Here is a 55770-nt window from a genome sequence, read left to right on the forward strand (position 1 = left end):
CCATCGAGGACGGTGTCAGCGGCCTGCGCATCGCCTTCAGCGCCGACCTGGGCTACGCCGCCCATGTCGACCCGCAGATCGCCACGGCCTGCCTGAGCGCCGCCCAGCTGCTGCAACAGGCCGGCGCGACCCTGGTCCTGGCCTCGCCGGACATCGGCAACCCGGCGCCGAACTACCTGCGGGCCTGGCCGGTGGAAGTGGCCTGCGCGGTGACCCAGGAAATACCCGGTGAAAACCGCCACCTGGTCGGCGACTTTCTGCAGCAGGCTCAGGTCCGGGCACGCCAGCTCAACGCCCTGGACTACGCCTGCGCGGTGCAGGAACGGCATCAGGTGGCCCAGCGACTGCACGGGTTTCTCGGTGAATACGACCTGCTGCTAACCCCCACCGCGGTGGTCGAGCCGTTCGCCGCGGAACGCCAGATGCCGCCGGACTGGCCGGAACACGTCAGCGCCATGTGGCAGCCGACCACCTTTCCCTTCAATTTCAGCCGCCAGCCGGCGCTGAGCATGCCCTGCGGCCTGAGCGCCGCCGGCCTGCCCATAGGCCTGCAGATCGTCGCCCGCTTCGGCCGCGACGCTCTGGTCCTGCGGGCCGCCCGGGCCCTGGAAAAACTGCTGCCTGCGGGAGTGTTCAGCCACCCCGCCGGGCTGCTCGACGCCCCCGGGCGCGAATTGCACTGAACAACCCGCTGACGCAGCAACAGCGCGTCGCTTTACGGACAAGGAGGTGGACCATGGACTCTTCAAGCAGTTGGTATCAAGACACCCAATTCGACCATGACATTTACGTGATGATCATCCGCGAGCCCAGCTCACCGAGCCTGTATGCCCACCAGTCCGGCCCCAGCTTCAGCTACGTGGGACGCCTCACCGGCCATGGCCAGCACCCGTGCTTTTCCGTGCACTTTGCCTGCCCGCCCTACGGCAACGACTACACCAGCACCGAAGCCGCGCTGCAGGCCGGCCTGGCCCATGGCCGCGCGCTGATCGAACACTGGCGCACCCGGGGCAGCAAACCGCCGGCGCGCAACGCCGAAGTGGCCCTCTCCAGCTACAACAGTTGAATGCCTTGCAGGCCCCCGGCTGAGGGGCCGGGCCTGTCAGTCCGCCGCCAGTGAGTTCAGGTAGTGCATGGCCTGGCGGTACTTTTCCAGGCGCCGGAGGTCTTCGGCGCCCGGTTCGGGAATTCGCGACAGGTCGCTGTTATCCGCCAGGTCCGCAAGCTTGACCCGGCGAGCCAGGGGATTGGCCGCCGCGCGCCGGATGAAGGCCGGGTAATCCTCCCCCTCGACCTTGGTCAAGGCCGACAGCGCCGCCAGCACCGCCGCGGAAAAACCTTCGCCGCGCAGTTGCTCCAGGGTCACCGCGCTGTCCTCCAGCACATCGTGCAGCACCGCGACAATGCGCTCCTCGGGCCGCTGCAGACCCAGCATGACCCGCAGCGGATGCAGGATGTAGGGCGCACCGCCCTTGTCGACCTGCCCGGCATGGGCCTGGGCGGCGATGGCGATCGCCCGCTCCAGGCTGCTCATGAGCCGGTACCGCGGCAGGGAGAACGCACAAAGACCTGGGGCATGGCGGACCTCGAACGAAAAAATCGACCGCGCCATGATACCCCCCGGGCCGCGTACCAGGGCGAGCCCGCTCGGGTATCCGCGCAACCGGCCATTGATGCCGGGCCATGACCGATGATCGCCGGCCACCGCGCGACTGCAGCAGACATTGATGTCGATCAAGCGCCCGGATCGGCGCCGGGTTAAAGCTTGGGGCAATTGCTTGTCCTTTGCCTTTCCGGAGACTTGATCATGTCCAGCACTGCTCTCGATATCCTCGCCCAACCGCCCTTTCCGGCCCAGCAAGGCCAATACTGGATCGACGCCCTGAGTGACGGCAGCCATGTGCTGATCCGCCCGCTGCGCCGCCAGGACCGGGATCGGGAAAAGGCCTTTATCGAAAACCTCTCTCCCGTCACCCGGCACCAGCGCTTTCTCGGTGAGGTCAAGGAAGTCGGCGATCAGTTGCTGGATCAGCTGATGGACGTCGGCACCCCGCAACGGGTGGCCTACGTGGCCCTGGTCCACGACAACGGCGAACTGCGGGAAATCGGCATCAGTCGCTATGCCCAGGTCGACGACCAGCCCTGGCGCTGCGAGTTCGCCGTGACCATTGCCGACCAATGGCAAGGCAAGGGCCTCGGCGCGCTGCTGATGCAGCACCTGATCGACGAAGCCCGCGCCAATGGCTTCCAGCAACTGTATTCGGTGGACAGCGCCGCCAACTACAGCATGCGCCGCCTGGCCAAACAGCTGGGCATGCGCAGCAGCATCGACCCTGACGATGCGACCCAGGTGATCCACAGCCTGGCCCTGTAACCGCCCACGCACCGCACCGCGCCGCGCCTCGGCTTGAGGCGCGGTTGCAGCGGCCAACGCCCCAAGATGCCATGACTCGCGCGTACCGCGCTCAGCCCATACGGAACTCGTTCCCCTCGCGGTATCAGACCCGATGTTCAATACAGGCTCAGGTTACGCAACAGGCCAGTATCGACATCAACGTGAGCCAGCCTGCCGCGCCGATCGAACAGCAACCAGTCGCCCCCCAGGCAACGCACACCGACTGCACAGGACTCAGGCCAGATCAGGCTCGCCGCCAACTGTGCCCGAGGACGGTGAATGAAGTGCCACATCTGCTCACCCGATGCAGTGAAGTAGCCGGCAACCAGCCATTGTTCACTGAGCTGTGCTCGCGGTGACTGGTAGAGATCGTCCCCCAGGCCAGGCACGCGCCAGCCCTGTCGATTGTTTGCCAACTCCAGTATCAGCACCGGTTCGGCCGCTTCGGAGGCCTTTACCCAGACACTGAATACGGCACCGTCTTGGCTCAAGCGACGCTGGGGCAACGGACCATCAACGTCCTTTGCAACCGCCTGCAAGCGGTCGCGGGCACACAGGCGTCGTTCCGGCAGCCGGTAGTGCCAGCATTCACTCTCACCTGACTCGCTACCGATCCACCACCATTCATTCTGCGCATCAGCCTGCAGTTGCAAGACCTGGCCCGGCAAATCGCCGACGTGCCACAGGGTCCTGAAACCATGGTCCACATCCACCACCCGTACCTCCTGTTCCAGGCCAATGGTCCAGGCCACACCATCGAACTCACGGGCAAACTGCTGCAGCATCAGCGTTCCCAGGTCCCTAGCCTGACGCTGCACCAGATCCAGCTTGCTGACACGCCAGACCTTGTCACGCCGGGCCAGCACCAGCGCTACCTGCCGCCCATGTGCCAGGACAATCTGCCAGGCTGGCAGCGCAAAATTGAACAGCACCCGCCCTTGCGCGTCGACCACCGCCGCACCGGCCTCCCCGAGCGCCAGCAGATAACGCCCGTCGTCCAGGGGCACGGCATCGAGGATCGGACGAGCGCCGGCATCGCCCGCACGCCACTCAAGCGGCTCATTGCGCTCGGCCAGGGCCACAGGCCGGTGGCGCGGCAACAGCCTGGCGGGCAGGTCCTGCTGCAACAGCTTGTTCTGACTCAGTTTGACCAGCGACAGCAACTGGGCCGTCTGCATCTGCCCCACGCCTTGAGCGGCGTCGGCCAGCAGCGCGTGCACCAGGGCGTTTGCCAGCCAGGCCAGCGGCTTGCTCTGCGACTTGTGCTGCAACAACGCCTCGGCCAGCGCCGCACGTTCGGTGCTGCGCTGCGGCTCGTCACGCAGTTGCATCAGATAGTCGGCATAGGCATCCAGGGTGTCCGGCAGCAGGATGGCACGCTTGACCAGGGCTGCCGCCGCCAGTCGTCCTCCAGCGGCCTCGGCGGCGAGCAGCCATTGAGCCGCCCGCTCACGCTCGGCTGGCAGGCTCCAGATCATATCCACCGCCTGCAGCCACAAACCTTGACGCGTCAGGTGATATGCCCATTCCAGGCGCAACTGCTCGGCCTGCTCTGGCCAGCGCTCTTGCAGCAGCACCACCGCATCGGCGAACGCGTCGTCACGCCGCGCGACATGCAGGGCTTGCTGCCAATCCCCGGCCAGGCACAGCAAGCGGACAATCACCGACGCCGGAGAGTCCCAGGCCAGGGCCAGGCCGGCCGCCTGTTCGAAGCGCCCATGACGCTCCAGGTAGTCCAGGGCTTCCTGATGGGCGTTGAGCAGCTCGGCGAGGACAAACACGGCCTCCTCGATACGCCCCTCACGGTCCAGCCGGTTGAAGCTCTGCCGATAGACCTGGCGCAGGTGCTCGCGAATCTCATCGTTGAGCATCAGGTTGCGCGATACCGATTCCCCGCGGTTCAGGTCAAGGTCCTTGCGTGGTTGCGGGGTAGCAAAAGAAGGATCGCTCGGCATGCCGTCCTTCATCAGCGGAATCGCGTGGCGCAGGGCCTCGTCTAACTGGCCACGCTCGAACATGTCGAGCATGCGCTGCAGATAGGCCGCCTGGCGCCGACCATACAGGTCTTGCCAGACCACTCCCTGAACCAGACGCTGCAGCCAGTTGCGCCAGACTGACGGCTTGAAGCGCCGTGCCTGGGCCCGGGGCTTGATCGCTGGCGCCTGCTGACAGGCCGACTCCGCCGCCCAGGCCCCGCCCTCGGCACTATTACCCGGCGTCCCCCCCTGGTCCTGGACAAGGCCTTGAGCAGCACGCTTGGTCGCCGAGTGCTGGGAGCCCTTGCCGCTCACGCCGGGCTGAACCCGCAACTGGCGGCCCAGCCATGCCAGAAACAGAGTAAACAGCACGGCACTGAGCAGTATCGATGCAATCCACAGCAGCAGATCCTCGGGCCCGGCTTGCGCGTCGATCTGCCGGGGCTTGAGCAGGCTGTGGCCCAGGTTGAAGAACAGCATCAGGCCCAACAACGCCAGGCCGCCATGCAGCAGCCAGCGCTGCTTGCCAGGCGCCGACATGGCTTGGACTGCCTGCCCCATGGAGAACTTGCGCGCCTTGCCGGTCGTCGATTGACGCGACTGCCGCTCGGCCAAAGCCCGCATGACCACCTCACGCTCCGGGTCCGGCGCGGCCACACAGTGACCCAGGATCTGACGGATGTCGCTCTGTAGCGGCTCTGGCTCAGGGAGCTGGGACGGTAGGCTCATCTGGCAGTCGAAGGTATCGAATAACGGGTAGTCGCCGAGCTCTAGCCAGCTTCCAGGCGCCAGCAAACGGGAAGATGCCAATTGCAGGGCCTGTACCTGACCACCACGGACCAACCAGAGATCGGCCTGTGGCAAGGCCTGACGCTCTTGCGGGTCCAGCGCTGCCGAGCACAAGACCGGCCCGAGACGTATCAACGGCCACCCCTCAAGCTGCTCACACACCCGCCACTGAGGCTGGGCGAACGACAATAGGTCACCGTCGGCAAAACGCCGGGCGCTGGCGCCGGGTTGCCATTGCTCAAGGATCATTCGCTGGCGCTGCGCTTCACTGAAGCGCTCATGGGCAAACCACAGAGCCGCCACCGGCTGCCTGCCCTGCAACAACGGACGACGGATCACCCAGGCGGTCGACTCAGGCATGGGATAGCTCCTCGCTGGGTTTCAGGTTGCAGTGGATCTGCAGGCGCATCCGCTCCTGCGCCAGGGAATAGACCAGCAGCTCGCGCGTTCCGGTGAGCACTGCAATCAATCCGCTGATGGAGCAGAAGCTGCTCTTGACGACTTCATCGCTGCAACTGAACAAGACCCGCTGCTCGCCCGAGTGATAAAGCGCAACGGTGCGTCTATCGGGTCCCAGTAAAACCAGTGAGTTGCCCTCGCGCACGGGGTCATGCCACAGGCCGAAGCCACGCCACCTCGGTGCCAGGCGCAGTTCCTGACTGCCGCTGCGCGTCAGCAGTTGCCAGCGCTCGCCCGCGGCGCCTGGTGTCAGCAAAGCGCAGGCACCGAAGTCCTTTTGCCAATGCCCTCCGGCCGCCACCAGTATCTGTGTAACCCCGGCGGCGGCCCCTAAACGGTAGGTCTGGCGAATTTCGCCTCCTGCACAAGCGGTGCGTGCCAGTAATTGCCCGGCCTCTTCACGCACATACACCAAGGTCTGGGAATCGACCTTGGACAGGCCCAGAACATGGTCTGCCAGCAGCAGACAAGTGCCGGGGGGCTCATCGGGGGAGGCATGACGCAGCACTGACCATCTGGCCAGCCGCCCCTCACTGTCGAGAACAAAATAGCGCCCATGATTCTCATCGTGCAGCCAGGCGCAGGCCAGCAGCGTCGCGGTGCCCGACGGCAGCTTGAGCACATCTGGACTGGGACGCAAGACATCTGGCAGGCCGCCTACGTTCCAGAACGACAGGCGATCGTCATAGCTGAGCAACGCCCCCGGCTTGCGCCTCACGAAGCTCATGGCCAAGGGCCGGCAGCTGGATTTCCAGAGCTGCTGGTGAATCGTCGCAGGCCTCTTGTGCGCCGCACTCGGCAACCTGAGGATCAGGCATCCGGGCTGGTCCAGCAGCACCATGGCAATGTGGGTTCCGGCATCGGAGATGACCGGCGCCAGCGTCAGCAGCACCCGTGGAGCAGCAATCGCAGAGCGCCCTTCTACAGCCGCAGGCGTCTGGAACTCGCCCTTGAGCAAGCGCAGGCCGGCATTGACCGGGGGAATTGGCAAGCACGTCCTGGCCCGCCTGGCGCCGCTGATCTCGACCTCCAGGGAGCCACCGTCGAGGCTTTGCTGCACCTGCACCTGATAGCGACCGGCCAGGCCCATGTCGTCGATCGGCAGCCGCTGCCCGATCACCCAGCATTCAGCCCAAGGTTCGGACTGCGCGCTCAGCCATTCACTCCAGCGCTGCCCATGCTCCGGCTCCACGCACTGGAAGGTCCGTTGCCCCAGCAGGTGCCGTAACTGCACCGCCGTCTCCAGTTTGTGCAGCTGGTTGTCGGCATCCTGCAGGACGCCCCAGCGAAACTCCGCGCCTGCCGCACGCGCACGCTGCGCCAGGATGATCATCAGCGCCAGGTGAACCAGCCTTGGCGCGCCCAGCTGCAAGGGCCCGGCATCAAACAGCGCAATCAGCGTGCCGCTGGCCTGGTGGGTCCGGTATTGAGGCGCAACGAACAGATGCTCCGCGCTAACAGCACGCCGCAGAAATTCCTCCGGCAGCTCCTCGGCCAGCAGCCATTCGCTGGCAAGCAAACGCTCATAGGAGCCTCGTTGGTGCAGATCGCCCAGGCCATCGGGCTCCGGATCACCGCCCTGCAGTCGCCCGCTGAGCGGCCCCAGCAGCGGATGCAGGCGCCGCAGACAATCGCCCAGCACGGTTTGCAACTCGAGATCGAGCCAATGCAGCCAATCGCTCCAGGGTTGAAGGCTTTGCGGTAACTGCATATCAGCTCTGCGCCCAGTAGTCGGCAATACGTGCCAAATGCTCCTCGGTGACCGGCAATTGCCGATCCAGAGGAATCACTGCGGCGGGCTCTGGCCACAACAACAAGAGGGAACGCGCCTCTTTGTCGAGCAGTGCCTGCGCCAACAGGTCGATGGCGACCTCAGGTTCGTAACGGGTCGGCAGCCATAACGCGGGAGCCTGTTCATGACTGGCGGCATACTGGACGCCTTCGACCCAGGGCAAGTCGGATTCAGCTCCCAGCACCACCAGCACCCGAGCATTGGCGGTGGCCTGCAAACGCTCGGCCTGCGTGGCAGGCAACTGCTGCAAGCGCTGATGCAAACGCCGGGCAACCGCATCCCAGGCGACCGCCGCCCGCGGCGGCTGCGCCACCGCTCGTTCACGCCAGGCCCAAGTCAACGCCGGTACGCCACTCATGGCAGCACAGCCAGCAGGCCCACCAGTTGTGCCCGCACGATTTGCAGCGGCTCCGGGAGGTTCTGCGCGTCGAAGTTGGCGTCGATCTCGCGCAGCATGCTCTCTACGGAGGTGCCATCGAGCTCCGTTCGCTGCAACAGTTCCCGAGCGCTTTCCAGCAAGCGGTGGAGCCGGGACAGCGGTTGCAGGGTGGCCTCCTCGACCGCGCCGAACAGATGGCTGTTGCCTGACTTCGCCAGCAGCTCTCGCAACACCTCACGCCCCCGCTGTTGGCTGTCCTGGGTGGGCAGTGCATAAATCAGTGGCCAGAGATCCGCCTCCGTGGCCTGCACCCTGCCGCACAACAAGGTGGCCGCAGCGATCAGCCGCTGGGACTTGACGATGCGTCGATCGGATAGGCTGATTCCCGCCTCGCGCAAGCACCTGATCGCATGGGCCAACACTGGCCGCACGCCCTCCAGATCGACATCCTTCAAAGCGCGATTGAGACCCTCGAGCTGACTCAAGTCGAGCATCTGCGCCACGGCCTGGCGCTCCACCTGCCAGCCACCGCTGAGCAGGGCTTCGAGTTGATTGTCCGGCACCGCATCGACAAACAGGTGCAGCAGGAATCGATCCCCGAATGCAGCCAGGGCCGGGTCTTCAGGCAAGGCGTTGGCGGCGCCGACACACACCCGCAAAGGGCATTGGATCTGAGTGTGGCCACGTCTGAAGCGACGCTCGTTGAGCACCCCGAGCAAGGTATTGAGGATGGCCGTGGAGCCTAGAAAGACCTCATCGAGAAAGACGATATCGGCTTCTGGAAGCATGCCGCTGACATCGGTTTCCACCGTTCCTTCGCGCAACTTCTTCAGATCGACCGTACCAAACAGCTCCGAAGGCTCGGTAAAACGCCCTAGCAGGTATTCGAAGTAGCGCCCGCCCATGGACTGGGCCACGCGACGCACCACCGCACTTTTTGCTGTGCCCGGTGGCCCGATCACCAGCAAGTGTTCTTGAGCCACAGCCGCCAGGACAATCAGTTCAGCCAATTGCTCGCGACCGACCAGCCCCTGGGTAGCGACGCGAACCACACTACGAATCTGTGCAGCAGCACTTTGCAATGAGGTGGTCATCTTCGTCATCCCTGAATAAAAGCCGTGGATTCTGCCTGAGTCCCTGACTCGAGCAAAGACTCGCCTCGGCAGCCTGGCACTTAACACTCTTTGACAGTTTCCCGACAAAGCTGCCAAAGACTCCGCAAACGCCCTTCCCTAGCATCCGCCCATCGAATTTCCGGTCGGTTGCGGTATGTCTCCCAAACTTCTTCACCTGCCATTGCTGGGCGTGCTCCTGGGCAGCCTGGGCTGCAATGGCCAACCCCCTGCGCCGCCGACCATCGGCCGCGGCGACTACGCCAGCATCATCGGTTACCTGAAGCAGTACATCCCCCGGGAAATGGCCGAGCATCGGGTGCCGGGGCTGTCCATCGCCCTGGTGGACGGTCAGGAGCTGATCTGGGCGCGGGGTTTCGGTTTTGCCGACCAGGCCCGCGGCCTGCAAGTGACGGAAAACACCGCGTTTCGGGCCGGGGCCCTGTCGCAGTTGCTGACCGCCACCGCCGTCATGCAACTGGTGGAACAGGGCCGCCTGCAACTGGACGCGCCCCTGCAGGACAGCCTGCGGGAATTCTACGTCCGCTCGCGCTTTCACCAGGACCAGAACGTCGCCGACCAGGCCGTGACCCTGCGCCGTCTGCTCAGCCACCAGTCCGGCCTGCCCACCGAATACCTGCGCGACCGTTACACCACCCAGCCCCTGGGCGAGCTGCCGGGCAAGGTCAGCGGCGTCTGGCTGACCCATTGCCCCGGCACCCAGACCGCCTACTCCAACCTGGGCTACGCCCTGTTGGGTGCGGCGATCGAGCGCAGCAGCGGTCTGGACTTCGAGCGCCAGTTGCAGAAAAGCCTGCTGCGCCCGCTGGGCATGAGCCAGTCGAGCTTCCTCGGCACCAGCCAGGCCCAGCCCTACCGCGCCCGGGGCTATGTCGACGGGGTCGGCAGCGCCGACGAACCGCTGCGCGACCTGTCCGCCACAGGCCTGTGGAGTAGCCCGCGGGACCTGAGCCGCTTTGTGCGGATGCTGTTTGCCCAGGGCCACTACAAGGACCGCCAGGTGCTGTCCCCGGCCTCGATCAGGGAAATGGGGCGGACGCAGAACAACGGCAACCCGCTGGATTTCGATTGCCAGGTGGGCCTGGGCTGGTACCTCTCGCCCTGTGGCGAGGAGTGGGTCCGCCCGGGGATCCGCACCTGGCAGCACAGCGCGGTGGGCAGCGACTTCCAGGCCCGGGTCAGTGTGCTGCCGGAGCAGCAGCTGGCAGTGATCGTGATGAGCAATTCCGGCTCCGGTGAGGCCGTGGCCAAGCCGCTGGTGCCCAAGGTGCTGCGCATGCTGCTGCAGGCCCACGGTGCCCCCGCGGGCCAGAAGCGCGGCGGCGCCCAGCCCCAGGAGCGGGTCACCGCGCGGCGCCGGGTTCCGGAAGCCGCCGACCGCCAGCACCTGGCGGGTTTCTATGCCACCGCCTGGGGCGTATTGCGCATTCGTGATCAGGACCAGCGGCTGTTCGGCGAACTGGCCGGCAAGCGCTTCGAACTGCTGCGCGACGAACAAGGCTGGCTGCGGGCCCAGAAAAAATTCCTCGGCGTATGGCTGCAGGACCTGGGTGACCTCGGCCGGGTGCAGCTGGACCTGGTGAACGTCCAGGGGCGCCGGGTGTTCACCGCCCGGCGTCACGGCCAGCTGCTGGCCATGGGCGAACGCGTCGATCCGGTTCCCCTGCCCGACAACTGGCTGGCCACGGTGGGCACCTACCAGGCCCTCAACGAGGACTCGGCCGCCCCCATCAGCGACATCAGCATCGCCGTGGAAGACGGCTTCCTGATGATCCGCAGCCTGCAACAGGGCCGCGTGCTCACCGATTACATCCTGGCCCCGCTGGACAACGCCCACGCCGTCATCGCCGGCCAGGGCCCGGGCCTGGGCGATACGGTGCGCCGCCAGATCAATGGAATCAGCGTCCTGGGCTACTCATTCAAGCGTTCCTACACCCACCACTACCTGAGGTTCTAAAGCCGTATGAAAACCCTGAAACGCACCAGCTCCGTCACCCTCCTGGCCGGCACCCTGGGTTTGATCGGGGCGTCCCCCGCCTTGCACGCCGAGGACTGGAAGTTCAGCGTGCGCGGTGGTGCGGCCAGCGTGCCGCGCTACAGCGGCAGTGACGAACGCAGCATCGCGCCGATTCTCGGCGGCGAGATCGTCAGCCCCTACGGCTTCTTCCTGAGTACCGAAACGGGCCTGGGCTGGGGCAACGAATGGGGCGGCCTGTCCTTCAGCACCTGGGTCGGCGCCAGTGACGAGCGACGCGACAAGAACCACATGGGCCAGGGCTCCAAGCGCCTCAAGGGCATGGGCGAAATCAAGTCCCGGGCCCAGTTCGGCGCTCACCTGGGCTACGACCTGGGGCCGTTCGAGCTGGGGGCCACCGTGACTCACGCGCAGAAGAAAAATGACGATCGCGACACCGGCTCGGCCTACAGCCTGCTGCAACTGAGCATCGCCAGCACCCTGTACGAGGGCAGCCTGGGCAGCCTCGACGCCAGCCTCAGCAGCCTGTACGGCAACGCCGACTACATGCAGACCTGGTATGGCGTGAGCAGCACCCAGGCGGCCAACAGCCGCTTCAGCACCTACCGCGCCAAGGGCGGCCTGGTGAGCAGCGGCGGCGACCTGACCTGGAGCCTGCCGCTCAATGAGCAGACCAAGCTCTCGACCCAGCTGTCGATGCAGTACCTGAGCAAGGAAGCCGGCAACAGCCCGATCGTCGACCGACGCCTGCAGACGGTGCTGGGCACCCAGATCGAATACAGCTTTTGAGCTTCAAGCGGCAAGCTGCAAGCTGCAAGCGGTGGCGTTTGGCTTGCCGCTTGTAGCTTGCCGCTTGCAGCTGCCTTCAATCCACATGCGCCCAGGTCATGCGGAACGAAGCCCCGCCCCATTCCGAATCCAGCACCTCGACCTTGCCGCCATGCCACTGACAGACCCGGCGCACCAGCGCCAGGCCCAGGCCGAAACCGCCGGTGCGCCGGTCACGACTGGCATCGAGGCGGGAAAACGGTTCGAAGATCTTTTCCCGCCCGTCCACCGGCACTCCGGGACCGTCATCGTTGACCCGCACTTCGTAGCCCTGCTCCAGGCGCACCAGGGACACCTCCACTCGCCGGTCGGCGTAGCGGATGGCATTGCGCAGCAGGTTGATCACCGCCCGGGCCATGAAGCGCGGCTCGATGCGCACGTAGTCCACCTGGCAGCAGCGGATCAGCAGCTGCACCCCGGCGGCCTCGGCCTCCAGGGCCACGCTGCCGACCACGCTGTCGAGCCAGTTCTGGGCCTGGATGTCTTCGCGACTGATGGAGGCCGCGCCGTGTTCCAGGCTGGCATAGGACAGCAGCTCGGAGACCATTTCCTCCAGTTCGCCAAGGTCGGCGTACATGTCGGCGATCAGTTCGCGGTTCTCATCCGGATCGGGCTGCTGCTGCAACTGGTCCAGCTCGAAGGACAACCGGGCAATGGGCGTGCGCAACTCGTGGGACACCGCATTGGTCAACTCGCGCTGATTGGCGATCAGGCCCTCGATGCGCGCCGCCATGCGGTTGAAGTGCTGGGCCAGGTCGCGGATGTTCGAGCGCCGTGACAGGTGCAGACGGGTGCTCAGGTCATTGCCGCCAAAGCGCTCGGCGGCCAGGCGCAAGCGTTCCAGGTCGCGCCAGTGCGGACGAACCCAGAAGTACAGGACGATGGCCAGCAAGGTACCGAGCAAGGCATAGGCAGCGATGTTGTAGAGCAGGGTCAGCGGCGGGTCTTCCGGCAGCTTGATGCTCAGCAGCTGGGAGCCGCCGTCGATGCTGGAGATGAACTGGTTGAAATCATCCCGGACCACCAGCTGGTTGGAGCTCAGCAGCGCCCGCTCGCGCTCGTTGAGGTCCAGCTCGCCGGCCTGCACCAGCTTGAGCGCCAGTCCGTAATGGGGCTTGAGCAACTCCAACTGGTGCTTGCGTCCGGCCTCGTCGAAGGGCCGCAGTTGCTCACTGAGGCTGTAGGCCGGCCCGCGCACCGCGTCGCGGTTGTAGGCCTCGATCAGGTCGACCGCCAGGTAATTGAGGAAGATGTGTTGCACCGCGGTCATGGCCCCGGCAAAGCCAAGGGCCAGAAACAGGTAAAGCCCCAGAAACAGCCGCAGCATTCAAGCCTCCCAGGCGAATGGATTGAACAGGTAGCCCTTGCCCCACACCGTCTTGATGCACACCGGCTCGCGCGGATTGTCCTTGAGCTTGCCGCGCAACTTGCTGATGTAGACGTCGACGCTGCGGTTCAGGCCGTCGAACTCGATGCCGCGCATGCGATTGAGAATGTCATCCCGGGACAGGGTCTTGCCCGCCGCGCTGGCCAGCAGCCACAGCAGCTCGAACTCCATGGTGGTCAGTTCGATCGGATCGCCGGACAGGCGCACCTCGCGACTGCTGCGGTCGATGCTCAGCACGCCGAACTCCAGGGCGCCGCGCGAGGCGCTCGACTCCGGCACCTGGCGCCGTTGCAGGGCTCGCAGGCGCGCCAGCAGCACCGCCGGCTTGATGGGTTTGATCACGTAATCGTCGGCGCCGGATTCCAGGCCGAGGATGTGGTCCAGATCGTCTTCCTTGGCGGTGAGGATGACGATCGGGGTATCGGCCATGGCGCGGATTTCCCGGCACACGTGCAGGCCGCTCTGACCCGGCAACATCAGGTCGAGCACCACCAGTTTCGGTTTGAATTCGAGATACGCCGCCAGGGCCACATCGCCCCGGTGCACCGTCAACACTTCAAAGCCATGCTGGGACAGGAAATTGGCAATCAGCCCGGCGAGCTTCTCGTCATCTTCCACCAGCAGGACCTTGCCAAGCCCCAGGTTATCCATACCTACCCGTTCGCGAACGCAGAGTTTTGAGTGCGCGCATTATAGAGGGGCCAAGGTTAAAAAAAGGCTAAGGCCGCAGCAAAACCGGGGGCTTATCGCGGTTTTGCGCAAAGTTTCATTCTTTTAAGAGTTTTTAACAATTTGCCCCTGCTTTTACACAAGGGCAGTGCCTTACCAGGCCGGCACGCCACTGTGGAAGCGGAACTCCGGGTCCGGGGACTCGATCAGTTCCTGCTCGGCGGCCCGCACCTTGTCGATCACCTGGGCGATATCCTTGGCGTCGCCGTACTGATAGGCCAGCTTCAGGTAGCCCTGGTAGTGCCGGGCCTCGCTTTTGAGCAGGCCGAAGTAGAACTTGCCCAGTTCTTCGTCCAGGTGCGGCACCAGGGCTTCGAAGCGCTCACAACTGCGGGCTTCGATGAAGGCGCCGACCACCAGGGTGTCCACCAGCTTCACCGGCTCGTGGCTGCGCACCACCTTGCGCAGGCCGGAGGCATAGCGCCCGGCGTGCAACTGACGCAGTTCGACCTTGCGTCTCTTCATCAGGCGCATGACCTGCTCGTGGTGCACCAGCTCTTCCCGGGCCAGGCGCGACATCATGTTGATCAGGTCGACATGGGAGTGGTACTTGGCGATCAGGCTCAGGGCGGTGCTGGCGGCCTTGAACTCGCAGTTCTTGTGGTCGATCAGCAGGGTTTCCTGATCGGCCAGGGCCGCCTGGACCCAGGCGTCGGGGGTCCGACAGCCGAGGAAGTCATGAATTTCCGGGAGGTTCATCGGCGCATTTCCGAACAATCCGCCAGCGCAAGGCGAGCAATGGCGGCACTATCAGTGATCGATAACATGAGGCTCACGAGACAAATAAGGCTTCACAGCGAAAGGCTGGCGATTATACCGGCCACGCCGCAGACCACCAGCGGCCGCGCTTGATATGCATCAACATGCAGCGCGGGCCCCAGCATCTATAGTTGTGCACGCCAGGGTCTGTTCCCGCTTGGTGACGAGCCGCGTTGCCGGGCCAAACGGGAACAGACCCTAGCCGTTCATCCCTCTCCTGGAGACCCGATCATGCAAAGTATCCGCAGCATCCTGGTGGTCATCGATCCCACGCCTGGCGAAAGTCTCGCCCTCAAGCGCGCCAAGCTGATTGCCGGGGTCACCCAGGCCCATCTGCACCTGCTGGTCTGCGACAGGAAGCACGAGCATTCGGCGCTGCTCAGCGTGCTCAAGAGCAGCCTGATCAGCGAAGGCTACAGCGTCACCACCGAACAAGCGTGGAACGAGAGCCTGCATGAAACCATCATCGACGTGCAGCAAGCCGAAGGCTGCGGCCTGGTGATCAAGCAGCACGTTCATGAAAACCCGCTGAAGAAGGTCCTGCTGACCCCGGCGGACTGGAAGCTGCTGCGCTACTGCCCGACCCCGGTGCTGCTGGTCAAGACCACCACCCCCTGGGCCGGCGGCGTGGTCATGGCGGCCATCGACGTTGGCAACATGGACGGCGAGCACCGCACGCTGCATGCCAGCATCGTCGACCATGGCTTCGACATCGCCAGCCTGGCCAAGGCCCATCTGCACGTGATCAGCGCCCACCCGTCACCGATGCTCTCGGCCGCCGATCCGGTGTTCCAGCTCAAGGAAACCATCGAGAAGCGCTATCGCGAAGCGTGCAAGGCGTTCCAGGCCGAGTTCGAGATCGACGACGCCCACCTGCACATCGAGGAAGGTCCGGCGGATGTGTTGATTCCCCATATGGCCCACAAGCTGGGGGCCGTGCTGACCATCATCGGCACCGTGGCCCGCACCGGGCTGTCGGGGGCCTTGATCGGCAACACCGCCGAGGTGGTGCTCGACTCCCTGGACAGCGACGTGCTGGTGCTCAAGCCGGCGGACATCATGGATCACCTGGAAGAAATGGCGGCCAAGGCCTGAGCCCTCCTCCCACCTGCAGCAGCCCGCTTGCTGGCGAACAGGCCCACGGCCTTCGCTGGCAAGCCAACCCCTACAGAACCATTGGCGAGTGACTCAGCCCAGTGCGTCCTTGAGAAAACCGGGGGCGATGTAGCGCTGGTAATGGGCTTCTGACAGGAGGAAGAATTCCCGATCGATGGCGTCGCGCAACTCCGGCAGGCCCCAGTCGCGGAACTCCGGCAACAGCACCATGCCGTAGGCGTCGAGCTGGTTGATCACCCGCGCGCCCCGGGCAATCAGCTGATAGGCCCAGCAGTATTCGGACTGGTGCGGCACGAAACGGATCTTGCGCTGTTCCAGTTGCCCGCGCAGGCGCGCCGGGTCGAAGACTTCCAGCTTGGCCGCCATCACCTGCACCAGCAGTTGCTCAAGACGCAGCCAGACCGCGCGTTTTTCCTCTTCGTTGTAACCATTCCAGTTGATCACTTCGTGGTGGAAACGCTTGCAGCCACGGCACACCAGATCGCCGTAGACAGTGGAGCAGAGGCCGACGCAGGGGGTCTTGATGGTCTGATTGGGCATAGATAGACAGCACGCGCAAAAGCAAAACAGGCCGGCATGTTAGCCCTTTGTCTAAGATTGATCACCCCTCAAACTTTAATACGCCAACTTACGTTGAGACTTTTTTTGCCGTAGAATCAGCCAGCCTTTTTAGGCGCCAATGTCCGTTTGAAGCTGTTTTCAAAGCGTCACGAGCACAGTCGTTCCTTCAGAGCGGTGTTGGCGAGGGGTTTTTCCAGCGGGGAAAAATCCAGCGCCAACCCTCATCAGCTCCCCGTTCTGCAGGCGTAAAACTTTGAAAGCAGCTTCTGTAAGGAATTGTCGGTAATTCTGGCTAAGTGGCCCACAACGCCACGCAGCGCATGAGTACGGCAATTTCGGGATGAGCGTCCCGGACACCCATTTGGGACCACTGATGAGGGTAATAACTGTGCTTGAAGCCTACCGCAAACATATCGAAGAGCGCGCAGCACTGGGTATCGTTCCCCAGCCGCTTAACGCCGAACAAACTGCAGGCCTGGTCGAGCTGCTGAAGAATCCCCCGGCTGGCGAAGAAGCTTTCCTCGTTGACCTGATCACCAATCGCGTTCCACCAGGAGTCGACGAAGCCGCCTACGTCAAGGCCGGTTTCCTCTCCGCTCTGGCCAAAGGTGAAGCCACCTCTCCCCTGATCGACAAGAAGCGCGCCGTTGAACTGCTGGGCACCATGCAGGGCGGCTACAACATCGTGACCCTAGTGGACCTGCTGGACAACGCCGAGCTGGCGCCAGTGGCTGCCGCTCAACTCAAGCACACCCTGTTGATGTTCGACGCTTTCCACGATGTCGCGGAAAAAGCCAAGAACGGCAACGTTCACGCCCAGGCCGTGCTGCAATCCTGGGCCGACGGCGAGTGGTTCAAGAACCGCCCGGTACTGGCCGACAAGATCAGCCTGCGGGTGTTCAAGGTCACCGGCGAAACCAACACCGACGACCTCTCCCCTGCACCTGACGCCTGGTCCCGCCCGGACATCCCGCTGCACGCCCTGGCCATGCTGAAAATGGCCCGTGACGGCATCGTGCCGGACGTGCAAGGCTCCATCGGCCCGATGAAACAGATCGAGCAGATGCGCAACGACGGCTTCCCGATCGCCTACGTCGGCGACGTGGTCGGCACCGGTTCGTCGCGTAAATCGGCCACCAACTCGGTTCTGTGGTTCTTCGGCGACGACGTTCCTTACGTGCCGAACAAGCGTGCCGGCGGCTTCTGCTTCGGCAGCAAGATCGCTCCAATCTTCTACAACACCATGGAAGACGCCGGCGCCCTGCCGATCGAATTCGACGTGTCGAAGATGAACATGGGCGACGTGATCGACCTGTACCCGCACGCTGGCAAAGTCACCAAGCACAACAGCGACGAAGTCCTGGCCACCTTCGAAATGAAGACCCCAGTGCTGCTGGACGAAGTTCGTGCCGGCGGCCGTATCCCGCTGATCATCGGCCGTGGCCTGACCGAGAAGGCCCGCGCCGAGCTGGGTCTGCCACCGTCCGACCTGTTCAAGAAGCCTGAAGCCCCCGCTGAAAGCACCAAGGGTTTCACCCTGGCGCAGAAAATGGTCGGCAAGGCTTGCGGCGTGACTGGCGTGCGTCCAGGCACCTACTGCGAACCGAAGATGACCACCGTCGGCTCCCAGGACACCACCGGTCCAATGACCCGTGACGAACTGAAGGACCTGGCTTGCCTGGGCTTCTCCACCGACCTGGTGATGCAGTCGTTCTGCCACACCGCGGCCTATCCGAAGCCGATCGACGTCACCACTCACCACACCCTGCCCGACTTCATCATGACCCGTGGCGGCGTGTCCCTGCGTCCGGGCGACGGCATCATCCACAGCTGGCTGAACCGCATGCTGCTGCCGGACACCGTCGGCACCGGTGGTGACTCCCACACCCGCTTCCCGATCGGCATCTCGTTCCCGGCCGGTTCCGGCCTGGTGGCCTTCGCCGCCGCCACTGGCGTCATGCCACTGGACATGCCGGAATCGATCCTGGTTCGCTTCAAGGGCAAGCTGCAGCCTGGCGTCACCCTGCGTGACCTGGTCCACGCCATCCCTTACTACGCGATCCAGAAAGGCCTGCTGACCGTCGAGAAGAAAGGCAAGAAGAACGCCTTCTCCGGCCGCATCCTGGAGATCGAAGGTCTGGAAACCCTGACCGTCGAGCAAGCCTTCGAACTGTCCGACGCCTCGGCCGAACGTTCGGCTGCCGGTTGCACCATCAAGCTGTCCAAAGAGTCGATCGCCGAGTACCTGAAGTCCAACATCACCCTGCTGCGCTGGATGATCGGCGAAGGCTACGGCGATGCCCGTACCCTGGAGCGTCGCGCTCAAGCGATGGAAGCCTGGCTGGCCAACCCAGAACTGCTGGAAGCCGACAAGGACGCCGAGTACGCCGAAGTCATCGAGATCGACCTGGCCGACGTCAAGGAGCCTGTGCTCTGCGCGCCGAACGACCCGGACGACGCTCGCCTGCTGTCCAGCGTCGCTGGCCAGAAGATCGACGAAGTGTTCATCGGTTCCTGCATGACCAACATCGGTCACTTCCGCGCGGCCGGTAAGCTGCTGGATCAGGTCAAGGGCCAGCTGCCAACCCGTCTGTGGCTGTCGCCGCCGACCAAGATGGACGCTCACCAACTGACCGAAGAAGGCTACTACGGCATCTACGGCAAGGCCGGCGCGCGCATGGAAATGCCGGGCTGCTCGCTGTGCATGGGTAACCAGGCACGTGTAGAGCCGAACTCGACCGTGGTGTCGACTTCGACCCGTAACTTCCCGAACCGTCTGGGCGATGGCGCCAACGTCTACCTGGCTTCGGCCGAGCTGGCGTCGGTGGCTTCGATCCTGGGTCGCCTGCCGACCGTCGAGGAGTACATGGAATACGCCGGCAAGATCGACAGCATGGCAGCGGACGTGTACCGCTACCTGAGCTTCGACCAGATCGCCGAGTTCCGTGAAGCGGCCGCCAACGCCAAGATCCCGGTGGTGCAAGCCTAAGGCTGTAGCGTTGTAAAAAAGAACGCCGCGTATTCCACGATACGCGGCGTTTTTTTATGCCCCTGGCCGGTGCTGACGCCCCTGCCGGCTATTGCGCCCTGCGCTCCGGCGCCACAGGCCGGACACGATACGCGAAAGCGCCAAGACTCAATGCCAGAGTCCCGCCTGGGCCTGACCGCTCCAGCCCTGCAGGCTTTCCTGCAGGGTGTCGTCGACACTGGTGCCACTGAGCAACACCTGATACCCGACACTCGATGGCAAGGCCGCCAGGGCATCCTTGGCCCTGTGCTTGAGCCGGGCCAGGGCCAGATGCTTGTGCTCCAGGCTGACCTGGCGGAAGAACGCGTCCAGGGCTTCGATGCTGGTCCCGTCCAGGTCCGGCGACTCTTCCAGGCTGAGGATGACGGTGTGAATCGGCGCCTGCACCTGGCGGATCAGGCGCAAGGCACCGCCCAGGATGCGCTCGGCGTTGGCGAAGAACAGCGCCTCCCCCGGTCGCAGGATCAGCACGCCCGGCACTTGCCGCGCCTGGGGATGGCGGTTCAGGTCGACAAAGTCATGACCGCTGCCCAGTTGGCCGAGGATCTGGATATCCGCCGCCGACAGCTGGCGCAGCATCAGCAGAATGCTCACCCCCACCGACAGCAACAGACCGTCCAGCACCCCCAGCACCAGCACCGCGGCGACCGCGCAGATCACCAGGAAGCGATCCCGGCGCCAGATGAAGTAGCGCCCCAGAGGCTGCAGGCTCAGGCCATGGCCCAGGGCATACATGACGATCGCCGCCAGCACCGGCTCCGGAGTCAGCGCGATGTAGGGCAATACCGTCAGCACGATCAGCAGCATCACCGCCGCCGCGGTCAGCCCCGCCAACCGCGAGCGCGCCCCGGCCGCCTCGTTGGCGGAAGTCGCCGAGTAGCCGGCACCGGCCGGCATGCCGTGAAACAGCCCCGACACCAGGTTGGCGGCGCCCAGGGCCAGCAGGTCACGGTTGGACGACACCCGGTCGCCATGCTTGAGGGCCAGGGCACTGATGGAGCCGTAGGATTCGGCGTAGAGGATCATCACCAGGGCAAAGGCCAGCTCCCCCAGGCGCAGCCAGTCGGCAAAGGGCAGGTCCGGCAGGCTCGGCACCTCCAGCTTGAGCTCGATGACACCGATCAGCGCCACCCCGTGGGACGGCAGGTCGAGCCATTGTCCGGCGCCAATGCCAATCACCACCGCCACCAGCCCGCCGGGCACGTAGGGAATCCGCGAACAGATCGCCAGCACCAGCAAGGCCAGGGCCGCCACCGCCACGCCCGCCCAGTTCCACTGCGGCCATTGCTCGAGCAACTGCGGCAGGAAGCGCACCAGGTTGCCGGTGCTCAAGTGCACCCCGACCACGGTGGCGAACTGCTTGAGGATGATGGTCACCGCCAGGCCGAAGGCAAAACCGCGCAACACCGGCTTGGCAATGAACGCGGTGACGCCGCCCAGGCGAAACAGCCCCGCCAGGATAAAGAACGCCCCGGTGAGCAGCACCAGGGCGAACCCCAGGCTCAGGCGCAGTTGCGCATCGCCGTCGGACAGCGACAGGGTCGCCGCTGCCAGCACCGCCGCCGACGACGAGGTGGCCGATACGATGGCAAAGCGGCTGGTGCCGAACAGGCCGTAGCACAACAACCCGGCGAACAGGGCAATGACCCCGGCCTGGGGCGGCAAGGCGGCGATGCTGGAATAGGCCACCGCTTCGGGCAGCAACAGGCCGGCGATGGACAAGCCGGCCAGCAGGTCGCGGCTGCGCCGCGGTGCGAGAGTGGCAGCGAGCTGCCCTGGATCAGTCGACAATCTGGCCCACCCATCCTGGCAAGTAACGTGCGTCCTGGCTGCGCGCCAGTTTCAGGGCCCGGGCCTGAACCTTGGCCCCCAGCTTGCCCAGCGCCTCGCGGTCGAGGCGCCGGCGAAAAAAGTCCGCCCAGAGAAATTCGCTGAACGGCGTGGTGTCCTTGGCAAAACCGCCGGCGCGCCGCAACAGGCCGGCCAGGCTGCGATAGGGATCATCCTGCAGGTCGAGGAGGCGCGCGGGAATCTGCTCGAAAGCACGCCGCACGCCCTGGGCATCATAAGGATGAGCCCATTGGTTGAACGCCATCACCTCCCAGAAACTGCCCGCGTCGACAAAGGACAGGTCCTTGAGCACCAGCAACGGCACCTCCTTTACCTGTTCCTGCAGCAGGGCCATGCCGAAGTGATGATGGTCGACGATGTAATAGCGCTGCCGAGGGCCCAGCACGCAGGGGAACCAGTGATCCTCCAGGGCTGCCGCCCGCGCCTTGCGCTTGAGCTGCTGCCACATCCGGCGCTTGGCCTCGACTTCGGCCAGGCCCACCGTGAGTTGGGTCGGGTGCAGCGTATCCAGGCGGGCGCGAATCAACTGCGGGTGAGCACGGGCCATGCAATGACTCCAGACAGGCACAAAATCGTCAGCTTAGACCTTTATTCAAGGCCGCAGACGATCACGATCAATGCCTTGAACGACAACGCCGCCGATGCTGTGAAGCACCGGCGGCGTTGTCTGTCGAAGCGGGCTTGAGCCCTCCCTTTCGCCGGCACGCCGGCTCCTATTGGGAGGGCGCCGCGGCACTCAGGAGAGCAGCGAGTACACCAGGGCGGTAATCGCCACCAGGCCCACCAGGGTCACGAACACGTTGGACGCCTGGCCGCGATAGCGGGCCATGGCCGGCACCTTGCGGATGGCGTACATCGGCATCAGGAACAGGATCGCCGCGATGACCGGGCCGCCGAGGGTTTCGATCATCCCCAGGATGCTCGGGTTGAGGGTCGCCACCGCCCAGCAGATCACCAGCATGAACGCCGCGGTCACGCGGTCCAGGGCCTTGGCCCCGGGACGCCGGCCGCTCTTGACGATCAGCCCCTTGAGGCCTTCGCTGGCACCGATGTAGTGCCCCAGGAACGACTTGGCAATGGCCACGAAGGCAATCAGCGGCGCGGCGAAGGCGATGGTCGGGTTGCTGAAGTGGTTGGCCAGGTAGGACAGGATCGACAGGTTCTGCGCCTTGGCTTCCGCCAGTTGCGCCGGCGACAGGGTCAGCACGCAGCTGAAGACGAAGAACAGCACCATGGCCACCATCAGCAGGTGGGCGCGGGACAGGATCTGCGAACTGCGCTCTTCGGCGTGCAGGCCGTAGCGACGCTTCTGGTCCACGGCAAAGGCCGAGATGATCGGCGAATGGTTGAACGAGAACACCATGACCGGGATCGCCAGCCACAGGGTGTGCAGGAAGGCCGAAGGTGCCGGCACGTCACTGGCGGTGGCGAGGATGCCGCCGTTCCAGTGGGGAATCAGGAACACCGCGAGGAACCCCAGGGCGACGATGAACGGGTAGACCATCAGGCTCATGGCCTTGACGATCACCTGCTCGCCGCAGCGCACCACGGCCAACAGGCCGAGGATCAGCACCAGGGACAGGATCGCCCGCGGCGGCGGCGCGATGTGCAGCTGGTGCTCCATGAAGCTGCCGACGGTATTGGTCAGGGCCACGCTGTAGATCAGCAGGATGGGGAAGATGGCAAAGAAGTACAGCAAGGTGATCAGGGCACCGGCCTTGATCCCGAAATGCTCCTCCACCACCTCGGTGATGTCCGCGCCATCGCGACCGGACAGCACGAAGCGGGTCAGGCCGCGGTGTGCAAAGAAGGTCATGGGGAACGCCAGCAGCGCCAGGATCAGCAGCGGCCAGAAGCCGCCGAGGCCGGCATTGATGGGCAGAAACAGGGTACCGGCACCGATGGCGGTACCAAACAGGCCCAGCATCCAGGTGGTGTCTTGGCGGTTCCAGCTGCTCAGGGTCGCTGGGGCCGCCGTTTCAAAGCGTTGATCAACGCTGTTGGCCTGATCATTCATCCGGTGGGATCTCCACATTCCGGTCATTTGCCATTCGGTCAGGGCGCGTCGGAGTACCCGACAGACAGAACCCCGACCGAAACAGAGGGGGCGCGATTGTCCGGGATTCCGCAGGCGCTGCATAGACTCAGCTGAGGAACGGTTTGTGCGCTGCAGATATTTTTTTACTGGATGGCGAAGCGTCTGGCCCGGCCCTCTCGCGCCCCCACCCGGGTCCCGAAAGAGCGCTTTTGCCAGCGCCGGGGTCCGCCGGGGCGATGCAGGTCCGATGAATCCGCTCGCCGACGAGGCGGCCCCCGCGGGGTTGCGTTGACAGGGCTCACGGACAGACGGCATGATCGGACCCCATGAATATCTACGCGCTCAACCCTACCGCTACCACCACGACTGCTTCCGGCGGGTCGTGTGGTGGCTGTGCAGGGTAAGGCAAGCACAGTAAAACCAAGGCCCCGCCAGCAATGGACGGGGCCTTTTGTTTCTCCGTCCAACTGGCACTACAAGGAGAGACAAGATGCCTTTATCCAACGCCAAGCGTGCCCTGCTGGTCATCGACATGCAGGTCGGCCTGTTCAACGGACCGGACAAGCCCTACAAGCGCGAACAGACCCTGGAAAACATCAATCAGCTGATCCGCCGCGCCCGCCAGGCCGGGGCGCCGATCTTCGCCGTGCGCCATACCGGCCCCGCCGACTCGCCGATCGCCGCCGGCAGCCCGTTCTGGCAACTGCTGCCGACCCTGGAAGTGGATGAAGAGCTGGACTGCGTGCTGGACAAGACCCGCCCCAGCTGCTTTGTCGGCACCGGGCTGGCCGAGCGCCTGCAGGAGGCCCAGGTCCAGGAGCTGGTGATCGTCGGCATGAAGACCCAGTACTGCGTCGACGCCACTTGCCGCGCCGCCGGCGACCTGGGGTTTGCCGCGCTGCTGGTGGAAGACGCCCACACCTGCATGGACACCCCCGTGCTGGGGGCGAAAAAAATCATCGCCCACCACAACGCCACCCTGAATGGCCCCTTCGTGCGCCTGATCAAGACCCCTGACGTGAGCTTCTGATTCAAAGCGCTTCCGCCACTGCCCCGGGGACGCCGATGTGCGCGTTCGGCCCCGGGAACAGTGCCGGCCGATTGCCAAAATCCCCTGCAACCCCCACCCTTGAGCCCTCGCCCCTGCCCGTATGAAACCCTCCATGAGCGCCACGACGATCGCCAGCTGCCTGCTCTACAGCCTTGATCCACCTGCCCTCGCCCGCTTCTATGCCGAACTGCTGAGCTGGCCCATCACCGAACAGCAAACCGATGACCAGCAACTGGCCCACCAGGGCTTTGAGCTGACCCTGGTCCAGGTGCCGCCAGCGATTGCTGCGCGCATCGTCCTCCAGGAACCACCGCTGCCCCGCAGCGATTGCGCCTGCAAGCCGCTGTTCCAGGTGGACGACCTGGCCCGGGCCCGGCAACGCGCAGCCAAGGCCGGTGGTTGGGTGTACGAGGCCGAGCGCGAATGGCAATTCAAGGACGCCCGGGCCTGCGACGGCATCGACCCGGAAGGCAACCTCTTTCAATTGCGCCAACCCCTGCCCCACTAACCCACGAGGAGTACGCCATGCGCGCCACCGTCCTGGTCCTGGTTGAAAACGTCAACGCCTACCTGCCGCACCTCGAAGACCTGGGTTTCAAGCTGATCCTGGCGCCCACTGCGCAAGCCCGGGCCCAGGCGATCCGGGACCACGCCGGGCAGATCGACGCCGTGCTGACCCGCGGCCCCCTGGGCCTGACCGGGGCGGAGATCGCCGCCCTGCCCCGGTTGCAGATCATCTGCGTGATCGGCGCCGGCTATGAACAGGTCGACCTGCAAGCGGCGAGCAACCGCGGGATCGCCGTGACCAATGGCGCCGGGGTCAACGCGCCCTCGGTGGCCGATCATGCCCTGGCCCTGCTGCTGGCCCTGGTGCGCGGCATTCCCCAGGCCGATGCCGCGGTGCGCCAGGGCCAGTGGCCAAAAGTCATGCGCCCGTCCCTGGCCGGCATGCGCCTGGGTATCCTCGGCCTGGGGGCCGTGGGTCAGGCCATTGCCCGGCGCTGCGCCCTGGGGTTCGACATGCCGGTGAGTTATCACAGCCGCCAGCCCCGCGCGGACCAGCCTTATCGCTTCTGCCCGACCCTGGTGGAACTGGCCCGCGACGTGGATGTGCTGGTGATCGCCACCCCCGGCGGCGCCGAGACCCGGCACCTGGTGGACCATCAGGTGCTGGAGGCACTGGGCCCCGAGGGCTTTGTGGTGAACATCGCCCGGGCCAGCGTGGTGGATACCCACGCCTTGCTCCAGGCCCTGCAGCAGCGGCGGATTGCCGGGGCCGCCTTGGATGTGTTCGACGACGAGCCCCAGGTCCCGGACGCCTTCAAGGTTCTCGACAACGTCGTCCTCACGCCCCACGTCGCCGGCCTGTCGCCCCAGGCCAGCCGCGACACCGTGGAGAGGGTCGGCCACAACCTGCAGGCCCACTTCGCAGGCCGGCCGCTGCTGACCCCACTGGTCCTGCCGCCCGCGAACTGACACCGCCCCGAGCAGCGCCTATGCTCCCCCGCTGGCGGGTGTGGGAGCTGGACGCGATCTACCCGCCCGCCTCGACCGCCCTTGCTCCTGCGGGATTGGCGGCCGGGCGAGGCAAATTCAAACGCTTGTATCAAAAGCAATGATTGTCCGGCAACACGCGCACCTATAAAGGCCCGCGGCGATTGTGAGCGGCCGGTAGGCGCATTAGATTAGCCAATAATCTCTGGCCTCCAGAATAAGCAGAAGGGATAAGCATGGCGCTTACAGACCAGTCCACCCGTACTCGCTCCGGCGAGGAACTTGACGCCAACCTGATCGATCCGTACCTCAAGGCCCACATCCCCGGCCTCAGCGGCACGCCGCGGATCAGCCAGTTCCCGGGCGGGGCTTCGAACCTCACTTACCTGCTGGAATACCCTGACCAGGAGTTCGTCCTGCGGCGCCCGCCGTTCGGCCACAAGGCCAAGTCGGCCCACGACATGGGCCGCGAGTTCCGCATTCTCAACCAGCTCAGGGACGGCTTCCCCTACTGCCCCAAGGCGTACGTGCATTGCACCGACGAGTCGCTGATCGGCGCCGAGTTCTATGTCATGGAACGGGTCAAGGGCATCATCCTGCGCTCCGACCTGCCGGCGGAGCTGGGCCTGGACGCCGGCCAGACCGAGGCCCTGTGCAAGAGCTTCATCGACCGCTTCGTCGAACTGCACCGGGTCGACTACAACGCCTGCGGCCTCGGCGACCTGGGCCGCCCCGAAGGCTATGTGCAGCGCCAGATCAAGGGCTGGAGCGAGCGCTACGAGAAGGCCCTGACCCCGGATGCGCCGCACTGGGACACCGTCAAGGCCTGGCTCAACGAGAAGATGCCCGCCGACCACCCGACCTCGAGCATCGTCCATAACGACTACCGCTTCGACAACGTGATCCTCGACCCCAACAACCCGATGCAGATCATCGGCGTGCTGGACTGGGAGCTGACCACCCTGGGCGATCCGCTGATGGACCTGGGCAACAGCCTGGCCTACTGGATCGAAGCCGCCGACCCGGCGCCGGTGCAACTGATGCGGCGCCAGCCGAGCAACGCCCCGGGCATGCTCACCCGCCGGCAATTCGTCGACTACTACGCCGAGCGCTCGGGCATCGAGATCGGCAATTTCGACTTCTACTACACCTACGGCCTGTTCCGCCTGGCCGGCATCGTGCAGCAGATCTACTACCGCTTCTACCACGGCCAGACCCAGGACAAACGCTTCGCGCAGTTCATTCACATGAACAAGCTGCTGGAGCAGATGAGCCTGCAGGTCATCGACAAATCCAGCCTCTGACCGCGCCCCGGCGCTCGACAACCCAACCAGGGAAAAACCATGTCCAAGACTCAGTTGTTCGACCTCGACGGCAAGATCGCTTTCGTTTCCGGCGCCAGCCGCGGCATCGGTGAGGCCATTGCCAAGTTGCTGGCCCAGCAAGGGGCCCATGTGATCGTGTCGAGCCGCAAGCTCGACGGTTGCCAACACGTCGCCGACGCGATCATCGCCGCCGGCGGCAAGGCCACCGCGATCGCCTGCCACATCGGTGAAATGGAGCAGATCAGCCAGGTCTTCGCCGGCATCCGCGAACAGTTCGGGCGCCTGGACATCCTGGTCAACAACGCCGCCACCAACCCGCAGTTCTGCAACGTCCTGGACACGGACCTCGGGGCTTTCCAGAAGACCGTCGACGTCAACATCCGCGGCTACTTCTTCATGTCGGTGGAAGCCGGCAAGCTGATGCGCGAGAACGGCGGCGGCAGCATCATCAACGTGGCCTCGATCAACGGCATCTCGCCGGGGATCTTCCAGGGCATCTACTCGGTGACCAAGGCCGCGGTGATCAACATGACCAAGGTCTTCGCCAAGGAATGCGCGCCGTTCGGCATCCGCTGCAACGCCCTGCTGCCGGGCCTGACCGACACCAAGTTCGCCTCGGCGCTGGTGAAGAACGACGCCATCCTCAAGACCGCCCTGGCGCAGATCCCCCTCAAGCGCGTGGCCGACCCCAGCGAAATGGCCGGCGCGGTGCTGTACCTGGCCAGCGACGCCTCCAGCTACACCACCGGTGTTGCGCTGAACGTGGACGGCGGCTTCCTCTCCTGAGGCCTGCTTGCACCTCCAGACAGGCAGCCCCCGGGCTGCCTTTTTCTTGTCCTGCGGGCGCTGACTGGCCAGCGAACAGCCGCTTGAACCCGGCGCTCGCCTCACGACGCCTTTTGCCGGCCAGCCGGCGCCTGCAGGGCCGCCTCGAAATTTTAATTCCAGCAATTGCAATTAAAGAATATTTATTCCATAACTAGCACTCCCTAGAACAATAATTCTGCAGGAGCGGTTATGGACGAACTTGGCATTGGCTTGATCGGCACCGGCTTCATGGGCCGGGCCCACGCCCTGGCGTTTCGCAGCGTCGGCGCGGTGTTCGAACTGCCGGTGCGCCTGCACCTGGCCGCCCTGGCCGATGCTGATGCGCAGCGGGCCGAACACTGCGCCGGGGCCTGGGGCTTCGCCCGGGCCCATAGCGACTGGCAAGGATTGATCGCCGATCCCCGGGTCAATCTGGTGGCCATCACCACCCCCAACCATTTGCACTTCCCCATGGCCATGGCGGCACTGGCGGCGGGCAAGGCGGTGTACTGCGAAAAACCCCTGGCGGTCAGCGTCGAACAGGCCCGGCAGATGCACCACGCGGCCCAGGCCGCCGCAGTGGTGACCCGGGTCGGCTACAACTACCAGCACAACCCGATGATCGTCCTCGCCCGGCAACTGATCGGCCAGGGTGAGCTGGGGCAGTTGGTGAGCTTCCAGGGCGAGTTCAGCGAAGACTTCATGGCCGACCCGGATTCGCCCTGGTCCTGGCGCTGCGACCCGCAGCACGCCGGTGGTGCCCTGGCGGACCTGGGCAGCCACCTGCTGGCCATGGCGCGCTTTCTCATGGGGCCGGTGCAGGCGGTGTGCGCCGACACCCAGACCGTGCACCGGCAACGCCCTGTTCACAGCGCCAGCCAGCAACGTCGCGGCATAGAAGTCGACGATCAGGCCCACGCCCTGCTGCGCTTTGCCAATGGCGCCCGAGGCTGCGTGAGCAGCAGTTGGATCAAGCACGGCTACAAGAACCACCTGAGCTTCGAGATCAGCGGCACCCTGGGCACCCTGGCCTTCGACCAGGAACGGCTCAACGAACTGCGCCTGTACCGGGTCGGACAGAAAGGCTTCCAGCGCCTGCTGGCCGGGCCCGACCTGCCCGGCTACGCCGCCTTCAGCCCGGCCCCCGGGCATCAACTGGGCTACAACGAACTCAAGACCCTGGAGGTTCACGAACTGATCATGGCCCTGTGCGGCCAGGGCCGAGACGGCACGGATTTCGCTGAAGCCTGGGAAATTGAACGCCTGGCCGCGGCAATCCGCACCGCCGCCCAGGAACAGCGCTGGGTCCCCCTCCTGTAGCCGCTGCTGAGCCCGCGAAGCTGCGCACAGGCCCAAAGGGCCTTGCCTGACGATCGCCCGCAGATCTTGGACAGCCTCAAGATCCCCGCGTCTCCTGCGGAGCCGTGCGCAGCCTGCGGCAGCGGCTACACAACCCCGATCGGCATTGCCTGTAGCCGCTGCTGAGCCCGCGAAGCTGCGCAAAGGTCCGCAGGACCTTGCTTGGCGGTCGCCCGTAGCACCCGCAGCGGCCTTTAGTGCGCCGCGGCCCTGCGGGCCGTTCGCAGCCTGCGGCAGCGGCTACAAGGGCAATGCGGCCAGGCGCGCGGCCAGGGCCTTGGCTTGCAGGGCGACGTCGGTGACGGCGGTGCTTTCCCACCACAGGCCGCGCAACGGCGGGCCCAGGGCAAACAGGCGCGCGGATGCCTGGCCCCGGGCATCGTGCACGGCGCCGTCCGCCGTGGCGCTGATGCCCAGGGCCAGCGGACCGGGGGTGACCAGGCCGCGAGCCAGCAGTTGCTGCGGCAAGGGCCGCGCCACCCGGCGCCAGTCGTATTCGATGCCGCTGGAGTTGATCAGGGCATCGCCCGGCACGCGCACGCTGTCCGGGCTGCCGCGATAGCGCAGGCGGATCGCCAGGCGGCCGTCGGCGCCCGCCTCCAGCCCCTGGTAGCACGCGGCATGCACCCGCAACCGGCCTTGCTCCTGCAGGCGCGCCACCAGCGCCGCGCTCAAGGGCGGCGAGCGATGGTGATGGCTTTCCCACCAGGGCCGCACATGACGTACGAACTGGCGTTTCTGCGCCTCGCTGGCCTGGCTCCACAAGCGCCCGATATGGGCCCGCACCGTGTCCAGCGGCGCTTGCCAGTCGATGCCCCGGGCCTGCGCCGCCTGGCACTGGCGCCGCAGCGCCCGGAACAACTGCCGGGGGCTGCGCAGGCTCGGGTCGGCGGCGAGAAAATCCTCCCAGGCCGGCGGCTGGCGACGCACGTGCGGCAGCAGCCCATGGCGGGAGAACACTTCGATCGGCCCGCGATGCCCGGCCTGCTCCAGGGACACCACGGCGTCGACCATGGTCAGCCCGGAGCCAATGATCAGCACCGTCGCCTGCGGGTCGAGGCGGGCCATGGCGGCCACGTCCCAGGGGTCCAGCGCGGCGGCGTTGAGGCCGCTGGACCGGGTCTGTGGCGTGCGCGCCGCGGGGAACATGCCCGTGGCCAGCACCGCCCGCGCGCCCCGCAGTTGCCGGCCATCGGCCAGGGTCAGGAGCACGCCGTCAGGTTCGATTTCCAGGTCCACCGCTTCGCCCTGCACATGGCTCACCGAGGAGCCCTGCCCCCGGCCCTGCGCTTGCGCCTCGGCCAGCCGCTGCTGGGCATAGACGCCAAACAGCCCGCGGGGCGGAAACAGTTCGCTGACCGGCACATGCTGGCGATCCGACTCGGGCCAGCCGCCCTCGGCAATGTGCCGGGTCAGCCACTGGGTCAGGTCGTCGGCGTTGTCCGGGTCGACGCTCATGCGCGCGGCGTTGCCGTTCAGGGTGTGCCCCAGCTCCACGGCGCTGTAGGCCTCGCCACGCCCCAGTTCGTTGCGCGGCTCGATCACCAGGATCCGCCGCCGGCCCGGCCGGCGCAGCAATTGCGCGGCCAGCAAGGCGCCACTCAGGCCACCGCCGACAATCAGAATGTCCGCATCAGGGTCGGCCGGGATGGTCGGTGGGGTGTGGTTCTGGCTCATGGCATGCTCGCGGTCAGTGTTTGCCCAGGTAGAAATCCTGCAGATCGCCCCGGGCCAGCAACTGCTCGGCGGTGCCGGACAGGGCCACCCGTCCGTTGTCCAGCAGGCAGGCGTGGGACGCGTACTTGAGCGCCAGATTAATGCTTTGCTCGGCGATCAGAAAACTCACCCCCGCCTCGCGATTGAGCTGGGCGACGATCTGAAAAATCTCCTGGACGATAATAGGCGCCAAGCCCATGGAAGGTTCGTCCAGCAGTACCAAAGTAGGATGGGTCATCAACGCCCGGCCGATGGCCAGCATCTGCTGCTCACCACCCGAGGTCAGGCCGGCACGCACCCGGCGCTTGGTCAGCAGCCGCGGAAACCAGTGGTAGATGCGCTCCAGATCCTCGGCCAGCTGCCGACTGCCGAGGCCGCGGACAAAGCCGCCGCTGCGCAGGTTGTCCTCCACGGTCAGCTGGCCGAACACGTGTCGCCCCTCCAGCACATGGACCATGCCCTGGCGCACTCGGCGACTGGGGTCGACCCCGGCCAGGTCCTGCCCGGCGAAGCGGATGCTGCCCCGCCCCAGCTGGGCCCGCTCGGCCCGGCCCAGGCCGGAGATGGCCTTGAGGGTGGTGCTCTTGCCGGCGCCATTGGCCCCCAGCAAGGCGACGATCGCCCCCCGGGGCACGTCCAGGGACACCCCGGCCACCCCGAGGATGGCGCCGTCGTAGATCACCTCGATGTCCTGCACCTGCAACAGGTGCTCGGCCGCGGTGGCCGTGGCGCTGTGGCTCATGCTTCAGTCATCCCCGTTGCAGGTGCGTGGCGTCAGTTGCTTTTCCTTGGCGAAGGCCGCGGCCTTCTCGTCGATCAGCGGCCGCAGCAGCGCGCGGTCGGCGGCGATCCAGTCGCTGATCAGGGTCCAGTTGGCCCCGTCCCATTGCTGCACCCGGGCCGCGCCGCCGCCTTCGTGATCGCGGCACGACAGCTTGAGGTTCTGCATCAGCCCCAGGTAACCCATGTCCTTGAGCCGGGCGTCGTCGATGTTCAGGTGCTCCAGGCCCCAGCGCCCTTCTTCACCGTTGAGCGGGCGCTTGCCGAACTTGCCCTGGGCGGTGCGGATCGCCTCCACCGCCACCGCGGCGTTCACCAGCCCGGAGTTGTAGTACACGCTGCCGAAGTTCTTCAGGTCCTTGAGGTCGCTCTTGCCGGTATCGAGGATGTACTGCTTCAGGCGCTTGTGGATCTCGAAGTCGCTGCCCGCCGGGTAGGGTGTCAGCGCCAGGTAGCCCTTGGCGGCGACCCCGGCCGGCAGCACGTCCTCGCTGGAACTGGCCCAGATGTCGCCGATGATGTGATCCACCGGGAAGCCGAAGCGCGCCGCGGTCTTGACCGCCACCGGGGTCGACACGCCCCAGGTGCGCAGGAACACCCAGTCCGGGTTCTGCTGGCGGATCTGCCGCCATTGCGCCGATTGCTCGTTGCCCGGGTCGGCCACCGGGATCTGGATGTTCTCGAAGCCGTATTTTTCCGCCAGCAGCTTGAGCGGCCCGAGGGTTTCCCGGCCATAGGCGGAGTCGTGATAGACCGTGGCGATCTTCTTGCCCTTGAGCTTGTCGAACCCGCCCTCGCGCTGGGCGATGTAGTTCACCAGGGTCGAGGCCTCGCTGTAGAAGGTCAGCATCACCGGGAAGTTGTAGGGGAACACCGTGCCATCGGTGGCTTCGGTACGCCCGTAGCCCAGGGTAATGAGCGGGATCTTGTCCACCTCGGCTCGCTCGCTCAGGGCATAGGCCGCCGGCGCTCCGTTGGGCTGATAGACCGCCACCGGCGCGCCGTCCAGGCCCTTCTTGAAGCGCTCGTAGCACTCGATGCCCTTCTCCGCGGTCCATTCGGTCTCGCATTCCTGCCACACCAGCTTGACCCCGTTGATCCCGCCTTCCACCTGATTGATGTAGTTCAGGTAGTCGATCATCCCGGCCCACACCTGCACCCCGCTGGAGGCATAGGCCCCGACCCGGTAGGTGGCCAGGGGGAAGAACTGCTGGTCCGGCGCGGCCTGGGCCTGCGGGGTCAGCGCCGCGGACAGCAGCAAGGCCGCACTGGCCAGGGAAGCTTTCAAGGATGCACGCATGTTGTCTCTCTAGGTCTTGAGTGGAATTTCAGAAGCGCAGCGGCCAGTGCCGCAGGCGCTCGCGCAGGTTGCTCAGCAGGCGGATCAGGCCCTCGGGCTCCTTGATCAGGAACAGGATGATCAGCACGCCAAAGATGATTTTCTGCAGGTTCTGCAATTGCCCGGCGTCCACCGCCCCGCCCAGCAGCCACTGCCCGGCGTGGCTGAGGAAGATCGGCAGCAGGCTGATGAAGGCCGCGCCGACGAAGTTGCCGGCCACGCTGCCCATGCCGCCGATAATGATGATGAAGAGGATCTGGAACGACCGATTGATATCGAAGCTGCTGGCGCTGGCGGTGCCCAGGTAGGCGAAGGCCCACAGCGCCCCGGCGATGCCCAGGTAGAACGAGCTGACGGCAAAGGCCTGGCGCTTGTAGCGGGCCACCGGGATGCCGATCACCGCGGCCGCGGTGTCCATGTCGCGGATCGCCATCCAGTTGCGCCCGACCTGGCTTTGCACCAGGTTCTGCGCCACCCGGGTCAGCAGCAGGACCACCACCAGGGTCAACAGGTAGCGCCCGGTCGGGGTATTGAGGTCATGCCCCCACAGGCTCAACTGCGGAGCCGAGATGGTGCCCGAGGAGCCGTAGTTGTAGAACCAGGGAAACTTGACGAACAGCCACTCCAGGAAGAACTGCGCCGCCAGGGTGGTGACCATCAGGTAGAAGCCCTTGATCCGCGAGCTGGGCAGGCCGAACAGCCAGCCCACCAGGGCACTGATCAGGCCACCGCCGAGCAGCGCCACGGGCAGCCCCAGCTCTGGCAGGCGCAGCACGAAGCCGTAGGTGGCAAAGGCTCCGACCGCCATGAAGCCGGCGGCGCCCACCGAGGTCTGGCCGGTGTAGCCGGTCAGCAGGTTGAGCCCGAGCCCGGCCAGGGACAGCACCAGGAAGGGAATCAGGATCGCGTTGAGCCAATAGTCGTTGGCAACCAGGGGCACCACGCCGCAGGTCAACAGCAACAGGCCGCTCAGGCCCAGGGGCAGACGGCGCTGGACCAGCAGCAGCGGCGCGGTTTGCCGGGTCAGGGGGATGGACATCAATTCACACTCGCTCGATGGCCCGCTCGCCGAACAGGCCGGCGGGACGGATGTAGAGGAAGGCCAGGGCCAGGACATAGGCGAACCAGGGGGTGATGCCGCCGCCGATCAGCGGGCCGATATAGACCTCCGCCAGGTTCTCGGCGGCACCGACGATCAGGCCCCCGGCAATCGCCCCGCCGATGGAGGTGAAGCCGCCGATGATCAGCACCGGCAGCGCCTTGAGCACCACCAGCGACAGCGAGAACTGCACCCCCTGGCGCGCGCCCCAGAGCAGCCCGGCCACCAGCCCCACGACCCCGGCCACGGCCCAGACGATCTGCCAGATGCGGTTGAGGTTGATGCCGATGGACAGCGCCGCCGTGGTGTCGTCGGCCACCGCCCGCAGGGAAATGCCGATGCGGGTCTTGTTGAACAGCAGCGCCAGCACCGTCACCAGCACCAGGGCGGCCGCGGCGGCGATCAGGTCGAACTGGCTGACCATCAGCGGCCCGAGGAACAGCGGCACGTCGTCGATGCCCAGGTCCAGGGCGCGCACCTGGGAGCCCATCAGTCCCTGGGCCAGGCCCTCGATGATGAACGACAGGCCCAGGGTGGCCATGAACAGGGTGATCTGCGAGCGATTGACCAGGGGCCGCAGCACCAGGCGCTCGATCAGCCAGGCACCGATGATCATCACCAGCACCGTCAGCAGCAGCGCCAGGGCGAAGGGCACACCCTGGTCGTGCAGGCTGACGAAGGTCAGGGCGGCGAACAGCAGCATCGCGCCCTGGGCGAAATTGAACACGCCGCTGGCCTTGTAGATCAGCACGAAGCCGATGGCCACCAGGGAGTACAGGGTGCCGGCCAGCAGGCCGCCGAGCAGGGTTTCGAGGAAGAAGTTCATCAGTGCACCACCCCCAGGTAGGCGGCGATCACGTCGGGATTGGCCTGGACCTCGGCCGGCGTGCCATCGCCCACCTTGCGCCCGTAGTCCAGGACCACCACGTGGTGGCACAGCTCCATGACCACCCCCATGTCGTGCTCGATCAACACCACGGTGGTGCCCAGGTCACGATTGATGTCAGCGATGAAGCCGGCCATTTCCTGCTTTTCCTCGGCGTTCATGCCCGCCAGGGGTTCGTCCAGCAACAGCAGGCTGGGCCCGGCGATCAGCGCCCGCCCCAGCTCCACGCGCTTTTGCAGGCCGTAGGACAGGTTGCCCACCGGGACATCCCGCAGTGCCTGCAAATCGAGAAACTGCAGGATGCCCTGGGCCAGTTGGCGGAAGGTCGCAGCCTCGCGCCGGGCCCGGGGCAAGCCCAGGGCCTGCTCGATCAGGTAGGTGCGCGACTGCCGCGACAGGCCGGTGAGCAGGTTGTCGATCACGCTCATCTTCTTGAACAGCGCATTGTTCTGGAACGTCCGGCCAATGCCACGGCGAGCGGCGCTCAGCGGGTCGATGCGCGAATAGCTCTGGCGGTCGAAGACAATCGCCCCGCTGTCGAAGCGATAGACCCCGTTGAGCAGGTTGAGCAACGAGCTCTTGCCGGCGCCGTTGGGTCCGATCAGGCCGCAGATTTCGCCACGGCGCACGTCGAACGACAGCTGGTTGATGGCCTTGACCCCCTTGAACGACAGGGACACGGCACGCACTTGCAGGATGGGTTCGCTGGGGCTCATGCAATGTTCCGTTTGAATTCGGCGATCCAGGCCGGGGTTGAGGGGTGAGCATGCGACGGCGCCGGCTGCCAGATGAACTGCAAGCGGGCAAAGCCCAGCAACCGGCGCACCCGTTGCTTGAGCAGCCGGGGCAGTGGCCGGCGAGGATGGGCAATGACCCACTCGCACAGGCGCCGGCGCCAGCTGCCGGGAGGCGCCAGGCGGCTTTCGATTTCGTCCGCCAGCTGCTGCAGGCGCGGCGGCGACAGCAGCAGGCCGCTGGGCACCACGTCGCGGCGGTCGCGACTGGCGGATGCCGCGGTTTCGGGGAAGGCCAGGCTGTGGCCGCTGTTCAGCCAGTGCTCCAGCAACACCTGCAGACCCGCCGCCCATTGCGTGCCCTCTTCGCTCCACAGTTGCTCGGCAGTGGCCGGATGGCGCCAATAGAGCTGGCGCTGGGGCGCTTCGCTGGGGCCGAGCAAGTCGGCAAAGCACAGCAGCGGCTGGCGCACACCGGCGGGCAGGCGCGGCAAGGCTTGCCCGGCGATCAAAAGCCCCGGGGCCGGGCCCTGGTCCCCGGCGGCCACCCAGGCCAGGACCTGGCGCCGCGAGTGGACGAAGGCGTGGCTCGGCTGCAGGCGCCAAAGCGCCTGGCGCAGGGCCTCGGGCGCCAGCTCCGGGTCGAGGCTGAGCACTTCGGCGCCCAGGCTCCGGGCAGCCAGGGCCAGCAGCAACAGGTCCGGCTCGAACGGCCCGCTCAGGGCCAGCCGGGACTGCGAGTCGAGGCCTTGCTGGCGCAGGCCGTCGGCCAGACGCTCGACATCGCGCAGGGCATCGATCCAGCGCCAGGCGTACCAATGGCCGTGGCGCTTGTGGCGCAGGGCATTGTCCAACGGCCGGGCCTGGGCCCAGTGCCGCAACTGTTCCAGGGCACCGCTCAACTGCAAGCGGTCCTCGGGGGCTGGCGCATCCGTGGTGGGCGGACGCTTGAGTTCATGCACGCTCATGAATTGACCTCGACAACTTGGCAAACGCGTGCGGTGGTCCGCTGGCTGGCAATAAACGGGGCTGGCCCTGGGACGCAGGTCGTGCGGGCCTCTTCGCTGGCAAGCCAGCTCCTACCGGAATTGGACGGCTCCCTGGTAGGAGCCGGCTTGCCGGCGAAGGCGTTGCTGAATCCGACGCCTGTCTTGCGGGCCCTTTCGCTGGCAAGCCAGCTCCTACCGGAATTGGGCGGCTCCCTGGTAGGAGCCGGCTTGCCGGCGAAGGCGTTGCTGAATCCGACGCCTGTCTTGCGGGCCCTTTCGCTGGCAAGCCAGCTCCTACCGGAATTGGGCGGCTCCCTGGTAGGAGCCGGCTTGCCGGCGAAGGCGTTGCTGAATCCGACGCCTGTCTTGCGGGCCCTTTCGCTGGCAAGCCAGCTCCTACCGGAATTGGACGGCTCCCTGGTAGGAGCCGGCTTGCCGGCGAAGGCGTTGCTGAATCCGGCGCCTGTCGTGCGGGCCCTTTCGCTGGCAAGCCAGCTCCTACAGGGGTTGGGTCAGGCGCGGGCGCGTTGCGCGGGTGTTTGGCGTTGCTCGCCCAGGTTGCGCCAGGCGTTGCCCGGGTGGCTTTCGGGCAGGCGCGGGCCGGCGCCGAAGAGTTTTTCCCGCAGGGTGCCGGGGGCGTATTCGGTCTTGTACACCCCGCGTTTCTGCAGTTCCGGGACCAGCAGCTCAACCGCGTCGATAAAGGTTTCGTGGGTCAGGGCGTAGGCCAGGTTGAAGCCGTCGACATCCGTCTCCTCGACCCACTCCTGGAGCAGGTCGGCCACGGTTTCCGGGCTGCCGACGAACAACGGGCCAAAGCCGCCGATGCCGACCCAGTCGGCCAGTTCGTGGGGGGTCCAGACCTTGTTCGGGTCCGCCGTGGAGAAGGCCTCCACCGCCGACTGGATGGCATTGGTATGCACGTGCTTGAGGGGCTCGTCAGGCTTGAAGCGGCTGAAGTCGATGCCGGTCCAGCCGGAAATCAGCGCCATGGCGCCCTCATAGCTGACCCAGGACTTGTATTCCTCGAACTTGGCCTTGGCCAGGGCGTCGGTCTCGCCGAGGATCACCGTCTGCAGGTTGAAGATCAGGATCTTCGACGGGTCGCGCCCGGCTTCGGCCGCGCGGCGGCGGATGTCGGCCACGGTCTTTTTCAGCAGCACCTTGGACGGCGCGGCGACGAACACGCATTCGGCGTGCTCAGCGGCGAACTGCTTGCCGCGGCTGGACGCCCCGGCCTGGTACAGCACCGGGGTGCGCTGCGGCGACGGCTCGCACAGGTGGATGCCCGGCACCTGGAAGTGTTTGCCGACGTGGTGGATCTCGTGGATCTTGCTCGGGTCGCTGAAGATCCGCCGCTCGCGGTCACGCAACACCGCGCCCTCCTCCCAACTGCCCTCCCAGAGCTTGTAGCAGACCTCCAGGTATTCCTCGGCGTAGTCGTAGCGGGCGTCGTGTTCGGTCTGGGCCTGCTGGCCGAGGTTCTTGGCGCCGCTCTCCAGGTAGGAGGTGACGATGTTCCAGCCGGCACGGCCCTTCGTCAGGTGATCGAGGGTCGAAAGGCGCCGGGCAAAGGGGTACGGATGCTCGAACGACAGCGAGGCGGTGAGGCCGAAGCCCAGGTGCTCGGTGACCAGGGCCATGGGCGGGATCAGTTGCAGCGGATCATTGACCGGCACCTGGGCCGCCTGGCGGATCGCCGCCTCGCCATTGCCGTTGTAGACGTCGTAGATGCCCAGCACATCGGCGATGAACAGCCCGTCGAACTTGCCCTTTTCGAGGATCCTGGCCAGGTCGGTCCAGTACTCCAGGTCCTTGTACTGCCAGGAGCGATCCCGGGGGTGGGCCCAGAGTCCCGGCGACTGGTGGCCGACGCAGTTCATGTCGAAGGCATTGAGGCGGATTTCACGGGACATCACACAGCACTCCTGAAACCTTGGGGCAGCACGCCGTTGAGGCGGTAGTTGCCGACCAATTGATACTTCCAGCGCAACGGGTCATGCAGGGCCGGGGGCTGGGGGCTGCGCTGGCCGGTGAGTTCGAACTCGGCGTTGCTCGCCGCCAGCAGGGCTTCGCCGGCGGCGATCGCCGCCTCGGCCAGGGCGATGGTGACTTCGGCCGGTTCCAGGCCTTGTTGCAGGCGCTGCCGGGCCCGCTCGTGCAGGGCCGCGGCCACCTCGATGCGGATCTGCAGGTCGCCGAAGCGGCTGATGACATAGGGGTCGTCACTGGCCTTGCTCAGGCCGCTGCCGGACCAGGGCCGGGCCTGCTGGCGAACGAACTCCAGGGTCCGCTGCAACAGGTCGCGGGCCCGTTGCAGCTGCTCGCCGCTGGCGGCCAGGGCAGCCTGGGGGCTGTCGGGTTGGGTCAATGCGTTCATGGCGGTGTCCTTTCAGTTCCAGGCGTGACGGGGCGGCTTGACGCCGTTGAGCAGGAAGTTGCCGATCAGGTGGTATTTCCAGCGCGCCGGATCGTGCAGGGTGTGGGTGCGGGCGTTGCGCCAGTGGCGGTCGAGGTTGTACTTGGCCGACACCGAGCGGGTGCCGGCCAGCTCGAACAGTTTGCTGGCGGCGAGCAAGGCGTTTTCCGCCGACAGCACCTTGGCCTGGGCCACCACCAGGGAGGCCTGGGCGACGCTGTCTTCGCTGGGGCTGGCCAGGGCCTGATCAACCGCCTCGGCGGCCTTGACCAGGATCGCCTCGGTGCCATGCACCCGCCATTCCAGGTCGCCGATGGCGGCGATGGTGAACGGGTCCTGCCAGCCGTGATCCAGGCCGCTGTCGATCCACGGCCGCGATTGCCGGGCGTAATGCTTGGCGTCTTCCAGGGCGGCGACGGCGATGCCGGTGTCCACCGCGGCCTGGATGATCTGCGAGATCGGGCCGTCGGCGGTGGGTTGGTCGAAGGCCCGGTGGGCCGGGATCACCGCGCTGCGCGGCACCTGCACCGCCTTGAGGCTGACCCCGCCGCTGGCGGTGGTGCGCTGGCCGAAGCCGTCCCAGCTGTCGATCACCGTGAGGCCGGGGTTGTCGCGCTCGATAAAGGCAATGTGCGCCTGGTTGTGCTCGTCCACCGCCACCGTCGGCACGATGTGGGCGAACAAGGCGCCGGTGCAGTAGAACTTCTCGCCGTCGATCTGCGCCTGCTCGCCGCTGAAGTGGATCCGGGTTTCAAAGGCGCCGACATGCTTGCTGCCGGCTTCGGAAAAGGCATTGCCGAAACGGTAGCCCTGCAACACCTTGGCGAAGTAGTGCTGCTTCTGCTCTTCGCTGGCGGTCTGCAACAGGATGTCCACCACCCCGAGGTGGTTCTGCGGCAGCTGGCCCAGGGACGGATCGGCGGCGGAGATGATCTTGATCACTTCGGTCAAGGTCACATAGGACACCCCGGCGCCGCCGTAGGCCCGGGGAATGGTAATGCCCCACAGGCCGCTGGCGGAGAACTGGTCCAGCTCGGCCCGCGGCAGGCGCCGTTCGCGGTCGCGCACCGCGGCCTCCACGGCAAAGCGCTGGGCCAGGTCCCTGGCGACACTGATGGCCTCGGCGTCGCTGCGGATCAGGTGGGCATTGGGTAAGGGTTGGGCTGGGGCTGTCATGGGCCGACTCCACGTCCTGAAGATCAAGATGAACACCGCTCGGGCGCTCGCTATCAGGACAATTGCAGGAGTCGTGCCTAAATATAAAAACCTTTTATTTCAATGACTTGATGACGATTCCGAAGAAAAGGCATCAACTGAAAACAGGCAAAATGTCCAACCGCTGTTGGCTGGCCAACAGTGGCCGGCACGCCAGGGCGATCAGTACACCACGTTGCGCACGAAGCGCGTGGCCAGGGGGCCGTCGTTGCGATAGCCGTGGGGCACGTGACTGGCGAACATGAAGAAATCACCGCTTTCCAGGCGCCGCTCGGCGTCGCCGAAGAACAGCGTCAGGCAGCCCTGGAAGACATAGATCTGCTCGCTCCAGCCGACGGTGTCGCACTCGGAGTGATAGACCTCGCCGGGCTCCAGTTGCCACTCCCAGAGTTCCACTTCACGGCTGGCCTCGGCCTTGGCCAGGAGCAGCGCCTTGCTCCCGGGGATGACGCCGGCCCAGGCCAGCTCGTTGATGCGGCTCGGGTCCCGGGAATCCGGGGCCTGGATCAGGTCGCTGAACGCCACGTTCAAGGCCTCGGCGACCCGGTCCAGGGTGCCGAGACTGACGTTCTTCTCCCCGGCCTCGATGGCCACCAGCATCCGCCGGCTGACGGCGGATTTTTCTGCCAGGGCGCTCTGGCTCAGGCCTGCGGCATGGCGCAGGCGTCGCACGTTGAGGCTGACATGTTGCAGGACCGAAGCCCGTTGGACGTTATCTTTGTGCACTATATTGCTCGCTCTCCGGGCCTGCGCAGTATACTGCCCAGCTTCCGGCGCATTGTGCGTCCCCCCTCAGGTAGCACGCAAGGCCATGACTTCAACGCCCTCCCGCGCAATGCGCTTCCCACTCAGCAGGGCCGAAGCGGTGCTGGTGCTGATCACCATGATCTGGGGCGGCACCTTCCTGCTGGTGCAGCACGCCATGAGCGTCAGCGGACCGATGTTTTTCGTCGGCCTGCGCTTTGCCGCGGCGGCGTGCATCGTCGCCCTGTTTTCACTGCGCCACCTGCGCGGGCTGAGCCTGTTCGAACTGCGCGCCGGGACCTTCATCGGCACCGCCATCATGCTCGGCTACGGCCTGCAGACGGTGGGCCTGCAAAGCATTCCCAGCAGCCAGTCAGCATTTATCACGGCCCTGTATGTGCCCTTCGTACCGCTGCTGCAGTGGCTGTTCATGGGCAAGCGCCCGGGGTTGCTGCCGAGCCTGGGCATCATGCTGGCCTTTACCGGCCTGATGCTGCTGTCCGGCCCCAATGGCGCGTCGCTGGACTTCAGCCCCGGGGAGATCGCCACCCTGATCAGCACCGTGGCGATTGCCGCGGAAATCATCCTAATCAGCAGCTTCGCCGGGCGGGTGGATGTGCGCCGGGTGACGGTGGTGCAACTGGCGGTCACCTCGCTGCTGGCCTTTGCCATGGTGCTGCCGACCGGCGAGGCGCTGCCGGAGTTTTCCTGGCTGCTGCTGGCCAGCGCCCTGGGGCTGGGGGCGGCCAGCGCGGCGATCCAGGTGGCGATGAACTGGGCGCAGAAAAGCGTCTCGCCGACCCGCGCCACCCTGATCTATGCCGGTGAGCCGGTGTGGGCCGGGATTGTCGGGCGGATCGCCGGGGAACGTTTGCCGGGGCTGGCGCTGCTGGGGGGCGCCTTGATCGTGCTGGCGGTGATCATCAGCGAATTCAAGCCCAAGGGCCGGGCCACGCCGGCATTGACCGACCAGACAGCGGACGGTGTGTAGGAGACGGCTTGCCGGCGAAAACGGTCTTGCGGGCCTCTTCGCTGGCAAGCCAGCGCCTACGATTGGCAGGGATATCGCAGGGACATGTAGGAGCCGGCTGCCGGCGAAAGCGATCCGGCAGGTTCCCTCGCTGGCAAGCCAGCGCCTAGAACACGGGGTCGCCGGGGGCGTAGAGCCAGGTCGGGGCGGTCAGCGAACCCCGGTGCTTGGGCTCAAGCCGTACCGGGTCATGCTCGGGCGTACCGTGAAAGTAGAAATAGGCGTGGTAGAGCGCATGACCCTCGGCCAGCGCGCGGTCGAAGTAAAGCACCGTGCCCGGCGGCAGCCGGTAGCTGGACTCATCGCCCAACGGCCCTTCGATGATCAGCGCCTGGCGGGTCTGGAGCATGTCGGGACGCTGGAGATAATGCTCCAGGCCAATGCCCAGCGCCGCGCCGAAGGCGGTGAACAGTAAAGCGAAACATCCGCGTCGAATCATCCGACCCATGGTCGTTCCTTGTATGAGGTGCACCGTTATCCATCCTTGCTGCAGGTTGACCTGGGCAGGGCGTTGGCCTTGCAGCACCCGGTGAGCGGGCGCATCCGGCATTTGTCTCCTACCTTTGAAAGCGCATGTAACATTTCTTAGGGGGGCCGAGCCGCCCATGGCGGTTGGTGATCGGGGGCCTGGCACGTATTATGCGTCATACTTTTCCGCAGATTAGAAGCCTATGTCCCTGATAGTTCTACTGCTTCTGCCATTCATTGGCAGCTGTCTGGCGGCCCTGCTGCCGCACAACGCACGTAACACGGAATCTCTGCTGGCTGGCCTGGTGGCACTCATTGGCACCATCCAGGTGGCGTTGCTGTACCCGCAGATCGCCGACGGCGGGATTATCCGTGAGGAATATACCTGGCTGCCAAGCCTGGGCCTGAACTTCGTGCTGCGCCTGGACGGCTTCGCCTGGCTGTTCTCGTTGCTGGTGCTGGGCATCGGCAGCCTGGTGGCGCTGTATGCGCGCTACTACATGTCGCCGGAAGATCCGGTGCCGCGCTTCTTTGCCTTCTTCCTGGCGTTCATGGGGGCCATGCTGGGCCTGGTGATCTCCGGCAACCTGATCCAGATGGTGTTCTTCTGGGAGCTCACCAGCCTGTTCTCGTTCCTGCTGATCGGCTACTGGCACCACCGCTCCGACGCCCGCCGCGGCGCCTACATGGCCTTGATGGTCACCGGTGCCGGGGGCTTGTGCCTGCTGGCGGGGGTCATGCTGCTCGGCCATGTGGTCGGCAGCTACGACCTGGATCAGGTGCTAGCTGCCGGAGACAAGATCCGCGCCCACGCGCTCTACCCGATCCTGTTGCCATTGATCCTGCTGGGCGCCCTGAGCAAGAGCGCGCAGTTTCCCTTCCACTTCTGGCTGCCCCACGCCATGGCGGCGCCAACACCGGTTTCGGCCTACCTGCACTCGGCGACCATGGTCAAGGCCGGGGTGTTTCTCCTGGCCCGCCTGTGGCCGTCGTTGTCCGGCACCGAAGAATGGTTCTACATCGTCAGCGGCGCCGGGGCCTGCACCCTGGTGCTGGGCGCCTACTGCGCGATGTTCCAGAACGACCTCAAGGGCCTGCTGGCCTACTCCACCATCAGCCACCTGGGGCTGATCACCCTGCTGCTGGGCCTCAACAGCCCCCTGGCGGCGGTGGCCGCGGTGTTCCACATTCTCAACCACGCCACCTTCAAGGCGTCCTTGTTCATGGCCGCCGGGATCATCGACCACGAGAGCGGCAGCCGCGACATCCGCAAGCTCAACGGCCTGATCAAGCTGATGCCCTACACCGCGACCCTGGCCATGGTCGCCAGTGCCTCGATGGCCGGGGTGCCGCTGCTCAACGGCTTCCTGTCCAAGGAGATGTTCTTCGCCGAGACGGTGTTCATCAATTCCAGCGCCTGGGTGGAAATCGCCCTGCCGGTGATTGCCACCATCGCCGGCACCTTCAGCGTCGCCTACGCCCTGCGCTTTACCGTGGACGTGTTCTTCGGCGAGCCGGCCACCGACCTGCCGCACACGCCCCATGAGCCACCCCGCTGGATGCGCGCACCGGTGGAGCTGCTGGTGTTCACCTGCCTGCTGGTGGGCATGTTCCCGGCGCAGATCATCGGGCCGCTGCTGGCCGCCGCCGCGCGGCCGGTGGTGGGCGGCACCCTGCCCGAGTACAGCCTGGCCATCTGGCACGGCCTCAATGCGCCGATGATCATGAGCCTGATCGCCATGTCCTGCGGCATCGTGCTCTACCTGCTGCTGCACAAACCTTTGGTGGCGGGGCGTTTCCCCTACCCGCCGGTGGTGGGCCGTCTCAACGGCAAGCTGTTGTTCGAACGCAGCCTGGTGGGCATGACCCGCCTGGCCCGGCGTCTGGAGCGGCGGCTGAGCACCAAGCGCCTGCAGACCCAGCTGTTCCTGCTGATTCTGGCGGCGGTGATCACCGGTATGATTCCCATGCTCTACAGCCAGCTGACCTGGGGCGACCGGCCGAAGATCCCCGGCTCCATCGTCTTCGTGACCTTCTGGCTGCTGGCCATCGCCTGTGCCCTGGGCGCCGCCTGGCAGGCCAAGTATCACCGTCTCGCGGCCCTGACCATGGTCAGCGTCTGCGGGCTGATGACCTGCGTGACCTTCGTCTGGTTCTCGGCACCGGACCTGGCCCTGACCCAGCTGGTGGTGGAAGTGGTGACCACGGTGCTGATCCTCCTTGGCCTGCGCTGGCTGCCGCGGCGGATCGAAGAAGTCTCGCCGCTGCCCAGCAGCCTGCCCAAGGCGCGCATCCGCCGCCTGCGCGACCTGAGCCTGTCGATCGCCGTCGGCCTGGGCATGGCGGTGCTGTCCTACGCCATGCTGACCCGCCCCACGCCCAACGATATTTCCTCGTTCTACCTCAGCCGCGCCCTGCCTGAAGGCGGCGGCACCAACGTGGTCAACGTGACCCTGGTGGACTTCCGCAGCTTCGACACCCTGGGCGAGATCACCGTGCTGGCCGCGGTGGCCCTGACCGTGTTCGCCCTGCTGCGGCGCTTCCGCCCGCCCAAGGAGAGCATGCAGTTGCCGGCGCAACAGCGCCTGCTGGCCCCGGACGTGGTCACCGATCTGGTCAACCCGCGCCAGGCCAGCGACACCGCCCTGGGCTTCATGATGGTGCCGGCGGTGCTGGTGCGCCTGCTGCTGCCGATCGCCCTGGTGGTGTCCTTCTACCTGTTCATGCGCGGGCACAACCTGCCGGGTGGCGGTTTCGTCGCCGGGCTGGTGATGTCGGTGGCCTTCATCCTCCAGTACATGGTGGCCGGCACCCAGTGGGTCGAGGCGCAGATGAGCCTGCGGCCGCTGCGCTGGATGGGCACCGGCCTGCTGTTCGCCCTGGCCACCGGCCTCGGCGCCCTGGCCTGGGGCTACCCGTTCCTCACCACCCACACGGTGCACGTGGACCTGCCGCTGTTCGGTGACATCCATGTCGCCAGCGCCCTGTTCTTCGACATTGGCGTGTACGCGGTGGTGCTGGGCGCGACCCTGCTGATCCTCACCGCCCTGGCGCACCAGTCGGTGCGGGCCCACAAGCCGGCCAGCCAGTCCAAATCCCTGATCAAGAGCGGAGCCGCCTGATGGAAGAAGTCATCGCAATCGCCATTGGGGTCCTCGCCGCTTCCGGAGTCTGGCTGGTCCTGCGCCCGCGGACCTTCCAGGTGGTGATGGGCCTGTGCCTGCTGTCCTACGCGGTCAACCTGTTCATCTTCAGCATGGGCAGCCTGTTCATCGGCAAGGAGCCGATCGTCAAGGACGGCGTGCCCCAGGACCTGCTGCACTACACCGACCCGCTGCCCCAGGCCCTGGTGCTCACCGCCATCGTCATCAGCTTCGCCATGACCGCGCTGTTTCTGGTGGTGCTCCTGGCGTCCCGGGGCCTGACCGGCACTGACCACGTCGACGGCCGGGAGCCCAAGGAATGAGTTCGTTGTCGCACCTGATCGTCGCTCCCATCCTGCTGCCGCTGCTGACCGCGGCCATCATGTTGCTGCTGGGGGAAAAACACCGTCCGCTCAAGGCCCGGATCAACCTGCTCTCCAGCCTGCTGGGCCTGGGCCTGGCCTGCTACCTGCTGTACTGGACCCAGGCCCAGGGCGCCACCGGTTCCTTCGGCGTGTACCTGCCCAGCAACTGGCAGGTGCCGTTCGGCATCGCCCTGGTGGTGGATCGCCTGTCGGCGCTGATGATGGTGCTCACCGGGATCATCGGGGTCAGCGCGCTGCTGTTCGCCATGGCCCGCTGGGACGGCGCCGGGGCCAGCTTTCATGCGTTGTTCCAGATCCAGCTGATGGGCCTGTACGGCGCCTTCCTCACCGCCGACCTGTTCAACCTGTTCGTGTTCTTCGAAGTGCTGCTGGCGGCCTCCTACGGCCTGATGCTGCACGGCTCGGGCCGGGCGCGGGTGTCCTCGGGGCTGCACTACATCACCATCAACCTGCTGGCCTCGTCGCTGTTCCTGATCGGCACGGCGATGATCTACGGGGTCACCGGGACCCTGAACATGGCCGACCTGGCGATGAAGATCCCGCTGGTGCCGGAAGCCGACCGCGGCCTGCTGCACGCCGGCACGGCGATCCTGGCCATCGCCTTCCTGGCCAAGGCCGGGATGTGGCCGCTGAACTTCTGGCTGGTGCCGGCCTATTCCTCGGCCAGCGCCCCGGTGGCGGCACTGTTCGCCATCATGACCAAGGTCGGGATCTACACCGTGCTGCGCCTGTGGACCCTGCTGTTTTCCGGGCAGGCCGGGGCCTCGGCCTACTTCGGCAACCAGTGGCTGATCTACGGCGGCATGGCGACGATCTTCTGCGCGGCCCTGGCGATTCTTCCGGCCCAGCGCCTGGAGCGCATGGCCAGCCTGAGCATCCTGGTGTCGGCAGGCATCCTGATCGCGGTGATCGGCTTCGCCCAGCCGGCCCTCACCGGCGCGGCGCTGTTCTACCTGTTCAGCTCGACCCTGGCGCTGTGCGCGCTGTTCCTCCTGGCGGAACTGATCGAGCGCTCGCGTTCGGCGGTGGAAGTGCCCCTGGAAGACGAAGGCGAAATCCTCCCCCGGCCCATGGAAGGCCTCCCCCCTCCCCGGGGCAGCAACCTCGACGACGAACAGCAAGTGGTGGTCGGCCAGGTGATCCCATGGACCATGGCCTTCCTCGGCCTGAGCTTCATTGCCTGCGCCCTGCTGATCATCGGCATGCCGCCGCTGTCGGGCTTTATCGGCAAGCTCAACCTGATCGCCGCCCTGCTCAACCCCACGGGTCTGGGAAGCAGCGACACGTCGATTCCGCTGGCGGGCTGGTGTTTCCTGGCGTTGCTGATCCTCTCCGGCCTGGCCTCGCTGATCGCCTTTGCGCGCCTGGGCATCCAGCGCTTCTGGAGCCCGGAGGAGCGGCCTTCGCCGGTGTTGCGGCGTCTGGAATGCGTGCCGATCGTGGCGTTGCTGGGGCTCTGCGTGCTGCTCAGCTTCAAGGCCGAGCCGCTGCTGCGCTTCACCCAGGCCACGGCCGACAGCCTCAATCATCCGGAGCACTATGTGATGGCGGTACTGGGCACCCGCACCGTGCTCAGCCCCGAGTCCAAGGCCGCGGCAGCGACGGAGGTGCAACCATGAAGCGCCTGTTCCCCGCTCCCTTCCTGTCCCTGGCGCTGTGGCTGCTGTGGCTGGTGCTGAACCTATCCGTCAGCCCCGGCAATCTGCTGCTGGGGGCCATCCTGGGCTTTCTCGCGCCGCTGCTGATGCGCCCGCTGCGACCGTTGCCGATCCGTATCCGCCGCCCCGGCACCATCCTGCGCCTGCTGCTGCGGGTTGGCTGCGACGTGGTGGTGTCGAACCTGATCGTGGCCTGGGGCGTGCTCAACGAAGGGCGCCGCCCGGTGCGTTCGGCCTTCGTCAAGATTCCCCTGGACCTGCGGGACGCCAATGGCCTGGCGGCGCTGTCCACCATTACCACGGTGGTGCCGGGCACGGTCTGGTCCGAGCTGTCGCTGGACCGCAGCATTCTCTTGCTGCACGTCTTCGATCTGCAGGATGAAGCGCAATTCATCCAGCACTTCAAGGTGACCTACGAGCGCCCGCTGATGGAGATTTTCGAATGAGCGTGCTGTTGACCAACGCGATCCTGCTGAGCCTGTTCCTGTTTTCCCTGGCCATGGTCCTGACCCTGGTGCGCCTGTTCAAGGGGCCCTCGGCCCAGGATCGGGTTCTGGCCCTGGACTACCTGTACATCCTGGCGATGCTGATGATGCTGGTGCTGGGCATTCGCTACGCCAGCGACACCTACTTCGAGGCGGCGCTGCTGATCGCCCTGTTCGGCTTTGTCGGCTCCTTCGCCCTGGCCAAATTCCTTCTGCGCGGCGAGGTGATCGAATGAACAGCCTGGAACAACTGCCCCTCTGGGTGGAAGTGCTGGTGGCCCTGCTGCTGGTGATCAGCAGCCTGTTCGCCTTGATCGGCGCCCTGGGCATCCTGCGCATGAAAAGCTACTTCCAGCGCATGCATCCACCGGCGCTGGCCTCGACCATGGGCTCCTGGACCGTGGCCCTGGCCTCGATCCTGTACTTTTCGGCGCTCAAGTCCGGGCCGGTGCTACACGCCTGGCTGATCCCGATCCTGCTGGCGATCACGGTGCCGGTGACCACCCTGCTGCTGGCCCGGGCGGCGCTGTTCCGCAAGCGCATGGCCGGCGATGACGTACCGGCGGAAGTCAGCAGCAAACGCAACGAAAGCGGCAACTGAGCACACCACCCCATGTAGGAGCCGGCTTGCCGGCGAAGAGGCCGTTGAGCCTTGCAGCGAATCGGCTGGCGCCTTCGCTGGCAAGCCAGCTCCTACACAAGCCAGCTCCCACAGTGGGCTGGCTGGCCCTTCAGGCCCAGGCCAGCACCAGCAGCCCGGCCCCCAGCACCACGCACAGGGGCGAGTAGAACAGGGTGTCGAGACGGGCGAACTTCGAGTCACGCACTTGCTTGAAGAACCCCACCAGTTCGGAGTCGCCAATGGCCCGGGCGAACATCAGCAGGGCAATGGCGCTGATCACCCATTGCAGGGACGGATGGGTCACGCTGGGCAGGTAGAGCCCGACCCGCAGGCACACCAGCATGGCCACCAGCAGCAGCCCCACCGCCACCAGCAACGTGGCCAGCGCCGGAGGGCGGAAGGCCGGCTGGCTCTGCCCGGGAAGCGGCCCCGGGACTTCGGGGATCACCGCGCCGCTGCCACGCTTGCCGCCGGCGGCCCAGTACAGATGGATCAGGCTGATGAACAGGAAAGTCCCGGACATTCCCTGTGCGAGCAGAAGATTCATGTTCAGACGTCCTTGTAAAAAATTCGTAAAGAGAATGGACTCGATTTCAGGTTTTTGTAAGTACGTTCGTCGCCTGCGATGGTAAAGTGCCGCCCCATGAAATTGACCCGCGCCGACCGCTCGCTCGTTGCCTGGATGCTTTATTGCTGCGTCCTGTTCAACGTGTTCGCCTGCAGCATCGGTCACGGCCAGATGCTCGGCATGCAGCTCAACGGCATCGGCGGGCAGTTCTGCAGCATCGACTCCGAAACCCGAGCGCCGTCGCAGCAACCGGCCGACCAGGACTCCCTGCCGACCCTGTCCAAGGCCTTCGGCTGCCCGCTGTGCTCCAGCGGCGGCATGGGCCCGGCGCTCAACTCCAGCCTCAGTCTGGCGCTGTTGCCGCAACCCCAGGCGCCGCCGCTGGCCCGCCAGCTCCAGCCCCCTCTCCCGACCCGCTTCACCTGGCCCGCCGCCCATCCCCGGGCGCCGCCCTACGCCTGATTCCTGCTGGTGCTCAACCCGCCCACTGCGCTGCTGCGTGGCGCGTTCTGCTGGGCTTTTTTCCTAGTCAAGAATTCAGGATTCACCCATGAAACAGCTTCCTTTGCTGGCGAGCCTGCTGGCCTGCCTGTCCGTCAACGCCTGGGGCCAATCCGCCCTGGAACTGGCCCCCACCACCGTCAACGCCGAGGGCTCGGACGTCGAGCCCGGCCTGAACCTGGAGCAGTCCAGCGGCATGGCCTCGCGCCTGGGCCTGAGCCTGCGGGAAACCCCGGCCTCGGTGGCCGTGGCCAGCCGCCAGGACCTGGAGCGCCGCGGCGCCCGGACCTTCCAGGACGCCGCCAATGCCCTGCCCGGGGTCAACGCCAGCGCGCCGCCGGGGTTCGGCGGTTTTGTCTCCTACCGCGGCTTCACCAGCAGTCAGATCACCCAGATGTTCAACGGCATCAATGTCGCCACCGGCCTGGCGCGGCCGGTGGACGCTTGGATCTATGACCGGGTGGAACTGGTGGGCGGGCCCTCGTCGCTGATCAATGGCGCCGGCTCCGTGGGCGGCTCGCTGAACTACGTGACCAAGCTGGCGGACCGCCGCGAACAGGCGGCCGAGGGCCTGCTCGGCTACGGCAGCTACGACACCACGCAAACCGCTTTCGGGGTCAATCACGCCCTGAGCCCGGCGGGTGCAGAGGTGCAGCACTACGCACGCCTGGATGTCAGCCACAACACCAGCAACGGCTACATCGACCGCCAGGAGCGGGACGCATGGAGCCTGGCCTTTTCGCTGCTCAGCGACCTGACCCCGGACCTGTCCCACACCCTGGCCGTGGAATACCAGGACGAACACGAAGACAGCCCCTACTGGGGCACCCCGGTGCGCAACCCCAAGGCCGGCGAGCTGAAGATCGACAAGCACAACCGCTTCAACAACTACAACGTCGCCGACGGCCTGTATGAGCAGCGCACCGTGTGGCTGCGCTCGATCATCGACTACCGGATCAACCCCAGTACCTCCCTGCGCAACACCCTCTATCACCTGGACAGCCAGCGCGACTACCGCAACCTGGAAACCTACCAGTACAACGCCGACAACAGCCGGGTGAACCGTTCCACCGCCTACCTGGTGCGGCACCAGGGCCAGCAGGACGGCAACCAGTTCGAACTGCGCCATGACGATCAGTTGTTCGGCCTCGACACCACCTGGTCCGGGGGCTTCGAATACAAGGTCAACAGCACCACCAACTCACCGTGGAACGTGCCGGCCAGCAACAGCGTCGACCCGGACAACTTCCAGCCGGGGTACTTCTATGACCTCAAGGGCACCCGCCAGGGCTGGGCCAAGGACAAGACCAACCAGGTCACCACCCGCGCCCTGTTCATCGAGAACCGCCTGGCCCTGACCGATGAACTGTCCCTGCTCAGCGGCCTGCGCTATGACGCCATCGACCTGGACGTGACCAACCACCGGGCGCTCACCGCCAGCAACCCGCGCCACCTCAAGCGCAACTGGGAGCCGGTCACCGGGCGCCTGGGGCTGACCTGGCAGTTCCTGCCCAGCGCCAACGTCTACGTGCAATACAGCACCGCCGCCGAACAGCCCAGCGGCACCCAGAACTTCGAGGTATCCACCGGCAAGCAATGGGAAGTGGGCAGCAAGTTCGACTACCTGGACGGACGCGGCTCCGCGACCCTGGCCGCGTACCGCATCGAACGCAAGGACTTTGCCGTCACCGATCCCCTGGACCCGGCCAACAGCATTCCCGTGGGCCAGCAGACCTCCAGGGGCATCGAACTGGCCAACTCGCTGCGGGTCACGCCCAAGCTGCTGGCGGAAGCCAACTTCGCCTGGGTCAAGGCCGAATATGACGAGTTCAACGAGAAGATTGCCAGCGGCGCGGTGGTCTCGCGCCAGGGCAACACCCCGACCAACGTCCCGGCGCGGGTAGCCAACCTGTGGTTGACCTATGACCTGGCCCCGAGCTGGCAGACCGGTGTCGACGCGCGCTACGTGGCCTCGGTGTACGCCGACAACGCCAACACCTTGCGGATGCCCGCCTACACCCTGTACGGCAGCTTCCTGCGCTATCGGGTCGACAGCCACACCACGGTCACCGGCCGGGTCCGCAACCTGACCAACGAGGTCTACGGCCAGTTCGCCCACGTCTCCCCGGCTTACTACCTGGGCACCCCGCGCACCTTCGAACTGGCGGTGCAGACCCGCTTCTGACCCGCCTTGGGGGCCTCTTCGCCGGCAAGCGGCGCCTACGGGAACATCGCGCGGTGTCAGGGCGAGCGTAGGTGCTGGCTTGCCAGGAAGGCGTCGCCATGGACGGTGCAAGGCCTGCGGGCCCTTTCGCCGGCAAGGCGGCGCCTACAACAGGGCAGCGGTGACTTTGGCGGCGACGTCCTGGGGCACCCAGTTGCGCCACAGATCAGGATGCTGCTTGAGGAAGGCCCGGGCCGCGTCCCGGGGCGTGCTGTGGTTTTCGCTCATCTGCGCCAGGGCCTGGTTGAGGGGCTCGATGGGCAGCTCGACCTGGCTGAAGAAGCTCACCAACTGCGGGTACCGCTTGTGGAATGGCGCAGACACGCCGATGGACAGTTTCGAGGCCAGGGAACGGCTCGGACGCGGGTTGGGGTTGCTGGCGTCGGTCAGGGTCTTCCAGGCTTCGGCATCAAAGGGCGGCTCTTGCAGCTGGACCAGTTTGAAGCGCCCCAGCAGCGGCGTCGGTGACCAGTAGTAGAACAGCACCGGCCGGCCCCGGCGGATCGAGGAGGTGATCTCCGCATCCAGGGCCGCTCCGGAGCCGCTGCGGAAGTTCACGTAGCTGTCCTCCAGACCATAGGCCTTGAGCTTCTGCTGGTTGACGATCTCCGAGGTCCAGCCGATCGGGCTGTTGAGGAAGCGGCCCTTGCCCGGCGTTTCCGGATCCTTGAACACGTCCTTGTAGCGGGCCAGATCCGCGACGCTGCGCAACTCCGGCGCCAGCGGCTTGAGGCCTCTGGCCGGATCGCCCTTGATCACGTACTCCGGCACCCACCAGCCTTCGGTGGCGCCCTTGACCGTATCCCCCAGGGCAATCACCTTGCCCTCGGCCTCAGCCTTGACCCACACCGGGCTGCGCCCGGCCCACTCTTCGCCGATCACCTGGATATCGTTGCTGGCCAGGGCGGTTTCCAGGGTGATGGTGGTGCCCGGCAGGGTGTCGGTGGGCAAGCCGTAACCGCTCTCCACCACGATGCGCAGGATCTCGGTGATCAGGCTGCCGCTTTCCCAGTTCAGGTCGGCGAAGTGAATCGGCTCGGCGGCCACGGCCGACTGCAACGGGTTCAAGCCGGCCAGGATCAGCAGGCCGCTGGCCAGCAGCGCTCGGAAGCCTTTCATGGGTTACACCTCTCGGAGTCGGGACCAGGGCCAAAAGGGACAAGCTGCACGAATGCGCGCGGCCCCTGAAGCATTGAGTCAACTGACTGTAGTAGAGGTTCCGTATTTTCCACCGGAGGCGATGCCGGGATCGGCCATCAAGGGTCCGCCGGCTCCTGCAAGCGCTGCAACTCGCGGCGCACCATGCTGGCGTAGGCCGCCGGACGCAGGTGATACAGCTCGCCGGCCACCCAGTTCAGCCAGGCGCCCTGCAAGCGGGGCTTTTCGGCGAACAGGCGCCGTGCCTCTTCGGCGGCGGCCTGTTGATGCTGGCGATGAAACTCGGCGCGGCCCTGGCTCATCACTCGCTGGCCTTGAAACTCACCAACTCGCCCTTGCGGAATTTGGCGGCCTTGGCGGTGACGGCCTTGAGGGTCTTGGTCAGGCCTTCCTGCAATTGCTCGTTGGCGGCAAAGAGCGTCACCACCGAATGCCCTTCCTTGAAGACGATTCCCTGCCCCAGGGGACTGCTGACAAAGGCATAGTCGCCCAGGCCATAGACGGTGAGCTTGATCTCGCGAAAGCGGATCTCCAGCTTGCCGCCTTCCCGGCTGGGCAGCACGGCGGCGCGAAAATGATCGCCGACCTTGAGTTCCAGGCGTGGCTTGTCGTCCACCACCAGCGCCGTCTCGGTATCGATCTCGGCGACGTAGAAGCCTTCAGCGGATTGTTCGGTGATGTAGACAAAACGAGACTGGAACTGCTTGACCAACTTTGCGCGCAAATCACCCAACACGAACAACGCATGCATTTCAAGATTACTTACTGCCAAGGAACACTCCCCGATACTCAAAAGGGTGCCGCCCGAGAAAAAAGGACAGCACAAAAAACCGCCATGACGGCGTGATCACCCCAATCAGTTACCCAAAAAACACTCAAATGCAGCGGGTACTCCAGGCCACGGCGTTGGCGCCGGCGCTGAGCAACGGGCATTTCGCCGAAGCATCAGGCACAGGTCGAAGGCTGTAGGAGTAGGCTCTGACACCCCGAAAAGTGTGGCGGCGAATTATCTGGGGCGGGTACTGAAACAGGCCGGAAAGCCGGATATACCCTGAGATTGAATCCCCGGATCGGCAGCCACTTCGGGTTGCAGAGGCAATTCTAGAGCAACTTTGTGCATTTCGACCATTTAAAGCGAGCAATCCATGGCTGCCCGGCCGTTCATTAGTACAAAGACTAATGTTGCACACCAGTCGGTAATCTTGCCCGGAGTCGTCCACGCAGGCCCGGCATTCTAACCAGTAATACTCTGGTGCAGTGACGCGGATTGGCAGATTTAAGCGTCAGAAAGTTCAGTTAAGAGCTTCAGAACATTCGTTACCTAAAACCGCAATGACATAACTCAGCCCGTCACAACCCAACAACTGCCATACTCCGCCGCTGGTTGAGCGACCGCGGTACGGGCGCTCAAGCACTCACTCATCTCCAAGGGAAGGCTAGAAGTGACCGAACTAGATATTGGCGAGTTTTTCATTCGTGGCGAGTGCAGAGAAGTCGAAGGCGAATTCCAGGCCGTGATTGCCATGCGCGCCAAACCTCCACTGACTCAGGTCACCTTCCACCAGGTGGAACGGGACCGCTGGTTCAAGACCTCGGAAGAAGCCCTGGCCGCTGCCAAGGCCTCGGCCAAGGCCCTCAAGCTGGCCATTGACCAGGGCGCCCTGAACGCCTGATCCCCCCTCTTCGCGCGAACCCACCCGCCGCCCTCGCCGCCCAGGCTCAGGGCGGCGACGGGAGCCCAACGACCCCGCCTCGAACCCCGGCGCCCGGCCAAGCTTCAGGCCGAGTGCCTGAACCCCTGGCGCGCCCCCTGGACCGCCCCCTGGACCGCCGCCAGTTGCGCCTGCCATGCCTGCCGGCACTCCTCGGCCTCGGCCCGACTGGCAAACGCGGTGCCTCGCTGCTCGCCGTTGACCAGCACCACCCAGCACGCCTTGCGCCCCTGGGCCCGCAGCGAAGCGGGAACGCCACTGCCAATCATCACTGCCACATCGACTTTGCTGTGCATGGAGCACCTCGCGGAATTAGTTAGCTCCCTAACGATGTCAAGATACTAATCACTTCCTGGTCTCTGTAACAGCCCCAATCTGCACAGCAGCGTTACCCCACGAGTAACAATCAGCCCCTCAAGGCGTGCGCCGGGGGGTTGTCTGCTCGGGTTTGTAGCCCAGGCGCAGGCCGCCCCAATGCCGCCCCTGAACCAAGATCGGCACCGACAGGTCATGCATCAGCTCGCCGGTATCGCGGGTGTAGGTCTGCAGCAACAACGGCTGCTGGTGACTGCCGCAACGGATGCCGGTGCGGTCGGCAAACTTGCGCTTGCTGCGGTTGTGCAGGTTGTCCACCTGGGGATCGCCGGTCAGCGGCTGGGAGAA

General features: G+C 65.5%; 52 protein-coding genes and 1 pseudogene (2 of these 53 only partly in view). 23 read left to right on the plus strand and 30 right to left on the minus strand.

The genetic code is table 11. The annotated features are described in order from the left end of the window. A protein-coding gene (locus L1O02_RS17580; RefSeq protein ID WP_108543212.1) for an amidase family protein crosses the window boundary here: on the plus strand, positions 1 to 683 show its 3' portion. Its footprint begins 775 nt before the window's first position; 683 of the gene's 1458 nt are visible here — the last part of the coding sequence; the start codon falls outside the window, past its left edge; the stop codon is at positions 681 to 683. A gap of 53 nt (positions 684 to 736) precedes the next feature. Next, on the plus strand, positions 737 to 1066 hold the full coding sequence (locus tag L1O02_RS17585; protein WP_060843366.1) for a hypothetical protein: 330 nt from the start codon (positions 737 to 739) through the stop codon (positions 1064 to 1066). Between the two features lie 36 nt (positions 1067 to 1102). On the opposite strand, the gene L1O02_RS17590 is transcribed toward L1O02_RS17585, so the two are convergent. Next, the gene (locus L1O02_RS17590; RefSeq protein WP_060838946.1) at positions 1103 to 1534 is read right to left on the minus strand and encodes an HD domain-containing protein; all 432 of its coding nucleotides are present in this window, start codon (positions 1532 to 1534) and stop codon (positions 1103 to 1105) included. Between the two features lie 273 nt (positions 1535 to 1807). Between L1O02_RS17590 and L1O02_RS17595 the strand changes: the two genes are divergently transcribed. Beyond that, positions 1808 to 2374 carry a GNAT family N-acetyltransferase gene (locus tag L1O02_RS17595; RefSeq protein ID WP_108543210.1) on the plus strand — a complete coding sequence of 189 codons (567 nt, stop codon included), beginning with the start codon at positions 1808 to 1810 and terminating at the stop codon, positions 2372 to 2374. Between the two features lie 137 nt (positions 2375 to 2511). On the opposite strand, the gene L1O02_RS17600 is transcribed toward L1O02_RS17595, so the two are convergent. Genes L1O02_RS17600 through L1O02_RS17615 form a run of 4 tightly spaced genes read right to left on the minus strand, consistent with a single transcriptional unit; the run spans position 2512 to position 8884 of the window. Further along, positions 2512 to 5520 carry a bpX6 domain-containing protein gene (locus L1O02_RS17600; RefSeq protein ID WP_108543208.1) on the minus strand — a complete coding sequence of 1003 codons (3009 nt, stop codon included), beginning with the start codon at positions 5518 to 5520 and terminating at the stop codon, positions 2512 to 2514. Then, positions 5513 to 7330, minus strand: coding sequence for a hypothetical protein (locus L1O02_RS17605; protein WP_108543206.1), 1818 nt, complete (start codon positions 7328 to 7330; stop codon positions 5513 to 5515). Before L1O02_RS17605 ends, L1O02_RS17600 begins: the two co-directional genes overlap by 8 nt. 1 nt (position 7331) lies before the next feature. Next, complete coding sequence (locus L1O02_RS17610) at positions 7332 to 7769, minus strand: hypothetical protein (RefSeq protein WP_060843363.1); 438 nt, start codon at positions 7767 to 7769, stop codon at positions 7332 to 7334. Then, the gene (locus L1O02_RS17615) at positions 7766 to 8884 is read right to left on the minus strand and encodes an AAA family ATPase (RefSeq protein WP_108543204.1); all 1119 of its coding nucleotides are present in this window, start codon (positions 8882 to 8884) and stop codon (positions 7766 to 7768) included. Before L1O02_RS17615 ends, L1O02_RS17610 begins: the two co-directional genes overlap by 4 nt. 175 nt (positions 8885 to 9059) lie before the next feature. On the opposite strand from L1O02_RS17615, the gene L1O02_RS17620 reads away from it, so the two are divergent. Together L1O02_RS17620 and L1O02_RS17625 are read left to right on the plus strand one after the other, a co-directional pair. Further along, positions 9060 to 10880, plus strand: coding sequence for a serine hydrolase domain-containing protein (locus L1O02_RS17620; protein WP_235758389.1), 1821 nt, complete (start codon positions 9060 to 9062; stop codon positions 10878 to 10880). Between the two features lie 6 nt (positions 10881 to 10886). Next, complete coding sequence (locus L1O02_RS17625) at positions 10887 to 11687, plus strand: MipA/OmpV family protein (protein ID WP_235758391.1); 801 nt, start codon at positions 10887 to 10889, stop codon at positions 11685 to 11687. Between the two features lie 76 nt (positions 11688 to 11763). Here the strand turns inward: L1O02_RS17625 and L1O02_RS17630 are convergent, their stop codons facing one another. From L1O02_RS17630 to miaE, 3 genes are all read right to left on the minus strand, one after another. Further along, positions 11764 to 13053: an ATP-binding protein gene (locus L1O02_RS17630; RefSeq protein WP_060838942.1), complete on the minus strand. Its 1290-nt coding sequence runs from the start codon at positions 13051 to 13053 to the stop codon at positions 11764 to 11766. Then, positions 13054 to 13764 (minus strand): winged helix-turn-helix domain-containing protein, encoded by a 711-nt coding sequence (locus L1O02_RS17635; protein ID WP_060838941.1) that lies wholly within the window; start codon positions 13762 to 13764, stop codon positions 13054 to 13056. Between the two features lie 171 nt (positions 13765 to 13935). Then, the gene (miaE, locus tag L1O02_RS17640) at positions 13936 to 14541 is read right to left on the minus strand and encodes a tRNA isopentenyl-2-thiomethyl-A-37 hydroxylase MiaE (RefSeq protein WP_060838940.1); all 606 of its coding nucleotides are present in this window, start codon (positions 14539 to 14541) and stop codon (positions 13936 to 13938) included. A 291-nt stretch (positions 14542 to 14832) separates the two neighbouring features. Here miaE and L1O02_RS17645 point away from each other — a divergent pair, with 291 nt between their 5' ends. Then, positions 14833 to 15696, plus strand: a complete 864-nt coding sequence (locus L1O02_RS17645; RefSeq protein WP_235758393.1) for a universal stress protein — start codon at positions 14833 to 14835, stop codon at positions 15694 to 15696. A gap of 93 nt (positions 15697 to 15789) precedes the next feature. Here L1O02_RS17645 and L1O02_RS17650 read toward each other — a convergent pair whose 3' ends face one another. Beyond that, on the minus strand, positions 15790 to 16257 hold the full coding sequence (locus L1O02_RS17650; protein WP_060838938.1) for a DUF1289 domain-containing protein: 468 nt from the start codon (positions 16255 to 16257) through the stop codon (positions 15790 to 15792). Positions 16258 to 16666: 409 nt separating this feature from the next. Between L1O02_RS17650 and acnB the strand changes: the two genes are divergently transcribed. Then, positions 16667 to 19267 (plus strand): bifunctional aconitate hydratase 2/2-methylisocitrate dehydratase, encoded by a 2601-nt coding sequence (gene acnB, locus L1O02_RS17655; RefSeq protein WP_235760257.1) that lies wholly within the window; start codon positions 16667 to 16669, stop codon positions 19265 to 19267. 147 nt (positions 19268 to 19414) lie between these two features. Here acnB and L1O02_RS17660 read toward each other — a convergent pair whose 3' ends face one another. The 3 genes from L1O02_RS17660 to L1O02_RS17670 form a co-directional block, all read right to left on the minus strand. After that, on the minus strand, positions 19415 to 21097 hold the full coding sequence (locus tag L1O02_RS17660) for a SulP family inorganic anion transporter (RefSeq protein WP_060838936.1): 1683 nt from the start codon (positions 21095 to 21097) through the stop codon (positions 19415 to 19417). Then, entirely contained in the window at positions 21087 to 21704 is a 618-nt protein-coding gene (locus L1O02_RS17665; RefSeq protein WP_060838935.1) for a ParB-like protein, read from the minus strand. The genes L1O02_RS17660 and L1O02_RS17665 overlap by 11 nt, the downstream gene beginning before the upstream one ends. A 189-nt stretch (positions 21705 to 21893) precedes the next feature. Further along, on the minus strand, positions 21894 to 23174 hold the full coding sequence (locus L1O02_RS17670; protein ID WP_060838934.1) for a serine/threonine transporter: 1281 nt from the start codon (positions 23172 to 23174) through the stop codon (positions 21894 to 21896). Positions 23175 to 23685: 511 nt separating this feature from the next. Here L1O02_RS17670 and L1O02_RS17675 point away from each other — a divergent pair. The 6 genes from L1O02_RS17675 to L1O02_RS17700 all read left to right on the plus strand — a co-directional run bounded on the left by L1O02_RS17675 (position 23686) and on the right by L1O02_RS17700 (position 29192). Then, positions 23686 to 24225 carry a cysteine hydrolase family protein gene (locus tag L1O02_RS17675; protein ID WP_060838933.1) on the plus strand — a complete coding sequence of 180 codons (540 nt, stop codon included), beginning with the start codon at positions 23686 to 23688 and terminating at the stop codon, positions 24223 to 24225. Positions 24226 to 24358: 133 nt separating this feature from the next. Beyond that, positions 24359 to 24754: a VOC family protein gene (locus tag L1O02_RS17680; RefSeq protein WP_235758396.1), complete on the plus strand. Its 396-nt coding sequence runs from the start codon at positions 24359 to 24361 to the stop codon at positions 24752 to 24754. A gap of 17 nt (positions 24755 to 24771) precedes the next feature. Beyond that, entirely contained in the window at positions 24772 to 25722 is a 951-nt protein-coding gene (locus L1O02_RS17685) for a 2-hydroxyacid dehydrogenase (RefSeq protein ID WP_060843358.1), read from the plus strand. 254 nt (positions 25723 to 25976) lie between these two features. After that, the gene (locus L1O02_RS17690) at positions 25977 to 27044 is read left to right on the plus strand and encodes a phosphotransferase family protein (RefSeq protein ID WP_060838930.1); all 1068 of its coding nucleotides are present in this window, start codon (positions 25977 to 25979) and stop codon (positions 27042 to 27044) included. A 39-nt stretch (positions 27045 to 27083) separates the two neighbouring features. Then, positions 27084 to 27851: an SDR family oxidoreductase gene (locus tag L1O02_RS17695; RefSeq protein WP_060838929.1), complete on the plus strand. Its 768-nt coding sequence runs from the start codon at positions 27084 to 27086 to the stop codon at positions 27849 to 27851. Between the two features lie 231 nt (positions 27852 to 28082). Further along, the gene (locus tag L1O02_RS17700) at positions 28083 to 29192 is read left to right on the plus strand and encodes a Gfo/Idh/MocA family oxidoreductase (RefSeq protein WP_060838928.1); all 1110 of its coding nucleotides are present in this window, start codon (positions 28083 to 28085) and stop codon (positions 29190 to 29192) included. A 279-nt stretch (positions 29193 to 29471) separates the two neighbouring features. Here the strand turns inward: L1O02_RS17700 and L1O02_RS17705 are convergent, their stop codons facing one another. The 11 genes from L1O02_RS17705 to L1O02_RS17755 all read right to left on the minus strand — a co-directional run bounded on the left by L1O02_RS17705 (position 29472) and on the right by L1O02_RS17755 (position 41134). Further along, positions 29472 to 30908 carry an FAD/NAD(P)-binding protein gene (locus tag L1O02_RS17705; RefSeq protein WP_235758398.1) on the minus strand — a complete coding sequence of 479 codons (1437 nt, stop codon included), beginning with the start codon at positions 30906 to 30908 and terminating at the stop codon, positions 29472 to 29474. 13 nt (positions 30909 to 30921) lie between these two features. Continuing rightward, a complete protein-coding gene (locus L1O02_RS17710; protein ID WP_235758400.1) occupies positions 30922 to 31689 on the minus strand; it encodes an ABC transporter ATP-binding protein in 768 nt (255 codons plus the stop codon). A gap of 3 nt (positions 31690 to 31692) precedes the next feature. Further along, positions 31693 to 33027: an ABC transporter substrate-binding protein gene (locus L1O02_RS17715; protein WP_102864475.1), complete on the minus strand. Its 1335-nt coding sequence runs from the start codon at positions 33025 to 33027 to the stop codon at positions 31693 to 31695. A 28-nt stretch (positions 33028 to 33055) separates the two neighbouring features. Next, positions 33056 to 34105, minus strand: coding sequence for a branched-chain amino acid ABC transporter permease (locus L1O02_RS17720; RefSeq protein WP_060841929.1), 1050 nt, complete (start codon positions 34103 to 34105; stop codon positions 33056 to 33058). 4 nt (positions 34106 to 34109) lie between these two features. After that, the gene (locus tag L1O02_RS17725; protein ID WP_060838924.1) at positions 34110 to 34991 is read right to left on the minus strand and encodes a branched-chain amino acid ABC transporter permease; all 882 of its coding nucleotides are present in this window, start codon (positions 34989 to 34991) and stop codon (positions 34110 to 34112) included. Continuing rightward, the gene (locus L1O02_RS17730) at positions 34991 to 35767 is read right to left on the minus strand and encodes an ABC transporter ATP-binding protein (RefSeq protein ID WP_235758402.1); all 777 of its coding nucleotides are present in this window, start codon (positions 35765 to 35767) and stop codon (positions 34991 to 34993) included. Before L1O02_RS17730 ends, L1O02_RS17725 begins: the two co-directional genes overlap by 1 nt. Then, a complete protein-coding gene (locus L1O02_RS17735; protein ID WP_060843352.1) occupies positions 35764 to 36753 on the minus strand; it encodes an AMP-binding protein in 990 nt (329 codons plus the stop codon). Before L1O02_RS17735 ends, L1O02_RS17730 begins: the two co-directional genes overlap by 4 nt. Before the next feature lie 533 nt (positions 36754 to 37286). Then, positions 37287 to 38690 carry an LLM class flavin-dependent oxidoreductase gene (locus tag L1O02_RS17740; RefSeq protein ID WP_108543184.1) on the minus strand — a complete coding sequence of 468 codons (1404 nt, stop codon included), beginning with the start codon at positions 38688 to 38690 and terminating at the stop codon, positions 37287 to 37289. After that, positions 38690 to 39154, minus strand: a complete 465-nt coding sequence (locus L1O02_RS17745; RefSeq protein ID WP_108543182.1) for an acyl-CoA dehydrogenase — start codon at positions 39152 to 39154, stop codon at positions 38690 to 38692. The genes L1O02_RS17740 and L1O02_RS17745 overlap by 1 nt, the downstream gene beginning before the upstream one ends. Before the next feature lie 12 nt (positions 39155 to 39166). After that, positions 39167 to 40369, minus strand: a complete 1203-nt coding sequence (locus tag L1O02_RS17750) for an SfnB family sulfur acquisition oxidoreductase (protein WP_235758404.1) — start codon at positions 40367 to 40369, stop codon at positions 39167 to 39169. Between the two features lie 201 nt (positions 40370 to 40570). Then, entirely contained in the window at positions 40571 to 41134 is a 564-nt protein-coding gene (locus L1O02_RS17755) for an XRE family transcriptional regulator (RefSeq protein WP_060843348.1), read from the minus strand. Between L1O02_RS17755 and L1O02_RS17760 the strand changes: the two are divergent. Continuing rightward, a pseudogene (locus tag L1O02_RS17760) lies at positions 41129 to 42143 on the plus strand (DMT family transporter). The gene L1O02_RS17755 and the pseudogene L1O02_RS17760 sit on opposite strands and share 6 nt — an antisense overlap. Positions 42144 to 42288: 145 nt before the next feature. On the opposite strand, the gene L1O02_RS17765 reads toward L1O02_RS17760, so the two are convergent. Then, positions 42289 to 42630 carry a hypothetical protein gene (locus L1O02_RS17765; protein WP_060838916.1) on the minus strand — a complete coding sequence of 114 codons (342 nt, stop codon included), beginning with the start codon at positions 42628 to 42630 and terminating at the stop codon, positions 42289 to 42291. A gap of 223 nt (positions 42631 to 42853) precedes the next feature. Here L1O02_RS17765 and L1O02_RS17770 point away from each other — a divergent pair, with 223 nt between their 5' ends. From L1O02_RS17770 to L1O02_RS17795, 6 genes are read left to right on the plus strand one after another with little or no spacing between them, the layout of a single operon-like run. Further along, on the plus strand, positions 42854 to 45772 hold the full coding sequence (locus L1O02_RS17770) for a monovalent cation/H+ antiporter subunit A (RefSeq protein ID WP_060838915.1): 2919 nt from the start codon (positions 42854 to 42856) through the stop codon (positions 45770 to 45772). Further along, positions 45772 to 46116 (plus strand): Na+/H+ antiporter subunit C, encoded by a 345-nt coding sequence (locus L1O02_RS17775; RefSeq protein ID WP_011060906.1) that lies wholly within the window; start codon positions 45772 to 45774, stop codon positions 46114 to 46116. The genes L1O02_RS17770 and L1O02_RS17775 overlap by 1 nt, the downstream gene beginning before the upstream one ends. Further along, positions 46113 to 47798 (plus strand): monovalent cation/H+ antiporter subunit D, encoded by a 1686-nt coding sequence (locus tag L1O02_RS17780; RefSeq protein ID WP_235758405.1) that lies wholly within the window; start codon positions 46113 to 46115, stop codon positions 47796 to 47798. Before L1O02_RS17775 ends, L1O02_RS17780 begins: the two co-directional genes overlap by 4 nt. Further along, entirely contained in the window at positions 47795 to 48283 is a 489-nt protein-coding gene (locus L1O02_RS17785; protein ID WP_060838913.1) for a Na+/H+ antiporter subunit E, read from the plus strand. The genes L1O02_RS17780 and L1O02_RS17785 overlap by 4 nt, the downstream gene beginning before the upstream one ends. Further along, positions 48280 to 48558: a K+/H+ antiporter subunit F gene (locus L1O02_RS17790; RefSeq protein ID WP_016962858.1), complete on the plus strand. Its 279-nt coding sequence runs from the start codon at positions 48280 to 48282 to the stop codon at positions 48556 to 48558. The genes L1O02_RS17785 and L1O02_RS17790 overlap by 4 nt, the downstream gene beginning before the upstream one ends. Further along, positions 48555 to 48923 (plus strand): Na+/H+ antiporter subunit G, encoded by a 369-nt coding sequence (locus tag L1O02_RS17795; RefSeq protein WP_060838912.1) that lies wholly within the window; start codon positions 48555 to 48557, stop codon positions 48921 to 48923. The genes L1O02_RS17790 and L1O02_RS17795 overlap by 4 nt, the downstream gene beginning before the upstream one ends. Positions 48924 to 49053: 130 nt before the next feature. Here L1O02_RS17795 and L1O02_RS17800 read toward each other — a convergent pair whose 3' ends face one another. Next, positions 49054 to 49491, minus strand: coding sequence for a DUF3995 domain-containing protein (locus L1O02_RS17800; protein ID WP_060838911.1), 438 nt, complete (start codon positions 49489 to 49491; stop codon positions 49054 to 49056). Positions 49492 to 49587: 96 nt separating this feature from the next. On the opposite strand from L1O02_RS17800, the gene L1O02_RS17805 reads away from it, so the two are divergent. Both L1O02_RS17805 and L1O02_RS17810 read left to right on the plus strand, forming a co-directional pair. Beyond that, a complete protein-coding gene (locus L1O02_RS17805; RefSeq protein ID WP_235758408.1) occupies positions 49588 to 49974 on the plus strand; it encodes a DUF2946 domain-containing protein in 387 nt (128 codons plus the stop codon). A gap of 88 nt (positions 49975 to 50062) precedes the next feature. Then, positions 50063 to 52198: a TonB-dependent receptor gene (locus L1O02_RS17810; protein WP_235758410.1), complete on the plus strand. Its 2136-nt coding sequence runs from the start codon at positions 50063 to 50065 to the stop codon at positions 52196 to 52198. A gap of 144 nt (positions 52199 to 52342) precedes the next feature. Here L1O02_RS17810 and L1O02_RS17815 read toward each other — a convergent pair whose 3' ends face one another. From L1O02_RS17815 to L1O02_RS17825, 3 genes are all read right to left on the minus strand, one after another. After that, a complete protein-coding gene (locus L1O02_RS17815; protein WP_235758412.1) occupies positions 52343 to 53356 on the minus strand; it encodes an ABC transporter substrate-binding protein in 1014 nt (337 codons plus the stop codon). A gap of 137 nt (positions 53357 to 53493) precedes the next feature. Next, entirely contained in the window at positions 53494 to 53697 is a 204-nt protein-coding gene (locus L1O02_RS17820) for a hypothetical protein (protein ID WP_016962864.1), read from the minus strand. Continuing rightward, the gene (locus L1O02_RS17825; protein WP_082729236.1) at positions 53697 to 54167 is read right to left on the minus strand and encodes a hypothetical protein; all 471 of its coding nucleotides are present in this window, start codon (positions 54165 to 54167) and stop codon (positions 53697 to 53699) included. Before L1O02_RS17825 ends, L1O02_RS17820 begins: the two co-directional genes overlap by 1 nt. A 670-nt stretch (positions 54168 to 54837) precedes the next feature. Between L1O02_RS17825 and L1O02_RS17830 the strand changes: the two genes are divergently transcribed. Then, positions 54838 to 55068, plus strand: coding sequence for a hypothetical protein (locus L1O02_RS17830; RefSeq protein WP_235758414.1), 231 nt, complete (start codon positions 54838 to 54840; stop codon positions 55066 to 55068). A 104-nt stretch (positions 55069 to 55172) separates the two neighbouring features. On the opposite strand, the gene L1O02_RS17835 is transcribed toward L1O02_RS17830, so the two are convergent. Further along, positions 55173 to 55403: a hypothetical protein gene (locus L1O02_RS17835; RefSeq protein WP_235758416.1), complete on the minus strand. Its 231-nt coding sequence runs from the start codon at positions 55401 to 55403 to the stop codon at positions 55173 to 55175. Between the two features lie 118 nt (positions 55404 to 55521). After that, on the minus strand, positions 55522 to 55770 hold the end of the coding sequence (locus tag L1O02_RS17840; protein ID WP_235758418.1) for a methyl-accepting chemotaxis protein. 1374 nt of this gene lie beyond the right edge of the window; 249 of the gene's 1623 nt are visible here — the last part of the coding sequence; its start codon lies beyond the right edge, outside the window; the stop codon is at positions 55522 to 55524.

Origin of the sequence: Pseudomonas sp. BC42, assembly GCF_021560055.1 — a bacterium.
In the GTDB taxonomy this organism is placed as follows: Bacteria; Pseudomonadota; Gammaproteobacteria; order Pseudomonadales; family Pseudomonadaceae; genus Aquipseudomonas.

What these genes read in the sequence shown, in the direction of transcription:
- L1O02_RS17585 (WP_060843366.1), top strand. Translation starts at nt 737, where the DNA reads ATGGACTCTTCAAGCAGTTGGTATCAAGACACCCAATTCGACCATGAC.
- L1O02_RS17590 (WP_060838946.1), bottom strand. Translation starts at nt 1,534, where the DNA reads ATGAGCAGCCTGGAGCGGGCGATCGCCATCGCCGCCCAGGCCCATGCC.
- L1O02_RS17595 (WP_108543210.1), top strand. Translation starts at nt 1,808, where the DNA reads ATGTCCAGCACTGCTCTCGATATCCTCGCCCAACCGCCCTTTCCGGCC.
- L1O02_RS17600 (WP_108543208.1), bottom strand. Translation starts at nt 5,520, where the DNA reads ATGCCTGAGTCGACCGCCTGGGTGATCCGTCGTCCGTTGTTGCAGGGC.
- L1O02_RS17605 (WP_108543206.1), bottom strand. Translation starts at nt 7,330, where the DNA reads ATGCAGTTACCGCAAAGCCTTCAACCCTGGAGCGATTGGCTGCATTGG.
- L1O02_RS17610 (WP_060843363.1), bottom strand. Translation starts at nt 7,769, where the DNA reads ATGAGTGGCGTACCGGCGTTGACTTGGGCCTGGCGTGAACGAGCGGTG.
- L1O02_RS17615 (WP_108543204.1), bottom strand. Translation starts at nt 8,884, where the DNA reads ATGACCACCTCATTGCAAAGTGCTGCTGCACAGATTCGTAGTGTGGTT.
- L1O02_RS17620 (WP_235758389.1), top strand. Translation starts at nt 9,060, where the DNA reads ATGTCTCCCAAACTTCTTCACCTGCCATTGCTGGGCGTGCTCCTGGGC.
- L1O02_RS17625 (WP_235758391.1), top strand. Translation starts at nt 10,887, where the DNA reads ATGAAAACCCTGAAACGCACCAGCTCCGTCACCCTCCTGGCCGGCACC.
- L1O02_RS17630 (WP_060838942.1), bottom strand. Translation starts at nt 13,053, where the DNA reads ATGCTGCGGCTGTTTCTGGGGCTTTACCTGTTTCTGGCCCTTGGCTTT.
- L1O02_RS17635 (WP_060838941.1), bottom strand. Translation starts at nt 13,764, where the DNA reads ATGGATAACCTGGGGCTTGGCAAGGTCCTGCTGGTGGAAGATGACGAG.
- miaE (WP_060838940.1), bottom strand. Translation starts at nt 14,541, where the DNA reads ATGAACCTCCCGGAAATTCATGACTTCCTCGGCTGTCGGACCCCCGAC.
- L1O02_RS17645 (WP_235758393.1), top strand. Translation starts at nt 14,833, where the DNA reads ATGCAAAGTATCCGCAGCATCCTGGTGGTCATCGATCCCACGCCTGGC.
- L1O02_RS17650 (WP_060838938.1), bottom strand. Translation starts at nt 16,257, where the DNA reads ATGCCCAATCAGACCATCAAGACCCCCTGCGTCGGCCTCTGCTCCACT.
- L1O02_RS17665 (WP_060838935.1), bottom strand. Translation starts at nt 21,704, where the DNA reads ATGGCCCGTGCTCACCCGCAGTTGATTCGCGCCCGCCTGGATACGCTG.
- L1O02_RS17670 (WP_060838934.1), bottom strand. Translation starts at nt 23,174, where the DNA reads ATGAATGATCAGGCCAACAGCGTTGATCAACGCTTTGAAACGGCGGCC.
- L1O02_RS17675 (WP_060838933.1), top strand. Translation starts at nt 23,686, where the DNA reads ATGCCTTTATCCAACGCCAAGCGTGCCCTGCTGGTCATCGACATGCAG.
- L1O02_RS17680 (WP_235758396.1), top strand. Translation starts at nt 24,359, where the DNA reads ATGAGCGCCACGACGATCGCCAGCTGCCTGCTCTACAGCCTTGATCCA.
- L1O02_RS17685 (WP_060843358.1), top strand. Translation starts at nt 24,772, where the DNA reads ATGCGCGCCACCGTCCTGGTCCTGGTTGAAAACGTCAACGCCTACCTG.
- L1O02_RS17690 (WP_060838930.1), top strand. Translation starts at nt 25,977, where the DNA reads ATGGCGCTTACAGACCAGTCCACCCGTACTCGCTCCGGCGAGGAACTT.
- L1O02_RS17695 (WP_060838929.1), top strand. Translation starts at nt 27,084, where the DNA reads ATGTCCAAGACTCAGTTGTTCGACCTCGACGGCAAGATCGCTTTCGTT.
- L1O02_RS17700 (WP_060838928.1), top strand. Translation starts at nt 28,083, where the DNA reads ATGGACGAACTTGGCATTGGCTTGATCGGCACCGGCTTCATGGGCCGG.
- L1O02_RS17705 (WP_235758398.1), bottom strand. Translation starts at nt 30,908, where the DNA reads ATGAGCCAGAACCACACCCCACCGACCATCCCGGCCGACCCTGATGCG.
- L1O02_RS17710 (WP_235758400.1), bottom strand. Translation starts at nt 31,689, where the DNA reads ATGAGCCACAGCGCCACGGCCACCGCGGCCGAGCACCTGTTGCAGGTG.
- L1O02_RS17715 (WP_102864475.1), bottom strand. Translation starts at nt 33,027, where the DNA reads ATGCGTGCATCCTTGAAAGCTTCCCTGGCCAGTGCGGCCTTGCTGCTG.
- L1O02_RS17720 (WP_060841929.1), bottom strand. Translation starts at nt 34,105, where the DNA reads ATGTCCATCCCCCTGACCCGGCAAACCGCGCCGCTGCTGCTGGTCCAG.
- L1O02_RS17725 (WP_060838924.1), bottom strand. Translation starts at nt 34,991, where the DNA reads ATGAACTTCTTCCTCGAAACCCTGCTCGGCGGCCTGCTGGCCGGCACC.
- L1O02_RS17730 (WP_235758402.1), bottom strand. Translation starts at nt 35,767, where the DNA reads ATGAGCCCCAGCGAACCCATCCTGCAAGTGCGTGCCGTGTCCCTGTCG.
- L1O02_RS17735 (WP_060843352.1), bottom strand. Translation starts at nt 36,753, where the DNA reads ATGAGCGTGCATGAACTCAAGCGTCCGCCCACCACGGATGCGCCAGCC.
- L1O02_RS17740 (WP_108543184.1), bottom strand. Translation starts at nt 38,690, where the DNA reads ATGTCCCGTGAAATCCGCCTCAATGCCTTCGACATGAACTGCGTCGGC.
- L1O02_RS17745 (WP_108543182.1), bottom strand. Translation starts at nt 39,154, where the DNA reads ATGAACGCATTGACCCAACCCGACAGCCCCCAGGCTGCCCTGGCCGCC.
- L1O02_RS17750 (WP_235758404.1), bottom strand. Translation starts at nt 40,369, where the DNA reads ATGACAGCCCCAGCCCAACCCTTACCCAATGCCCACCTGATCCGCAGC.
- L1O02_RS17765 (WP_060838916.1), bottom strand. Translation starts at nt 42,630, where the DNA reads ATGGGTCGGATGATTCGACGCGGATGTTTCGCTTTACTGTTCACCGCC.
- L1O02_RS17770 (WP_060838915.1), top strand. Translation starts at nt 42,854, where the DNA reads ATGTCCCTGATAGTTCTACTGCTTCTGCCATTCATTGGCAGCTGTCTG.
- L1O02_RS17775 (WP_011060906.1), top strand. Translation starts at nt 45,772, where the DNA reads ATGGAAGAAGTCATCGCAATCGCCATTGGGGTCCTCGCCGCTTCCGGA.
- L1O02_RS17780 (WP_235758405.1), top strand. Translation starts at nt 46,113, where the DNA reads ATGAGTTCGTTGTCGCACCTGATCGTCGCTCCCATCCTGCTGCCGCTG.
- L1O02_RS17785 (WP_060838913.1), top strand. Translation starts at nt 47,795, where the DNA reads ATGAAGCGCCTGTTCCCCGCTCCCTTCCTGTCCCTGGCGCTGTGGCTG.
- L1O02_RS17790 (WP_016962858.1), top strand. Translation starts at nt 48,280, where the DNA reads ATGAGCGTGCTGTTGACCAACGCGATCCTGCTGAGCCTGTTCCTGTTT.
- L1O02_RS17795 (WP_060838912.1), top strand. Translation starts at nt 48,555, where the DNA reads ATGAACAGCCTGGAACAACTGCCCCTCTGGGTGGAAGTGCTGGTGGCC.
- L1O02_RS17800 (WP_060838911.1), bottom strand. Translation starts at nt 49,491, where the DNA reads ATGAATCTTCTGCTCGCACAGGGAATGTCCGGGACTTTCCTGTTCATC.
- L1O02_RS17805 (WP_235758408.1), top strand. Translation starts at nt 49,588, where the DNA reads ATGAAATTGACCCGCGCCGACCGCTCGCTCGTTGCCTGGATGCTTTAT.
- L1O02_RS17810 (WP_235758410.1), top strand. Translation starts at nt 50,063, where the DNA reads ATGAAACAGCTTCCTTTGCTGGCGAGCCTGCTGGCCTGCCTGTCCGTC.
- L1O02_RS17815 (WP_235758412.1), bottom strand. Translation starts at nt 53,356, where the DNA reads ATGAAAGGCTTCCGAGCGCTGCTGGCCAGCGGCCTGCTGATCCTGGCC.
- L1O02_RS17820 (WP_016962864.1), bottom strand. Translation starts at nt 53,697, where the DNA reads ATGAGCCAGGGCCGCGCCGAGTTTCATCGCCAGCATCAACAGGCCGCC.
- L1O02_RS17835 (WP_235758416.1), bottom strand. Translation starts at nt 55,403, where the DNA reads ATGCACAGCAAAGTCGATGTGGCAGTGATGATTGGCAGTGGCGTTCCC.